The organism is Pseudomonas sp. FYR_5 (assembly GCF_043106315.1).
GTDB classification, from domain to species: Bacteria; Pseudomonadota; Gammaproteobacteria; order Pseudomonadales; family Pseudomonadaceae; genus Aquipseudomonas; species Aquipseudomonas putida_Y.
This window is the reverse complement of record NZ_JBICMK010000097.1, coordinates 327,658-383,792: the sequence shown is the minus strand read 5'-3', so window position 1 is coordinate 383,792 and position 56,135 is coordinate 327,658. Positions and strand designations below refer to the sequence as shown.

At 63.6% G+C, this 56,135-nt stretch carries 47 protein-coding genes, 1 pseudogene and 2 riboswitches (1 of these 50 running past the window's edge); of the genes and pseudogenes, 19 read left to right on the top strand and 29 right to left on the bottom strand.

All coding sequences use genetic code 11. The features are described 5' to 3' along the window. Nucleotides 1–119: 119 nt before the first annotated feature. The 4 genes from ACF8RA_RS20480 to ACF8RA_RS20465 all read right to left on the bottom strand — a co-directional run bounded on the left by ACF8RA_RS20480 (nt 120) and on the right by ACF8RA_RS20465 (nt 3,493). The gene (locus ACF8RA_RS20480; RefSeq protein ID WP_176683896.1) at nt 120–815 is read right to left on the bottom strand and encodes a sel1 repeat family protein; all 696 of its coding nucleotides are present in this window, start codon (nt 813–815) and stop codon (nt 120–122) included. Between the two features lie 138 nt (nt 816–953). Continuing rightward, nucleotides 954–2,036 carry a hypothetical protein gene (locus ACF8RA_RS20475; protein WP_176683895.1) on the bottom strand — a complete coding sequence of 361 codons (1,083 nt, stop codon included), beginning with the start codon at nt 2,034–2,036 and terminating at the stop codon, nt 954–956. Nucleotides 2,037–2,075: 39 nt separating this feature from the next. Next, entirely contained in the window at nt 2,076–2,702 is a 627-nt protein-coding gene (locus ACF8RA_RS20470) for a LysE family translocator (RefSeq protein WP_209964947.1), read from the bottom strand. Nucleotides 2,703–2,704: 2 nt separating this feature from the next. Continuing rightward, complete coding sequence (locus ACF8RA_RS20465; RefSeq protein ID WP_176683893.1) at nt 2,705–3,493, bottom strand: YqcI/YcgG family protein; 789 nt, start codon at nt 3,491–3,493, stop codon at nt 2,705–2,707. Between the two features lie 160 nt (nt 3,494–3,653). Between ACF8RA_RS20465 and ACF8RA_RS20460 the strand changes: the two genes are divergently transcribed. Next, complete coding sequence (locus tag ACF8RA_RS20460; protein ID WP_176683892.1) at nt 3,654–4,574, top strand: LysR substrate-binding domain-containing protein; 921 nt, start codon at nt 3,654–3,656, stop codon at nt 4,572–4,574. Here the strand turns inward: ACF8RA_RS20460 and ACF8RA_RS20455 are convergent. Beyond that, a complete protein-coding gene (locus ACF8RA_RS20455; protein WP_176683987.1) occupies nt 4,555–5,451 on the bottom strand; it encodes a LysR family transcriptional regulator in 897 nt (298 codons plus the stop codon). The two genes, ACF8RA_RS20460 and ACF8RA_RS20455, sit on opposite strands and share 20 nt — an antisense overlap. Nucleotides 5,452–5,568: 117 nt before the next feature. Between ACF8RA_RS20455 and ACF8RA_RS20450 the strand changes: the two genes are divergently transcribed. The 8 genes and pseudogenes from ACF8RA_RS20450 (at nt 5,569) to ACF8RA_RS20415 (ending at nt 21,308) form a co-directional block, all read left to right on the top strand. Beyond that, complete coding sequence (locus ACF8RA_RS20450) at nt 5,569–6,759, top strand: MFS transporter (RefSeq protein ID WP_176683891.1); 1,191 nt, start codon at nt 5,569–5,571, stop codon at nt 6,757–6,759. Between the two features lie 66 nt (nt 6,760–6,825). Further along, the gene (locus tag ACF8RA_RS20445) at nt 6,826–9,186 is read left to right on the top strand and encodes a DNA polymerase II (RefSeq protein WP_392519525.1); all 2,361 of its coding nucleotides are present in this window, start codon (nt 6,826–6,828) and stop codon (nt 9,184–9,186) included. Nucleotides 9,187–9,264: 78 nt separating this feature from the next. Next, nucleotides 9,265–13,685, top strand: a pseudogene (locus ACF8RA_RS20440) (NEL-type E3 ubiquitin ligase domain-containing protein). 97 nt (nt 13,686–13,782) lie between these two features. Beyond that, nucleotides 13,783–18,276 carry an NEL-type E3 ubiquitin ligase domain-containing protein gene (locus ACF8RA_RS20435; protein WP_392519524.1) on the top strand — a complete coding sequence of 1,498 codons (4,494 nt, stop codon included), beginning with the start codon at nt 13,783–13,785 and terminating at the stop codon, nt 18,274–18,276. Between the two features lie 227 nt (nt 18,277–18,503). After that, entirely contained in the window at nt 18,504–19,046 is a 543-nt protein-coding gene (locus tag ACF8RA_RS20430; protein ID WP_176683887.1) for a DUF4174 domain-containing protein, read from the top strand. 174 nt (nt 19,047–19,220) lie between these two features. Then, a complete protein-coding gene (locus ACF8RA_RS20425; RefSeq protein WP_233690510.1) occupies nt 19,221–19,712 on the top strand; it encodes an EF-hand domain-containing protein in 492 nt (163 codons plus the stop codon). Between the two features lie 74 nt (nt 19,713–19,786). Further along, on the top strand, nt 19,787–20,620 hold the full coding sequence (locus tag ACF8RA_RS20420) for a DUF692 domain-containing protein (protein WP_392519523.1): 834 nt from the start codon (nt 19,787–19,789) through the stop codon (nt 20,618–20,620). After that, the gene (locus ACF8RA_RS20415; protein WP_176683884.1) at nt 20,613–21,308 is read left to right on the top strand and encodes a DUF2063 domain-containing protein; all 696 of its coding nucleotides are present in this window, start codon (nt 20,613–20,615) and stop codon (nt 21,306–21,308) included. The genes ACF8RA_RS20420 and ACF8RA_RS20415 overlap by 8 nt, the downstream gene beginning before the upstream one ends. Nucleotides 21,309–21,341: 33 nt before the next feature. On the opposite strand, the gene ACF8RA_RS20410 is transcribed toward ACF8RA_RS20415, so the two are convergent. The 4 genes from ACF8RA_RS20410 to ACF8RA_RS20395 all read right to left on the bottom strand — a co-directional run bounded on the left by ACF8RA_RS20410 (nt 21,342) and on the right by ACF8RA_RS20395 (nt 24,655). Beyond that, on the bottom strand, nt 21,342–21,830 hold the full coding sequence (locus ACF8RA_RS20410; RefSeq protein WP_021782826.1) for a DoxX family protein: 489 nt from the start codon (nt 21,828–21,830) through the stop codon (nt 21,342–21,344). Nucleotides 21,831–21,844: 14 nt separating this feature from the next. After that, nucleotides 21,845–22,462, bottom strand: coding sequence for a ferric reductase-like transmembrane domain-containing protein (locus tag ACF8RA_RS20405; protein ID WP_392519522.1), 618 nt, complete (start codon nt 22,460–22,462; stop codon nt 21,845–21,847). A 169-nt stretch (nt 22,463–22,631) separates the two neighbouring features. Next, the gene (locus ACF8RA_RS20400) at nt 22,632–23,918 is read right to left on the bottom strand and encodes an ATP-binding protein (protein ID WP_209964961.1); all 1,287 of its coding nucleotides are present in this window, start codon (nt 23,916–23,918) and stop codon (nt 22,632–22,634) included. After that, nucleotides 23,915–24,655: a response regulator gene (locus ACF8RA_RS20395; protein ID WP_003250463.1), complete on the bottom strand. Its 741-nt coding sequence runs from the start codon at nt 24,653–24,655 to the stop codon at nt 23,915–23,917. The genes ACF8RA_RS20400 and ACF8RA_RS20395 overlap by 4 nt, the downstream gene beginning before the upstream one ends. A gap of 219 nt (nt 24,656–24,874) precedes the next feature. On the opposite strand from ACF8RA_RS20395, the gene ACF8RA_RS20390 reads away from it, so the two are divergent. Next, nucleotides 24,875–25,150, top strand: coding sequence for a DUF2790 domain-containing protein (locus ACF8RA_RS20390; protein ID WP_004573749.1), 276 nt, complete (start codon nt 24,875–24,877; stop codon nt 25,148–25,150). Then, entirely contained in the window at nt 25,140–25,676 is a 537-nt protein-coding gene (locus ACF8RA_RS20385) for a thioredoxin family protein (RefSeq protein ID WP_392461800.1), read from the top strand. The genes ACF8RA_RS20390 and ACF8RA_RS20385 overlap by 11 nt, the downstream gene beginning before the upstream one ends. A 116-nt stretch (nt 25,677–25,792) precedes the next feature. Here the strand turns inward: ACF8RA_RS20385 and ACF8RA_RS20380 are convergent, their stop codons facing one another. Next, nucleotides 25,793–26,641, bottom strand: a complete 849-nt coding sequence (locus tag ACF8RA_RS20380; RefSeq protein ID WP_392519521.1) for a shikimate dehydrogenase — start codon at nt 26,639–26,641, stop codon at nt 25,793–25,795. Further along, nucleotides 26,638–27,087 (bottom strand): type II 3-dehydroquinate dehydratase, encoded by a 450-nt coding sequence (gene aroQ / locus ACF8RA_RS20375; protein ID WP_003250469.1) that lies wholly within the window; start codon nt 27,085–27,087, stop codon nt 26,638–26,640. The genes ACF8RA_RS20380 and aroQ overlap by 4 nt, the downstream gene beginning before the upstream one ends. Nucleotides 27,088–27,350: 263 nt before the next feature. Here aroQ and ACF8RA_RS20370 point away from each other — a divergent pair, with 263 nt between their 5' ends. The 3 genes from ACF8RA_RS20370 to ACF8RA_RS20360 are packed head-to-tail and all read left to right on the top strand — an operon-like array spanning nt 27,351 to nt 32,974. Continuing rightward, complete coding sequence (locus ACF8RA_RS20370) at nt 27,351–28,604, top strand: TolC family protein (RefSeq protein WP_176683879.1); 1,254 nt, start codon at nt 27,351–27,353, stop codon at nt 28,602–28,604. Beyond that, nucleotides 28,597–29,811, top strand: a complete 1,215-nt coding sequence (locus ACF8RA_RS20365) for an efflux RND transporter periplasmic adaptor subunit (protein ID WP_176683878.1) — start codon at nt 28,597–28,599, stop codon at nt 29,809–29,811. The genes ACF8RA_RS20370 and ACF8RA_RS20365 overlap by 8 nt, the downstream gene beginning before the upstream one ends. Nucleotides 29,812–29,827: 16 nt before the next feature. Further along, nucleotides 29,828–32,974 (top strand): efflux RND transporter permease subunit, encoded by a 3,147-nt coding sequence (locus ACF8RA_RS20360; protein ID WP_392461806.1) that lies wholly within the window; start codon nt 29,828–29,830, stop codon nt 32,972–32,974. A gap of 32 nt (nt 32,975–33,006) precedes the next feature. Here ACF8RA_RS20360 and ACF8RA_RS20355 read toward each other — a convergent pair whose 3' ends face one another. From ACF8RA_RS20355 to ACF8RA_RS20340, 4 genes are all read right to left on the bottom strand, one after another. Continuing rightward, nucleotides 33,007–34,344, bottom strand: a complete 1,338-nt coding sequence (locus ACF8RA_RS20355) for an MFS transporter (protein WP_176683876.1) — start codon at nt 34,342–34,344, stop codon at nt 33,007–33,009. A 179-nt stretch (nt 34,345–34,523) separates the two neighbouring features. Then, on the bottom strand, nt 34,524–35,300 hold the full coding sequence (locus tag ACF8RA_RS20350; protein ID WP_392461808.1) for a ParA family protein: 777 nt from the start codon (nt 35,298–35,300) through the stop codon (nt 34,524–34,526). A gap of 160 nt (nt 35,301–35,460) precedes the next feature. After that, nucleotides 35,461–37,032 carry a sensor domain-containing diguanylate cyclase gene (locus ACF8RA_RS20345; protein ID WP_176683874.1) on the bottom strand — a complete coding sequence of 524 codons (1,572 nt, stop codon included), beginning with the start codon at nt 37,030–37,032 and terminating at the stop codon, nt 35,461–35,463. A 58-nt stretch (nt 37,033–37,090) separates the two neighbouring features. Beyond that, nucleotides 37,091–37,570 carry a hypothetical protein gene (locus ACF8RA_RS20340; RefSeq protein ID WP_176683873.1) on the bottom strand — a complete coding sequence of 160 codons (480 nt, stop codon included), beginning with the start codon at nt 37,568–37,570 and terminating at the stop codon, nt 37,091–37,093. Between the two features lie 133 nt (nt 37,571–37,703). Here ACF8RA_RS20340 and ACF8RA_RS20335 point away from each other — a divergent pair, with 133 nt between their 5' ends. Beyond that, nucleotides 37,704–38,201 carry a GNAT family N-acetyltransferase gene (locus tag ACF8RA_RS20335; RefSeq protein ID WP_176683872.1) on the top strand — a complete coding sequence of 166 codons (498 nt, stop codon included), beginning with the start codon at nt 37,704–37,706 and terminating at the stop codon, nt 38,199–38,201. A 156-nt stretch (nt 38,202–38,357) separates the two neighbouring features. Here ACF8RA_RS20335 and ACF8RA_RS20330 read toward each other — a convergent pair whose 3' ends face one another. From ACF8RA_RS20330 to lpxO, 9 genes are all read right to left on the bottom strand, one after another. Further along, a complete protein-coding gene (locus ACF8RA_RS20330) occupies nt 38,358–38,792 on the bottom strand; it encodes a pseudoazurin (protein ID WP_176683871.1) in 435 nt (144 codons plus the stop codon). 17 nt (nt 38,793–38,809) lie between these two features. Then, on the bottom strand, nt 38,810–39,598 hold the full coding sequence (locus ACF8RA_RS20325; RefSeq protein ID WP_209964976.1) for an ABC transporter ATP-binding protein: 789 nt from the start codon (nt 39,596–39,598) through the stop codon (nt 38,810–38,812). Next, nucleotides 39,595–40,611 (bottom strand): iron ABC transporter permease, encoded by a 1,017-nt coding sequence (locus tag ACF8RA_RS20320; protein ID WP_209964977.1) that lies wholly within the window; start codon nt 40,609–40,611, stop codon nt 39,595–39,597. The genes ACF8RA_RS20325 and ACF8RA_RS20320 overlap by 4 nt, the downstream gene beginning before the upstream one ends. Further along, nucleotides 40,611–41,621, bottom strand: a complete 1,011-nt coding sequence (locus tag ACF8RA_RS20315) for an ABC transporter substrate-binding protein (protein ID WP_176683869.1) — start codon at nt 41,619–41,621, stop codon at nt 40,611–40,613. The genes ACF8RA_RS20320 and ACF8RA_RS20315 overlap by 1 nt, the downstream gene beginning before the upstream one ends. Before the next feature lie 111 nt (nt 41,622–41,732). Beyond that, nucleotides 41,733–41,931: riboswitch (cobalamin riboswitch) on the bottom strand. A gap of 28 nt (nt 41,932–41,959) precedes the next feature. After that, nucleotides 41,960–43,126 carry a DUF1624 domain-containing protein gene (locus tag ACF8RA_RS20310; RefSeq protein ID WP_176683868.1) on the bottom strand — a complete coding sequence of 389 codons (1,167 nt, stop codon included), beginning with the start codon at nt 43,124–43,126 and terminating at the stop codon, nt 41,960–41,962. A 109-nt stretch (nt 43,127–43,235) separates the two neighbouring features. Further along, nucleotides 43,236–45,362, bottom strand: coding sequence for a TonB-dependent receptor (locus ACF8RA_RS20305; protein WP_392519520.1), 2,127 nt, complete (start codon nt 45,360–45,362; stop codon nt 43,236–43,238). 108 nt (nt 45,363–45,470) lie between these two features. Then, nucleotides 45,471–45,679: riboswitch (cobalamin riboswitch) on the bottom strand. A gap of 94 nt (nt 45,680–45,773) precedes the next feature. Further along, complete coding sequence (locus tag ACF8RA_RS20300) at nt 45,774–46,343, bottom strand: GNAT family N-acetyltransferase (protein ID WP_103469214.1); 570 nt, start codon at nt 46,341–46,343, stop codon at nt 45,774–45,776. 78 nt (nt 46,344–46,421) lie between these two features. Continuing rightward, complete coding sequence (locus tag ACF8RA_RS20295) at nt 46,422–46,766, bottom strand: carboxymuconolactone decarboxylase family protein (RefSeq protein ID WP_101196548.1); 345 nt, start codon at nt 46,764–46,766, stop codon at nt 46,422–46,424. 119 nt (nt 46,767–46,885) lie between these two features. Continuing rightward, the gene (gene lpxO, locus ACF8RA_RS20290; RefSeq protein WP_021782806.1) at nt 46,886–47,785 is read right to left on the bottom strand and encodes a lipid A hydroxylase LpxO; all 900 of its coding nucleotides are present in this window, start codon (nt 47,783–47,785) and stop codon (nt 46,886–46,888) included. 158 nt (nt 47,786–47,943) lie between these two features. Here lpxO and thpR point away from each other — a divergent pair, with 158 nt between their 5' ends. Then, a complete protein-coding gene (thpR, locus tag ACF8RA_RS20285; protein WP_176683866.1) occupies nt 47,944–48,489 on the top strand; it encodes an RNA 2',3'-cyclic phosphodiesterase in 546 nt (181 codons plus the stop codon). Between the two features lie 27 nt (nt 48,490–48,516). Here the strand turns inward: thpR and ACF8RA_RS20280 are convergent, their stop codons facing one another. Then, nucleotides 48,517–49,422 carry an AraC family transcriptional regulator gene (locus ACF8RA_RS20280; RefSeq protein ID WP_176683865.1) on the bottom strand — a complete coding sequence of 302 codons (906 nt, stop codon included), beginning with the start codon at nt 49,420–49,422 and terminating at the stop codon, nt 48,517–48,519. A 181-nt stretch (nt 49,423–49,603) separates the two neighbouring features. On the opposite strand from ACF8RA_RS20280, the gene calA reads away from it, so the two are divergent. After that, nucleotides 49,604–50,656, top strand: coding sequence for a vanillin reductase (gene calA, locus ACF8RA_RS20275; protein WP_392488657.1), 1,053 nt, complete (start codon nt 49,604–49,606; stop codon nt 50,654–50,656). A 110-nt stretch (nt 50,657–50,766) separates the two neighbouring features. Here calA and ACF8RA_RS20270 read toward each other — a convergent pair whose 3' ends face one another. Further along, nucleotides 50,767–52,083 carry a hypothetical protein gene (locus ACF8RA_RS20270; protein ID WP_392519519.1) on the bottom strand — a complete coding sequence of 439 codons (1,317 nt, stop codon included), beginning with the start codon at nt 52,081–52,083 and terminating at the stop codon, nt 50,767–50,769. A 205-nt stretch (nt 52,084–52,288) separates the two neighbouring features. Here ACF8RA_RS20270 and ACF8RA_RS20265 point away from each other — a divergent pair, with 205 nt between their 5' ends. After that, nucleotides 52,289–53,488 (top strand): sugar transporter, encoded by a 1,200-nt coding sequence (locus ACF8RA_RS20265; protein WP_176683862.1) that lies wholly within the window; start codon nt 52,289–52,291, stop codon nt 53,486–53,488. A 33-nt stretch (nt 53,489–53,521) separates the two neighbouring features. Here the strand turns inward: ACF8RA_RS20265 and ACF8RA_RS20260 are convergent, their stop codons facing one another. From ACF8RA_RS20260 to ACF8RA_RS20250, 3 genes are read right to left on the bottom strand one after another with little or no spacing between them, the layout of a single operon-like run. Further along, on the bottom strand, nt 53,522–54,106 hold the full coding sequence (locus tag ACF8RA_RS20260) for a LysE family translocator (RefSeq protein WP_209964996.1): 585 nt from the start codon (nt 54,104–54,106) through the stop codon (nt 53,522–53,524). 50 nt (nt 54,107–54,156) lie between these two features. Beyond that, a complete protein-coding gene (locus ACF8RA_RS20255; protein ID WP_101196125.1) occupies nt 54,157–54,987 on the bottom strand; it encodes an AraC family transcriptional regulator in 831 nt (276 codons plus the stop codon). A gap of 48 nt (nt 54,988–55,035) precedes the next feature. Beyond that, nucleotides 55,036–55,959, bottom strand: a complete 924-nt coding sequence (locus ACF8RA_RS20250) for a LysR family transcriptional regulator (protein WP_101196124.1) — start codon at nt 55,957–55,959, stop codon at nt 55,036–55,038. Between the two features lie 103 nt (nt 55,960–56,062). On the opposite strand from ACF8RA_RS20250, the gene ACF8RA_RS20245 reads away from it, so the two are divergent. Further along, on the top strand, nt 56,063–56,135 hold the start of the coding sequence (locus ACF8RA_RS20245) for an oxygen-insensitive NAD(P)H-dependent nitroreductase NfsB (RefSeq protein ID WP_021782797.1). It continues 581 nt past the right edge of the window; only the first 73 of its 654 coding nucleotides appear in the window; it begins with the start codon at nt 56,063–56,065; the stop codon falls past the right edge of the window.

The window sequence follows — 56,135 nt, the reverse complement described above, 5'->3', positions numbered from 1 at the left end:
CCAGCATGACAGACGGTGCAGGGGATGGCTTGAACGATCTTGCTGACCGACGTGTGTTCGCCCCAACCTCAGTGGCCACCTGACAACAGGGCCGCAAAGCGGCCCCGAATGAGCCTGGGTTATGGGCGGCTGGTCAGCAGCTGGTGCGCCGTTGCGCAGCCATTGATGTCTACGGCTTTCTGCAGCAGGCTCGTGCGGTGCTGTGGGTCGAGGTCGCCAAGCAGGCGGTACACCTCGGCCTGGTAGTCGCGCTGACGCCCCCACAACATTTCCAGGCCTTGTGGCCGGCTGCGGTTGCAGGCCAGGCGTGTGGCCGGTTGCGGGTAGTAGGGGGCGTACACGGTGGCCATGCTGGGGATGGCCTCCAGCGCTGTACGGTACTCGCTGCTGACGTTGTAGGGCCGGCACCAGGTGGCGATGGCTGGCGCCGGCGCGGCAAACCCCTGTTTGAGGCTGGCTTCGAGCAACGGGCAGGCGGCCTCCGGGATTTGCGCGGCGGGCAGGTACGTCATGTAGTACAACGCCAGGCGGTACTGTGCGACCGGGTGGCCAAGCGCTACCGATTTTTTCAGCAGGGCAACCGCTGTCGGCAAGGTGTGAGCCATGGCCTGGCCCTGGCGGCTAAGCTCAGGGTCACGCCCCACTGCTGTGCGCAGCGTGCTGGCAGCGTCGCTCTGGTCATCGGCCTGCTCCAGCAGCGGCAAGGCCTGCCGGTAGAGCAAGTCGGCATGAGGGTCGATGCGTACCTCCAGCGCTTGTGCGGCCAGCGGCATCAGCGCAGCCAATAGCGGGGGCAGGCGCCGCACAAGGCTCACAGGCAAACCCCATGGATGGCCAGGTACGGAAGGACGGCTTCGGTGGTCATGGCGGTCAAGCGTGCGCCTCGGGCAAATCGTAACGACGACGTATTCTAGCCACCCAAGGGGGGTTGCCGAAAGACCACCCGGCAACTGTCAGACGAGCTTGATCGGCGTGACCTTGCGCTGCGCATGTTTTTCCTGGGCCAGCCCAAGCTTGGCGGTGATCACCTTGGCCAAGGCATTGTTGCCCAGATCGTTCAGGTGCAGGCGGTCGATGAACAGGTCGGCGCTGAACACTGGCGAGCTGTCGAGCATGCAGTTCATGTCGTAGCAGGGCACCGGGTCGGCCTGGCTTTTGATGCGGCGGAAAAATGCCGAATGCAACTGTCTGTCGAATGCGCCCTCCAGCAGCCGGTCGAAGTTCGCCGGTTGTTGCTGCAGCGCGGTCAGCATGGCTTGCTCGCCGGCGGGCAGAGTATCCCGGCACCAGGGCAGCAAGGGTTGCAGGATGAAGGTGAGCGTGGCGTGGCTGTCTGCCAGGAGGCGGTCCCATTGGCGCAAGGTACGGCCGATGTTGTCGGCGGCACGGGCCAGTCGTTTTTCCGGGGGCGACAGTGGCCAACTGACCGGAGCTGCGACCACGGGAGGGGCCAGCGCCTGGCCGATGCGCCGCCACAGCGACTGCCGACGGGGTGGTGCGCAGGGCTGCAGGCCTTCGCTGAAACTGTTGAGAAAGGCCTGGTAGGCCTTGGCGTGCTGCGGGTCGTTGGTCCCCGCGAGGACTTCGCGCAGGGCTTCGTGGGCCAGGCTGTTGAGGCCGCTGAGCACCACCACATGGCCAAGCTGGCCAAGGCGGTGCTGGTGGGTCAGGAACATCATCAATTCCTGGCTGGCATTGAGCCCGCAGCCGGCCAGGCTCAGCCACACTTCGCCCGTGAGCATCGACAGGTGCGAGGCCACGGTGTGTTCGTCGGAGCTGGCGCCGATGCCCAGGGCTGTGGAGCCGCCGACCAGCAGGTTGATGCGCGACGCACCACCGTGCTCGGCCGCTGAAAAGCGCTTGCCGGCGCAATGGCTGTAACGCAAGCCAAGGGCATCGGTGTTGATGGTGCCGGAGCGGTAGCCGGTTTCGTGCACATGCAGGGTATAGGGTGCACGGCGACTGCCCAGCAGGAGAAAACGCTGGTAGTCCTGCTGCAGCGGCGAAGGAGACGGGCGCGTGTCAGTCGTGGTCATGGTCTCTCCTTCGCTGATGCCGGGTGCTTAGCAGCAGGTTCAGGCCGCCAGTTCCTTGAGGTTGTACAGCAGGCCGCCGCCGGCGATCAGCAGCAGGGCGACGCCCGAGGCCAGGCTGATGAGGCGGTTGCTGCGCTGCGAAGCGATCTTGCCGATGGCGAAGATGTACAGGCTGAGCACGGCGAAATCGATGGCCACCCACAGTAGCGACAGCACCACCATGCTCTTGCCGAACGATTCGGTGATCTGGATGAACTGCGGGAAGAAAGCGATGAAGAAAATGATGTCTTTCGGGTTGGAAATGCCCACCATGAAGCCTTGCATCAGCCCGCCGCGCCCAGCCTTGGGGGCCTCGCTCGTCGCGTCTGACGCGGGTGCCTGCAGGGCGTCCCTCAGCGTGCCGATGGCAATGTAGCCGATGAACAGGCAGCCCAGCAGGCTCATGGTGCTGAGCCATGCCTTGTCGATGGCGGCGCTGGTGAGGATGATCCAGGCTGCCGCGCCGATCAGCACCAGTGATGCCCAGTTGGTGCCGACGGCGGTGAACATGGCCTTGCGCGAGCCGGAGGCGGCCGCAGTGTTGACGATCAGTGCCACCACCGGGCCGGGAGTGGCGATCAGTAGCAGCACGGTGAGGGCGTAGGTGGCGGTGAGTGCGGTATTCACGGTCAGTTCTCGATCAGTATGTCGGGTGTCGCCTGGTGTGCGGCATGGGCGTGGAACGGGCAGCGTGACGGGTTGAGCGAGCCTGTCTCCTGCAGTTGATACTGCTTCCACTCGTAGTTGTCGGTATCGCCGAAAAAGCCAAGGGTGTCGGGCACAACGCCGTCGTTGTAGTGATGCACGCGCTCGCGAATGCGCTCGCGGATGCGCTTGCCACTCTCGGTGTTGGCGTTGGCCACTTCGTCGAAGTTCTCCCGCGGGTTGATGACGAAGGTGATGTGCTGGCCCAGATTGCGGCTTTTCATCTGCTGATGGCCGGGGAAGTTCATGTTGATGAACAGCGGCATGCCGGCATAGCAGAACGACCAGCCGGTATCGTCGGGATCGGTCGGGATGCCTTGAGGCCAAGGGTGCGGGTCGCGCGCATGCACGCCGCGCAGTACCTTCCAGGCCAAGGCCTGCTGCTCGGCCAGGCTGCTGCCGGCTGCGGTTTCGAGAAACACCACCAAAGGGCTGCCGATGCGCTGCTTGGGGGCGATCGGTGCGACGGTGCGCACATAATTGGCCAGGCCCTGTGCGATATCATCAGCCAGTTGCTCGGCGCGGGCGAAGAGAATATGGCAGGTTTCGCCGTTTACCGCCTTGCGGCCGAACAGGCAGGGGAATTCGGGGTTGGCGAGAATACTGCGAAAGTGTTCTATGGTTTTGAACGTCCAATGTTGCATGTTGTAACCATGTTCAGTGGCGAGCTCCAGCGCATCCAGGCGATAGCAATTTCCATATCCCGTAAACATGATTTCCCCAGGCGTTGATTTAAGTGAACGTTCCAGTCACATGCAGGCAGGATCTTGGTTATGTTTGTTATTTACCTGCATTTTCCGAGACGCTCTTGACGTTGTAAAACGCGTGGAGTTATGACCTACTATTAGTCTTACTCATGCTCGGGACACCGCCATGTCGGAACGGATTCAGGCCTTGCACGCGTTGCGTGCCTTCGAGGTGGCCTCTCGCTATGGCTCATTCACCCGTGCGGCTGAAGAGCTGGCCCTGACTCAGGGCGCCGTCAGCCACCACATCAAGACCCTCGAAGCCCTGTTCGGCTGCGACCTGTTCGAGCGTCGGGGCCCCAAGCTGAGCCTGACCGAACACGGCCGTCTGCTGGCTCAAGAGCTGAAGGTCGGCTTCAAGATCATCGAAAATGCCTGCGCACTGCTGCGTCAGGATCGCTACGGCCTGCGCCTGAAGGCGCCTTCCACGCTTACGGTGCGCTGGCTGCTGCGGGCGCTGGATGCGTTCAAGAAGGTCGAGGACAACTGCAGTGTGCAACTGTCCAGCGTGTGGATGGATATCGACAGTGTGGACTTCTATTCCGAGCCCTACGATTGCGCCATTCTCCTGGCCAGCGGGCGTTTTCCCGCCGATATCGAGAGCTTCAAGCTCTTCGATGAATGGCTGATCCCGGTATGTCATCCGGATTACATGTCACAGGTGCAACCGCAACTGTCCGACCTGCCCCGATGCGAGTTCCTGCACCCGTCACCCGACCGGCGTGACTGGCGGCGTTGGCTGGCGCGAATGGATGCGCTGGACATCAGCATCGACCAGGGGCAGGTGTTCGATACCCTCGACCAGGGCATATCGGCCGCCCAGCAAGGCTTGGGTATTTCAGTGGTCGATCTGGTACTGGCCAGCACCGACCTGGCCGCCGGGCGCCTGGTCACGCCTTTCAAGCATGCCGTGGCCACCGGCGACGGTTACTACATGACCTGGCTCAAGGCCAGCCCAAAAGCGCGGCAGATGCACAAGCTGCGTGACTTCCTGCTCGGCCAGGTACCGCCGCTGGCCTACAAGGACATCAACTACCTGTACGGTTGAACACCCGATCGAGCATGAAATCGATGAATACCCGCAACTTTGGCGGCATCTGCCGCCCGGACGGCCACAGCAGGTAGAAGCTGCCGCGCCGTTCCATGAAGTCGTCGAGGACACTGACCAGTGAGCCATTGCCCAGTTCACGACCCACGTTGAAGTCCGGCAGACAGGTAATGCCGCGGTGGTTCAAGGCAAAGCAGACGCGTGTTTCGACGTGGTTGCAGACCATCGAGATGGGGATGTCATAGGTTTGCTCGGGGTGCTCCTGGCGCAGCGGCCAGGTTTCCAGCTTGCCGTTGCTGGGGAAGCGATAATGCAGGCAGGTATGCGCCGCCAGGTCGCGTGGGTGCAAGGGTGTGCCACGTTCGCGCAGGTACTCGGGCGAGGCTACCAGACGGTGCTGAAAGTGCCCCAGGAATTTGGCGCTGAGCCGAGAGTCCGCCGGCTGCCCGCCGCGCATCACCACATCGAAGCCTTCGCCGACGATATCCACCATGCGGTCGGAGAAGTCCAGGTCCAGTTCAACCTGTGGGTACAGGGCCATGAACTCGGCAAGTGCCGGCATTACCAGTCTGGTCACCTGCGGCATGCTCACCCGCAGGCGCCCGCGTGGGGTTTCGCTGGCCTGCGACAGCTCCTGCTCGGTAGCTTCGATTTCGGCAAGGATGCGCCGGCTGCGTTCGAGGAACATCGTGCCCTCGGCGGTGAGGGTGATGCTGCGCGTGCTGCGGTGGAACAGGCGCACGCCCAGGCGGCTTTCCAGGCGCGCCACGCGCTTGCCCACTGCCGAGGCACTGATCCCCAGTGACTGGCTGGCGGCAACGAAGCTGCGTGTTTCGGCCACCCGGTTGAAGACCACGAAACCGCTGAGGCTGTCCATGTCCCACTCCTGATTGCGGACGCTGATGTCCTGGGTGAGCGGCATTGTAACCGTCTTTTTCCGCAATGGCCTGGTCTTGCAGACTGTCCGCCTCGTTTCCCACTCAAGGCGTTTGCAATGTCCCAGACATCTTCCCCACCGTTGCTGGCCGCCAGCAACGAACGTCTGCCCGTTGGCGGGCTGCTGGCGCTGGCCATGACCGGTTTCATCGCCATTCTCAGCGAAACCCTGCCTGCGGGTCTGCTCGACCAGATTGCCGATGGTATGCACATCAGCCAGGCCATGGCTGGGCAATGGGTCACGGCGTATGCCTTGGGCTCGTTACTGACCGCCATCCCGTTGGTTACGTTGACCCAAGGCTGGTATCGGCGCCGGGCGCTGTTGCTGGCGATCATCGGCTTCGTGCTGTTCAACGGGCTGACGGCCTTGTCGAACTCCAACACGCTGACCCTGGTGCTGCGCTTTTTCACGGGGGCTGCGGCCGGCCTGGCATGGGGCCTGATCGCTGGCCATGCCCGGCGCATGGTGCCGGTACCGTTGCAGGGCCGGGCCATGGCGCTGGCCATGCTCGGGCAGCCGATTGCCTTGTCGCTCGGCTTGCCGATTGCGACCTGGCTGGGGGCAGGGTTGGGCTGGCGCGCGACGTTCGTGGTCGTCACGCTGGTGGCGTCGCTGCTGGTGGTATGGGTGTTGCGATCCGTACCGGACTACCCGGGGCAGGCTGCCGGCAAGCGCCCGGCGGCCATGCAGGTATTGCGCACGCCGGGGGTGTTGATCGTATTGCTGGTGATTCTCACCTGGATCCTTGGCCATAACATTCTCTACACCTATATCGTGCCGTTGCTGGCGGCAGCCGGCATGGCTGCGGACATTGGCCCTGTGCTGATGGTGTTCGGTCTGTCGGCGCTGGCCGGGATCGGCCTGGTAGGGCTGCTGGTCGACCGGCACCTGCGCAAGCTGGTGTTGCTGAGCCTGGCCGGTTTTGCCTTGGCCACGCTGGCATTGGGGCAGGCATCGTCGTGGCTTGTGTACTTGAGCATCGCCTTGTGGGGAATGACCTATGGTGGTGCCCCGACCCTGCTGCAGACAGCGTGCGCCGACGCCGCAGGCCCGGGTGGTGACGTAGCGCAGTCGATGCTGGTGACGGTGTGGAACTGCGCCATTGCCCTGGGCGGGATCATTGGCGGCTTGCTGCTGGCTGGGGCGGGCGTTGAGTGGTTTGGCGGGGTGGTGCTGGTGTTGATCGCCTTGGCCTGGCTGCTGGCCGTGGCCGGGCGCAGGAGCGGTTTTGTGGCGGGGTGGCGCTAAAACACTCATGCCAGGCACGACACAGGTAGAATAACGCCATCTACAGACAATCCAGAGGTCGACGCAGTGGAGTTGCAGCAGGGTTTTGTCCTGACCCGGCACTGGCACGATACGCCGGAAGGCACCTGCGTGGAGTTCTGGCTGGCCACCGATGCCGGGCCGCGGCTGTTGCGGCTGGCGGCGCAGGAGTCGGTGGCCTTCATTCCTGAGGCGCAGGCCGAGCATGCCCGTGTGCTGCTGGCCAACGAAACCGGGACCCAGCTCAAGCCACTGCGTCTGAAGGACTTCGAGCATCGCCCGATGCTCGGCCTCTATACCCGCCAGCATCGCCAATTGATGCAACTGGAGCAGCGTCTGCGTACGGCCGGTATCGACGTGTTCGAGGCCGATATCCGGCCGCCGGAGCGTTACCTCATGGAGCGCTTCATCACGGCGCCGGTGCAGTTCACTGGCCAGCCGGATGCGCAGGGCGTTTACCGGGAAGCCCAGCTCAGGCCGCTGCCAGGCTATCGCCCGGCGCTGCGCCTGGTGTCGCTGGATATCGAGACCAGCGAGCGTGGTGAGCTGTACAGCATCGCGCTGGAGGGCTGTGGCCAGCGCCAGGTGTACATGCTCGGCCCGGCCAACGGCGATGCCAGCGGGCTTGACTTCGACCTGGAGTATTGCGCCGATCGCGCCGCCTTGATCACCCGGCTCAACCAGTGGATGGCCAGGCATGACCCGGACGCGATCATTGGCTGGAACCTGGTGCAGTTCGACCTGCGCCTGCTGCATGAGCACGCCAAGTCGTTGCAGGTGCCACTGGCCCTGGGGCGCAACGGTGCGGTCATGACCCTGCGCAGCCATGCCGGTGGCGGCCATGTCTTCGCCGATGCGCCGGGGCGGCTGCTGATCGATGGCATCGAGGCGCTGCGTTCGGCTACCTGGAGTTTTCCCTCGTTCAGCCTGGAGAACGTTGCCCAGACCCTGCTGGGTGAAGGCAAGTCCATCGACACGCCGTACCAACGCATGGACGAAATCAATCGCCGCTTCGCCGAAGACAAACCGGCCCTGGCGCGCTACAACCTGAAGGACTGCGAACTGGTCACGCGCATTTTCGCCCATACCCGGCTGCTCGACTTCCTGCTCGAACGTGCGTCGGTGACGGGGTTGGCCGTGGACCGCAGCGGTGGGTCGGTAGCCGCGTTCTGTCACTTGTACATTCCACAGATGCACCGCCTTGGCTTCGTCGCGCCCAGCCTTGGCAGCCGCCCAGACGAAGCCAGCCCCGGCGGCTTCGTCATGGATTCGCGGCCAGGGCTTTACGACTCGGTGCTGGTGCTGGACTACAAGAGCCTGTACCCGTCGATCATTCGTACCTTTCTGATCGACCCGGTAGGGCTGATCGAAGGCCTGCGTCAGCCTGACGATGCACATTCGGTCGAGGGCTTTCGCGGTGGGCGTTTTTCACGCACACAGCACTGCCTGCCAGCCATCGTCGAACGGGTGTGGCAGGGCAGGGAAGCGGCCAAGCGCGAGGGCAATGCGCCGCTGTCACAGGCCTTGAAGATCATCATGAATGCCTTCTACGGAGTGCTTGGCTCCAGCGGTTGCCGTTTCTTCGACCCGCGCCTGGCGTCGTCGATCACCATGCGCGGCCACCAGATCATGCGCCAGACCAGGTCCCTGATCGAGGCGTGCGGCTACGATGTGATCTACGGGGACACCGACTCCACCTTCGTCTGGCTCAAGGGCGCCCATGCCGAGGCAGACGCGGCGCGCATAGGCCGCGAACTGGTGGCAAAGGTCAACCAATGGTGGCAAGCCCATCTGCACGAGACCATGAACCTGCAGAGCGCCCTCGAGTTGCAGTTCGAGGTGCATTACCGGCGCTTTCTGATGCCCACCATCCGCGGTACCGACGAAGGCAGCAAGAAGCGCTATGCCGGCCTGGTGCAGCGGCCCGACGGTGCTGAAGAAATGGTTTACAAGGGCCTGGAATCGGTGCGCACCGACTGGTCACCGCTGGCCCGGCAGTTCCAGCAGGAACTCTACGGCCGTGTGTTCCGCAGCGAGCCCTACCGTGATTACGTGCGCGAGTATGTGCGGCGCACGTTGGCGGGCGAGCAGGACGAACTGCTGGTTTATCGCAAGCGCCTGCGTCGCCCGCTGGCCGATTACCAGCGCAACGTGCCGCCGCATGTGCGTGCCGCACGCCTTGCCGACGACTACAACAAGCGTCTGCAGCGCCCTCTGCAGTATCAGCGAGGGGGCTGGATCAGCTATGTGATCACCACCGCCGGGCCTGAACCGCTGGAAAACCTGCAGGCACCGATCGACTACGATCACTACATCAGCCGTCAGCTAATGCCGGTGGCCGACGCCATCCTGCCCTTCGTCGGCGATGATTTCACGCGCCTTACCGACCATCAGTTACTGCTGTTCTGAACGGGTGGTAGATAGCTAGGCGTCAGCATGACGCAACAGTCTTCAGACTCGGTCCTCCATGTCGCCGCGGAGGCAGAGATGCAGAACAATAGCAGTCAACCATCGGCTGTGGTCGATACCCTTGCCATGGCACAAGCATGCCAGGATCACTACATCGCACAGCGGCTGCCGGCCTGGATGAAGCGGCTGAGCATGGCCGAATTCACCCTGCTGAGCGAGGCGCTGGCTGAACTGCTGGCCTGCCGCGCAGGCTTGTCGTCAGCGCTGGCGCGGCTACGCAACCTGAATGCATTTACCCAGCCCTTGCTGCAGCAGGCGCTCGGTGCCCACGGCGACCTTGACGTCGATCGCCTGTACTTTCGCCAGTGGTACACCTTTCCCTCACACACGATCCATTATGTAACCAGTCGGCTTCCGGTTGTCGGTAGCGACTACTACGACATTCCTCTACTCGAAGCCGCTTTGAGCAATTTCACCGCGGAACAGCAGCGCGACCAGCCACAGGGCAATTGTCTGGTGAGCGTGCGCGGCGCAGAGCGTCGTGAACTGTCTGCAACGGGCTTCGCCAGGCTGTGTCGAGCGCTGGATCTTGGGCAGAAATACCAGGCGCATCTGGATTCGGTACTCCAGCCCCAAGTCAGGGGATTGCTGACACGCCGGCAACGCTACAGCATGCTGGTGGATGCCCTGCAAGCCAGGGCGCAGGGCGTATTGAGCGCAGACGAACTGCAGTGGGTGGTGGCGCTGTGCACCAAGGACACGCTCGGCAAGCTCGAAGGCGCATCGGTTCGCGTGCGACAGTTGGCGTTGTTCGGCTGCCGCTTGCAGGAGATCGTCGTGCTGGACGTGATCGACGCGGGCGTGTTGTTCAACACCAGCAAGCGCGTGCTGGTCTATGTGCCGGGTGACCCGCGCGGCCCCTGGAGCGTGCGCAGCGACCTGGAAGATTACGCCCGCCGGGTGCTTGGCAAACGCCTGCGCGAAGATGACTACCGGCGTTTCTTCAACCGCTTCGTGCGCCGGCGCGATAGCCAGCGATTCTTCTCGGCTGTCAGTGAGCGCCTCGATGACGTGCCCGGCTGGGCAACCCGGGACCTTGATGAGCAGACCTTTGCCTATCGCCTGCCACTGTTCGAACACCTTGCTGACGACTGGATTGCGCGGATCAAGGACGATGCTGCGGTCATCGCCCCGCCCGTGGCCTTGCTCGATCGCGAGGTCCAGGCCGAACACGCCCGCCGTTTGCGTGCTGAAGGCTGGACCCTGTTGGGTGTTGCAGGGTTCTTCGTTCCGGGCATCGGCGCGGTGTTGCTGGGGGTGATGGCCTGGGAACTGCTTGAGCAGACGTTCCAGGCTGTAGGGGACTGGCAGGACAACGAACGCAATGCGGCACTGGCGCACCTGCTGAATGTAGGCAAGGGGCTGCTGGCTGTCGGGGCAACCGTTGCCGTCGTTGCCACGGCCCGGCGCGCCTGGAGCGTGGTGGACAAGCTGGTACCCGCGCAGCTGGAAAACGGTGAGGAAAAACTGTGGAACGCAGACCTCAGCCCCTATCGCTGCGAAAGCCCGCCAGACACGGCGGAGCCGGACATGGAGGGTATGCACCGCCTGGGCGAGCGCCGCTGGATCAGCATGGACGGGCACTGGTATGAGATGACCTGGCACGACCACGATGAATAGTGGCAATTGCTCCCTTATCAGGGCTATGCGCCGCCGCTGCGTCACAATGGGGCCGGTGCCTGGCGGCTGTGGTGCGAGCAGCCCGCCGAGTGGGGCGACACACGTCAGTTGTTCCGCCGCCTGGGCGGGCCCTTCAGCGACCTTGACGATGCGCAGATCGACCGGTCGCTGGTGATCCATGGCCTCGATGATCAGCACCTGCGAGCTTGGCATGTGTATGGCCGACCGCCGGAGGCAGCGTTGGTCGATACCGTCACGCGCGTGCGGCTCGCTGGCAGGATTGGTACGTTGGTCAACCAGCTGCGCGAGGGCGGTGTAACTGCAGACCCGCAACTGCTGGAGCGGGTCATGCGCCTTCCACAAGCCGCCGGCAAGGACGGAGCAGCGTTAGCCGATGTGGCTTGGATCGGGCGACGAGAACTTCTACAGGCGGTGTACGAAGAGCAGAATCCCGACACGGAAACGGGCCGTCTCTTACGGCAGAATTTTGCCAGCCTGCACCGCTTGGCCGCGGATGAGGTGCTGCGCGATGCCAGCGAGGATGACCTGCAGCTTTTACGTGAGACGGGGCGTGTGCCGTTGCTGATGGCCGAGGCAGCAAGGTTGCAGGTTGCGCGAATCCGAATGGCGCGTGTGTATGAGGCGCTGTGCATCGATACGCCGCAAAACTCGACCTGGCGCGTGTGGTCCTGAATCTGCTGGTGCATGTGCCGGGGGCTGGCGGGCCGGGGTGGCGATTGTACGACGGTGATGCCAGCGAGCCGTTACTGACGGTCGAGGGATCGACGCAGACGTTTGACTTGCTTCATCGTCATGGGTTGTTCCGCCTGCGTGCCCGAACGCACACGGTTGTCGGTGAGAGGGGCGAGTTGTTCGAGACCTTGGCCGCAGCCTATGACGACGCATCGCAAGCGGCCATCGGCCAAGGCCAGCCCTTTGTGCCTGCGCTGCGCCAGGCGCTGGCCAACGTGGCTTTCGACCAACGCCAGACCGTGGTGAACCTGCTCAGGCTGGAACAGCCGAGCGGCTCGTTTCTCGCGCCGCAACGTCTGGCTGATGGCCGGATTGGTTACCCCATGGCGGGCGGCAGGCTCTGGGGGGCGTCAGGGCGAAACAGGCCAAGGGCGCTTCAGGCCCGGTTGCGAGACCTGTACCCGGCCTTTACCGACGAACAGATCGGGCGCTGGTTGGCCTCAGGTGACGCGCAGGCCAGGTTATCTATGCTGGAGCAGCAATATGGGGTGCTCAAGAGACACTTGACCCAGTGGGCACGCAGTGCCTTGCTGTCACCAGAACTGGCCGCCCGGCGTGAGTTCAGAAAGGGGCTGATCAACTGCTGGCGCTGTCTTGTGCCGGAATTGCAAGGGCAAGCAGCACTGGAGGACGGGCGCTTCATGCTGACCCAGACCATCAGCCGCTTGCGCCAGCTGCCGGTCCTGCCCGCGCAAGTGGGCTTTCCCCACGTCTCGATCCTGGCCTTGCGCGCCATGCGCGTGGAGCACGTTCCGGACGAGTTTCTGCGGGCGTTTCCCAACTTGCGCAACCTGGAAATCACCAACTGCCGACTCACGCGTTTGCCATTGCCTCTGATGCTTGTCCAGAGGCTGGAGGTACTCGACTTGTCTGGTAACCAGATCACGCTCGACCAAGGCCAGGCGTTGGTCTTGGCAGATTGCCGGTCCCTGGTGTACCTGAACCTTTCGGACAACCCGTTGCGCAGGGCATTTTCCGTCCAGGCAATGATCGAGCTGAATGCCCTCTACCTGTCGAACACTCAGTTACCCGAGTGCCCCTACGGGCTGATGGACGCGCCAGAACTGCACACCCTGAACCTCAGCGACAACCGTATTTCTGAACTGCCCGAGGGTTTTCATCAGTCGCAGTTGTGGCGTTCGGGCAGGGTCGAGCTTTCCGGCAATCCGCTGGGGGCAGCATATGACGGGGTTTCAACCTGGCATTTGCTTGAGGCCAGTCGCGTGCCTTACCGGTTGCGCATTCTGGATGCGTTGCCTGGCGAACGTCGAGATGAAATGGCGGCACTGTGGGCCCATCTGGAGGCCGAGGAGCAATCGGAAGAGTTTTTCAATACCCTGTCGATGCTGACAGAATCCGGCGCCTTCAGTTTCTCATCGACTGCATCCGCGCTGGCGGCCCGTGTGTTCGACATGCTCCAGGCGATGTCTGAGCATGATGCCCTCAGGCAAGAGCTGTTCGAGCACGCAGCGGCGACCGGTTGCCAGGATAATGCCACCGCGCGTTTCGCCGACCTGGAACTGCGAGTGATGATATGGCGCACGAGGCACAGCGGATCTGCCCGGCCTGAACGGGCCTTGCTGAAGCTCGGTGCCCGGATGTGGCGGTTGGCGGTGCTTGAGCAAATTGCCGCTGAACATGCTTATCGGGTGGGGGCGGGTGCTGAATCGATCGAATTCGCCTTGGCCTATCGAATCGGCTTGCGCAAGTCTCTGGACTTGCCTGCCCAACCCGGTGAAATGCTTTATGCAGGGATCCCTGCCTTGAGTAATCAGGACCTTCTTCTGGCCCGTGAAAGGATCCTGGCGCGACAGACTCGGGAGGACATTGCTGATTACCTGTCACGCCAGTGGTTCTGGCAGGATTACTTGCGCAAGGCCTCCGCGGTTCGCTTGCAAGTGCCCCAATCCATGCACGCTGAGCTGGAACGGCTGATGGCGCTGGGGAATCGGGACGAGGAAATCGCGCGGCTGCAGATCCGCCATCAGCAACGCGAGCATGCGGTGTTGCTGCAGTTGACGCTGGAGGCGCTGGACCGGAATACGGTGCAGCGTCCGCTCAGCTAGCGGGTTGGCGGTTGTCTGATTGCAGGCATTAGCTATATAGCGCCTGGCGGGGAGCAGGCAACCTAGTCTGGCCTCTTTTCATGAAGAGGCCCCCGCTATGGACACCACTTTGCCGTCAGATGCGCAGGCCGCCATCGATGCCTTCCAGGACGGCATCATCGGCAGGCGCCTTCCACCCTGGTTGCGTCATGCACCTGCTGAGCAACTGCCTGAGATCGGCAGGGCATTGTCAAACAGCCTTCGCTGCTGTGAGCAAGTGAACACGGTGCTGCGAGGTATCGAGGGCATCGACCGTTTCGTCGCATCAGCCCTGGGGAAGGCCCTCGACGAGCGTTACGGGCTTGGCCGTAACCCTTACTCGCTCAGGTTTCTGGAGGGCCGCCGGGAAGCTGTGATCAACAGTCAGCCGGTGGGCGCGCACCTGACGGCCGTGGTCTATGAAGAAAAGCCGCTGCTCGAAGTGGCATTGCGCAACTTCACGGCCGCCCAGGCGCAGGAAGGTGGCCAGCCGCGTGGTAACCGCCTGCTGCTTCCACGCCACGGCACGGTCAAACCCCCTACAAGCATCGAGTTTGCCGGACTGTGCCGTGAGCTGGACCTGGGTGAGTGCTATCAACGTCATCTGGATGCCATCCTCACGCCCGCTGGCAGTGCCGAGCGCCTGGTATCGCAGCTTGTAGATGCCACGCGCTATACCATGCTTGTGGACGCCTACAAAGCCAGGCAGGAGGGAACGCTGGATGCCAGCGAACTCAATGTGATGGTGGCTGTGTGCGAGAAGGGGGAGCTGCCGCGCTTGGCGGGTGACCTTGTGCTGGCCAGGCAACTTAAATTGCTGGGTTGCCAGATCGAGCAGGTGACCGTGTTCGTTGTCATTGAGCAGGGCGTCCTGTTCAACACGACGCGTCGGGTGTTGCTTTACGTGCCTGGGGACCCTTTTTCGCCTTGGCGCGCGTTCGAGAGCATCGACAAACTGAACCGCGAACTGGGCCGTTGCTTGCGAGACAAGGCCTATCAGCGTTTTTTCAGCCGCTTCGTGCTGCGGCGTGACAGCCAGGCTTTTTTCGCCCAGGTCGCGGAGCGCTTCGATGACCTGCCGAGCTGGGCCTTTCGCGATCTCGAACCGCGCTTGCAGGCTTACCCGCAGCCGTTGTTCATCAGCCTGGCACGGGCACGTATCCACCAGATCAAGGACGATGCGGCGATGATCGCGGTCCCTGTGGCCAGGCTGGATCGTGAGGTTCAGCGCCAGCATGACCTGCGCCTTGCAGCCGAAGGGTGGGCGCTGCTCAACCTGGCCAGCTTCTTTGTGCCTGGGGTTGGCCTGGCGCTGCTGGCCGTGACGGCCTTTGAACTGCTGGGTGAGGTCTACCATGGCGTCGAGGCCTGGCAGGAAGGCGATCGCCAGGAGGCGCTCGACCATTTGACCCATGTGGCGACAGACCTTGCCCTGCTGGCGACCACGGTAGCCGGGGTGGGTGTGGCTCGACGGGTTTGGGCACGCTCTGCGAAGGTCGATGCCATGGTGCCGGCGCGGCTGGAGGACGGCACTGAGAAACTCTGGCAACAAGACATGACCCCGTTTCAAATCCAGGCACCCGTTGCAGTCTCAAGCCCGGACGCCTTGGGTATTCGACGTCAGGACGGGCTGGCCTGGATCGAAATGGACGGGCATCACTATCGCGTGACAGAGGCGGGTGATGATCAATGGCAGTTGTATCCGGTCGACGGCCACGGACCGTTGCTGCGCCACAATGGCGCAGGTGCCTGGCGGGTGTGGAGCGAGCAACCGGCTCGGTGGACTGACAGATACCGCATGTTCCGGCGTTTGGGCGAACCCTTCAATGGGCTGAATGACGAACAGATCGATCAGGTTCTGCTGTTCCACGGCCTTGATGGCGACGACCTGCGTGGCCTGCATGTACACGCCCAGGCACCGAGCCCCGGGATGATCGACAGCGTGGCGCGGGTCAGGCTTGATCAACGCATCCGCAGCATGATTGGCCGTTTGCGCAGTGGCGAGCCGGTAGAAGATACAACAGTGCTCGATCACGCTCGGCGCCTGCCAGGCGCGAGTGGCCTGACAGATCGGGCATTGGCAGCGTTGGCATGGACGCAGCGCCGAACACTGCTGCAGCACCTTTTCGAAGCCTTGCAGCCCAGCGACACCCCTGGCAGCGCAGTGCTGCGCCGGGTCTTCCCGGGGCTGAGCGCGCGCACTGCGCAAGCACTGGTACAGGCCGCCAGCAGCGTGGATCGCATGCGGCTGCTGTCCAGCGGAAGGGTTGCACTGGGGCTGGCCGAGGCGGCAAGGGGCAGTGTGCTGGCTACCCGCCAGGCTCGCGTATTTGAAGCGTTGTACCTTGATACGCCGCAGCATGCAGACCTGGCACGGGTGGCCTTGGGCATGCTGCGGTATCTACCCGGAGGCGAACAAGGTGTGCGCTGGCGCCTGTACGAAGGCTGCCTGGGCGGGCCGATACTGGCGAAGACCGAGCAAGGGCCGCGGGCGTTCGATCTGGTGCACGTTAACGGCAGGTTTCAACTGCATGGCGGCCAGGGCACGGCGCTGGGTGAGGCAGGTGAGTTGTTTGACGTCATGGCGCCAGCCTATACCGAAGGGCAACGGCAGGCGATGGGGATCGGCGATCCATTCGCGCACAACCTCAGGGTGATGCTGGCGCGCGAAGCGGCACGCCATCGTGATGAGCTCAGTCGTTTGCTTGGCGCGGTACGCCTAGGTGCTGTCCGAGGGCCCATGCGCTTGGCCGATGGACGTATTGGCTACCCGCTGGGTGGTGGCGGAGTAAGTGGTTTTGCATCAAGGGGCAGTGCCCTGAGGGCAACGCTGCGCGATCTCTTTCCGTGGTTGAGTGATGAGCAGGTCGAGACCTTCGCCGATGACGCCAGGCGTTCAGGGCATCAGATTGAACACGTACTGGCTGACCTTCGCAATGAGTTCGCGGTGCTTCGCGCCACACTGAATACCTGGGTGGCACGAGGGCAGGGCGATGTCAGGGAAGATCGAGAGGCTTTACGCCAGACGTTGTTCAATTGCTGGCGGCGGTCGGTGGGCGTGGGGGAACTGCAGATCAATGCACAGGAAAACCTCCACGTCATGTTCTGCAATTTCAGATCGAGCGGCTTGCCCAACATACCCGCACAGGTCAGTTTCAGAGGTGTGACCAGCGTGTCGCTGCTGCACCTTGACCTTCTGGAGGTGCCCAGCAGCCTGCTGCTGGCCTTCCCTAACCTGCAAACCCTCGATCTGGGTGGGAACCTGTTGACGCGCCTTCCTCAGCCGTTGCTGCAGATAGCGCAGCTGCGGCATCTGAGCCTGACCAACAACCGGATCGTCCTGAACATTGCACAAACCGCCACGCTGGCCAGTTGCACGAACCTGCAGTCTCTCGACCTGTCCCACAACCCTCTGGGGAGCAGATTCACGTTGGCGGGTTTGGCTGAATTGCGCTGGCTGAACTTGCGCGACACACAGATCTCGCAGTTTCCACTGGGCGTGTTCGACAACGCTCAGTTGGTATCTGTTGACTTGCGGGATAACCGGATCAGGCACATTCCAGAGGGTTTCTACCAGTTGCCCGTGTGGCAGCGGCGGCGGTTCCGCTTGAATGCGAACCCCTTGGGCGAGGCCCAGACGTTACGCTTGCAGGCTTCGTTGAGTAGCGTCGATCCGGCCCTCGACGAGGAGCAAGTGCTTCTGCGGCTGCAGCACGCGCGTGAAGTATGGGGGGATGCCGTGACTCCGGAGCATCGCGGCTTGATGCTTGCTGCCTGGGACTCGCTGGATTCAGGGCAGGACGCCGAGCGTTTTTTCCGTGTGCTTCGCCAGTTGTTGCTGTCCGAAGACTTTCGTGTCAATGCGCGTGCACTGGGCAATCGGGTCATGGCGGTATTGCAAGCGATGGCCATTACGCCAGAGCTGCGGCAGAACTTGCTGTCAGTGGCCAATGATGAGTGGGGGTGCCAGGACGGTGCAACCTGGTGCTTGAGCAACCTTGAACTGAATTTGCTGGTTTGGCAGGTCGAGCACGCGGCCCAGGGAGAAAGCGAACGCGCCTTGCTAGACCTGGGCAGACGTTTATGGCGCCAGGATGCAGTCGACAGGTTCGCTACCCGATGGGCGCTACAACATGGCAGGACGCTGGAAGGAAGCGAGGTGGGGCTGGCTTTCAGGGTCGGGCTGAGGGAGCGTCTCGACTTGCCGCTGCAGGTGGGAGAAATGAGCTTCCTGGCGATCTCAGGCGTCCTGGATGCGGACCTGGCAGAAGCAGAGGCTGCGGTGCGGGATGCAGAAACCCCGGAAGAGGTTGCCCGCTCCATGGTTGACCGTGAATTCTGGCAGGCGCACCTGGAGCGTTCTCATCCTGAGCGATTCGCTGCGGTCGACCTGCCGTTCAGAAGGCAGCTTGAAACGGTGCTTGACGATGAAGCGCTGAGCGAAGGGGCCAGGATCGACCAGGCGGATGCCATTCGCGATGCGCAGCGCGCTGCACGCAGAGGGCTGATGCTGGATATGACGGTTCAAGCGATGGAAGTGGGACCCAAGGGGCCATCGATCGATGTGCGTTGACGTGTGCTCAGGGCAAGGGGGGGTTGGCCCTGCCAAAGCGGCTTTGGGCTATGCTCAATCAAGCTGACAGCGGCTTGTACCAGCGCCGTAGTCCTGGCTTCAGGTGGCTCGGAAATCGACAGTTACTTTTGCACACCCCGTTCTGGAATGAAGTGGTTTAGGCTCCCTGTCGGATTTTTCTCCGTGATCTGTAGTCATTGGTATATCGAGACAATAAGGAGATACGCATGCTTGTCCGGTCACTGACCCTCGCAACCTTGCTTGCTGTTGCCGGCCCCCTGTTTGCCGCAGACAGTGATGCGCCTCTAGCCAAGGAACTGGGCAAGACCAGACCATTGGTGGTTATCGCTCCCAGCAGTGCCGACCCGACGTTGCGAGGGCTGAACAAGGCGCTCGAGGACCCGGCCACCCAGGCTGCGTTCAAGGAGCGCAACCTTGTCCTGTACAGCGTCGCCAACATGATGGGCAAGCGAGAGGACAAGAACCTTGAGCAGCAGACCACAATGGCCCTGATTCGGGAACTGAAGTTGGGCGCGAGCAAGGGGACCAAGGTGATTCTGGTGGGCAAGGACGGTGAGCGGCACATGCTCAAGGACGACGACAGCGGCGAGGTCATCGACCCGCAGGTGATCTTCAAGGCGGTCGATGAACTGCCTGCCAGTGAAAAGGCACTGGCGGCGCCCGAGCCCGTAGCGGCGACCCCGCAAGGCAAGGCCAAGGACAGCAAGCCGGCCAAGCCCGCAGCCCCGCCCAAACCGCTGGAAGACTGATCACACCTCATGGCCCCAAGGCACCTTGGGGCCAGTTGCCGGGTGTCGTGTATCGCACTGTATCTGCCTGTGCAGCAGACCTACTGCCATACAAAAGCACGCCTGACACGATACATCCCCGACAAACCGCAACGGCCTAATGGCTCCACTATCCAACCCCAGTGGAGCTGCATCATGACTCAAGCAAAAAACACCCTCGGCCTGCTCGGCGCCGCCCTGATCGGCAGCATGGCATTGAGCAGCAGTGCGTTCGCCGTCGAGCCGCTGGCCCAAGGTTACCAGCTGGCTTCGGCCAAAGTGGCCGGCGAGGGCAAGTGCGGTGAAGGCAAGTGCGGCGGCAGCGGCAAGGCTTCCCAAAGCGAAGGCAAGTGCGGTGAGGGTAAATGCGGCGCCGGCGCCAAGGCCGGGGCTGAGGGCAAGTGTGGTGAAGGCAAGTGTGGCGACGCCTCGTTCGCCAAAACCGACAGCAATCACGATGGCAAGGTCTCGCGCGATGAGTTTCTGGCGGTGGCCAAGGACCGTGCCCGTGATTTCGACACGATCGACCGCAACCATGACGGTTTCATCTCCGAGCAGGAAGCGGCGGACCACCTCAAGGCGATTTATCAGGCCAATGGCAAGGCCATGCCTGATGGCTTGTTCAGCCACCTGACCGGCAAGCCCTGACTTTCTACCCCATGAAACGCCACAACGCTCCTCCTGCTGGCCAGGTGGGGCGTTGTGCCTGTTGGAGAGCTTTTATGTTTCCTGCAATGTTGAACATCGGGCTAGGCCTGCGTCGCGGCCTGTTGCCGGAACTGCTGGCCATGGAGGCGGGTGCAGTGGACTTTCTCGAGTGTGCGCCGGAAAACTGGATTGCCGTGGGCGGCGCCTACGGCAAGGGCCTGGCCCAGCTGGCGGAGCGCTTTCCTGTCACCTGTCATGGGTTGTCTTTATCGCTGGGTGGCAGCGCGCCGCTGGACCGCCATTTTCTCGAGCAGACCCGGCAGTTTCTTGACCGGTATCAGGTGCGACTGTACAGCGAGCACCTGAGCTACTGCAGTGATGACGGGCACCTGTACGACCTGATGCCCATCCCGTTCACCGATGAAGCCGTACGCCATGTGGCTGCGCGCATACGCCAGGCTCAGGAGCAGCTGGAGCGGCGCATTGCCGTGGAGAACATCAGCTACTATGCCGCGCCGTATCAGGCGATGAGCGAACTCGACTTCATCCGGGCGGTGCTTGATGAAGCCGATTGTGACCTGCTGCTGGACGTCAACAACGTCTATGTCAACGCCTGCAACCATGGTTACGACGCCCGGCAATTCCTTGCAGGCCTGCCCCAGGCGCGCGTGGCCGGGATGCACGTTGCCGGGCATTACGATGAAGCGCCGGACCTCAAAGTGGATACCCACGGGGCCGCCGTGAAGGAAGATGTCTGGACGCTGTACGCCACCGCTTGTGCGCGCTTCGGCGTACGGCCGACGGTGCTGGAGCGTGATTTCAACTACCCGCCCTTGGCCGAACTGTTGGCCGAGACGGCGCGTATGCGTGCTGTGCAATGCGCTGCCGGAGGGCAAGCAGATGAATGAGACCTTGCGTGCGCAGCAGTATGCCTTGGCCCGTCACCTGCGCGACCCGCAGCGCCATGCCCCGCCGCCCGGCGTCGAGGCCCGCCGCCTGAGGGTTTACCGCGAGTTGTTCTATGGCGCCATCGAAGGCTTGCTGGCTGGCAGCTTCCCGGTCATGCGCCAGGCGTTGGGCGAGCAGCGCTGGCATGCGCGAGTAGGTGATTTCTACGCCAGTTACCGTTGCCAGACGCCATTGTTTACCGAAATTGCCGAAACCTTCGTCGACTACTTGCAAGGTGTGGCGCTGGACACCCCTTGGCAGTTGGAGCTGGCGCATTATGAGTGGGTCGAGGCGCAGCTGTACCTGAGCGACGCCGAGGACCCGGCGCATGACCCTGATGGTGACCTGCTGGATGGGCAGCCGTTGTTGTCTTGTGTGGCGCGCGTGTTGGCCTATCGTTGGCCGGTGGACAGCATTGGCGTGGACTACCAGCCAACGGCTACCCCGGCGTCGCCAACCTTGCTGCTGGTTTATCGCGATGCCCGGTTGCAGGTGCGCTTTGCCCGGTTGGCCCCTATGGCGTACCGGTTGCTGGTGGAGCAGGGGACTGGAAGAGAGCGGCTGCAGGCATTGGGCGGGGATGTGCAGCAAGGGTTGGCATTGTTGCAGGCATTGCGCGAGCAGGGTGTCATTGTCGGAACCGTTTGAAGGCATTGGGGGCTGCGCAGCAGCCCCCGGTCCTCATCTGCCGAACCGCGTGCCAAGCCAATGATCGAGGCTAAGGCGCCCGGCGCCCTTGAGTAGCAGTGGCAGCAACGCTATCAGGTAGATCAGCGGCAACTTGTAATTGCCGAAGCCCTGGTCGGTAATGGCATAGCCTTGGGCCAGCTCCGCCAGGCCCGACCAGTGCGCCGGCCAGTGCACTGCCGCTATCGCTACAACGGTCACCACCATCAAACCCAATGATGCCAGCCGGGTACCCAAGCCCAGCAACAGCAGCAACGGCAGTACCAACTCGGCCCACATCGACAGCTGCCAGTTCAGCTCTGCGGGCAGCAGGTTGAAGGGGAACGGGAAGCTGGACTGCAGGTCGGCGAACCAGTTGCTGCCGTTGAATTTCTCCAGGCCGGATTCGAAAAATTCCCAGGCCAGAAATACCCGTAATGGCAAGTCGGCGCTCCAGCTGCCGATGCGATCGACGGTGGTCAGGGTACGGGTCAAGGTCGTCATGTGCGGTGCTCTCTTCAGGCAAGGGCGCGGGTGCTGCGGCGTTGTTTACGGGCCACTTTGGCGGTGAGCTTGACGGCGATGGCGCTGAACATCAGGGCGAACGCCAGCGGGTACCAGCCCCCCATGGGGATGCGTTTGTAGAACGACAGGCAGAACACCCCAGCCAGTATCCACATGCCGCTGCTGTGCAGCGCTTGCCAGGCACGACCGCCCAACAGCCGCATGGGGGCCTTGAACGAGGTGGCGGTGAGCAGCAGCAAGAACAGGTAGCCGACCGTGCCGGGCAGGCTGGACGTGAGCGTGCGGCCGGCCCAGAACAGTTCGGGGAATTGCTGGGCGTAGCGATAAATCAACACACCATGCACGGTGTGGGAGAACGCGAATGCCAACCCCAGGTAGCGTCGCTCCTGAAGGATGCGGCGGCTTGAGGTGCCAGGCAGCAAGGTCACCAGCGACGAGGCCAGGAACGCCAGCAAGAACAGTGCGAACGAGCTGCGTGCGGTGGCACGAATGGCACTGCGCAAGCCGTCCGGGTCAGGTTGGCTGGCCAGGACCACGGCGCTCATCGCCAGGGTCAGGCCGGCAAGGGCGGCGAACAGCTTCCAGCCGGAGGGCAAGGTGAAGGCTTTCATGAGGGTCTCCCGGGGTGTGGTTGTGTGACCGGGAGTGTCTCGAGGCGGGGTATCTGCAGTGTGTCAGGGGGATGCAGTTGTGTATCTGTTTGTAGAGGCGACCTCGCTTTTTACAGGAGCGGCCCGATCGAGATCCAAGGCCGTTCCTGCCAACGATCGCAGATGCACTTCAGGTGAGTTCGATCTGCGCGCACAATCCGCCCTGTTCGCGGTTGCTCAATGTCAGCCGCCCCCCCATGGCCTGGATCAGCTGGTGGGCAATGGCCAGTCCCAGGCCGGTGCCACCCGTGCTGCGATTGCGTGAGCCTTCCACCCGGTAGAACGGCTTGAGCACTTCATCCAGCTCGTCACCGGGTATCCCTGGCCCGTTGTCGAGCACGCGGATGATGGTGGTACTGCCCTCGCGGGACACTTGCAGCTCGGCAGCACCTGCAAACTTCAGGGCGTTGTCGACCAGGTTCACCAGTACCCGACGCAGCGCATGCGGGCGGGTTTCCAGCAGGGTACCGCTGTTGCCGTGGCGTTCGACCTGGGCGCCGCTGTCCTGGTAGTCGAATACCAGGCTGTCGAGAAAGGCATCAAGGTTGACCCGGCATGTCGCTTCGGTGCTGCTGTCCATGCTGCGGGCATAAGCCACGCCTTCGCGCACCAAGTGTTCCATTTCATCCAGGTCGTTCCAGAACTTGTCCCTTTCGACCCCCTCATCCATCACTTCGACCCGCAACTTCATGCGAGTGATCGGTGTTTGCAGGTCGTGGGAAATGGCCGCCAGCAACTGCATGCGTTCCTTGAGGTGGGCAGCAATGCGTGCCTGCAGGGCGTTGAAGGCCACGGCAGCGTAGCGCACTTCGCGCGGGCCGCTTTCATCCAGTTGCACGCCGGGCTGGTCCGGGTCGAGGTTGTCCACTGCCTGGGCCAGACGGGTTAGCGGGCCGATGGCCAGGCGTACGGCCAGCCAAGTGCACAGCAACAGCACAGCGAGCTGAATCAGCAGCACCACGGGCAACCAACGGGCTACCGGGACTGGTGTTGGCGTTACGTCGATGGTCAGGGGCGCGCCGTCGGCCAGGTTCAGGTGTGCCTGGAAATGCGCATTGGGCCCAGGGATTTCCAGAAAGGTCAGGCGGTAGTCGCTGCCAATGGCCTTGACGATCGACGCGGCGGCCATCGGTGGGTCACTGCTCGGCATCGCTTCGCCGGCCAGGCCTTGGTCGAGGCGATAGCGATAGGTGCGCCGTTCCAGGCGCGGCAGCCAGGCGGCACGCTCGGCTGCGGGCAGGCGGTCAAGGATGGCAACCGAGGTCGCCACGTCCTGCTCGAGGTTGCTGAGCATCATCGAGCGGCTGCTGATATAGCGCTCATAGGCCTGCAGGCCAAACGACAGACCATAGGCCAACACCAGGCCGGTGAAGAAGATCAGTGCCAGGCGCGAGGCCAGGGTGCGTGGCCATTTCATGAGGGGGACTCGAGCAGTTGCACCGGCAGCGAGAACACGTAGCCCTCGCTGCGCACGGTCTTGATGCAGCTAGGCTCGCGGGCATCGTCACCCAGGCGCTGGCGCAGGCGGCTGACCAGCAAGTCGATGGAGCGGTCGAAGATGTCGGCTTCGCGGCCCTGGGTCAGGTTAAGCAACTGTTCGCGGCTGAGCACCCGCTGCGGGTGGTCGAGGAACACCCGCAGCAGGCGGTATTCGGCGCCGCTCAGGGCCACCAGGGTGCCTTCGCTGTCGAGCAGGTGGCGCGCGGTGGTGTCCAGGCGCCATTGACCGAAACCCAGCAGGCGGCTGCTTTCACTGATGGTCAGGTTGGGTGGCAGCATGCGTGTGCGGCGCAGCACAGCGTTGATGCGGGCGAGCAGTTCGCGGGCCGAGAACGGTTTGGTCAGGTAATCGTCGGCGCCCATTTCCAGGCCGATGATGCGGTCGGTTTCGTCATTGCGGGCGGTCAGCATCAACACCGGCGTGTTGCGGTGCTTGCCGGCGCGCAACTCGCGGCACAACAGCAGACCGTCGTCGCCGGGCATCATGATGTCGAGCACGATCAGGTCGACGCTGTTGGCTTCGAGAAAGGCGCGCATCTGCCGGCCGTCGGCAACGATGCTGGTGCGCAGGCCGTTCTTCTTCAGGTAATTGCCGACCAGTTCGCGGATCTCGCGGTCGTCGTCGACGATCAGGATGTGATCGACGTGTTCCATGCGCTGGGTTCCTGTGCAAAGGGGGTTGGGCGCAGTGTACCGAGCGCGTTCGCCCTTGCCTGCGGGAGTTTGTATTGCAGTGTATCTGGCACGGGCAGGGATACAGCAGGAAGCACATCACAACGTTGGGCGACACATGCGGGATACCTGGCAGGCGTGAAATGGCTCTCGACCGGGGAGCAACACTCCCCACCCCCAAGAGTTACCAGGAGAGATGCCATGAACGTCAAGACTATCGCCAGCGCCAGCCTGTTCGCCGTGCTCAGCTTCGGCGCTATCGCTGCCCAGGCCGCCACTGCCCCGATGCAGGATGGCGGGGTCATGCAGTACCGCTACGGTGAGCCTCTGGATGTGAAGAAAGTGCTGTCGGTGCAGGATGATCAGAGCAACGCCTGCGGCCTGGTGAATACCCGAATGGACTACCTTGACTCCCATGGCCAGCGGCAGAGCGTGCAGTACCGCACCTACGCCACGGGCGGTTGCCATGACAACTGATCGCCGCCGGACGCTCAAGGCTGGCGGTTTTGCGCTGGCGCTGATGGGGCTTGGATTGGCTGGGCACCTGAAGGCCCGCGACAGCTACGGCGCCATGCCGTCGCTGTCCGGCGCCAGCCAGTGGTTGAATTCGGCGCCTCTGGATGCTCCGGGGCTCAAGGGCAAGGTGGTGCTGGTGGACTTCTGGACCTGGGACTGCATCAACTGCCGGCGCAGCCTGCCGCATGTGAATGAGTGGGCGCGGCGCTATGCCGATCAAGGGCTGGTAGTGGTGGGGGTGCATACGCCCGAGTACGACTACGAGCATGATGTGGGCACTTTGCGGGACAAGGTTGCCCGGTTGGGTATCGGGTATCCGGTGGCGGTAGATAACGACTACAAGGTGTGGAATGCCTGGGGCAACCAGTTCTGGCCGGCGCATTACTTTGTCGACCGCAAGGGGCAGGTGCGCCATGTGCACTTTGGCGAGGGGGATTATGGCGGGCAGGAACAGGTGATACAGGCTTTGCTGGATGAAAAAGAGTGATTCTCCTGTACCGGCCTCTTCGCGGGCATGCCCGCACCCACAGGGAGTGCAATCAGTAACGTTTGCGCAGTACCTGTGGGAGCGGGCGTGCCCGCGAAGAAGCCAACACTTTTCTATCAGGTGAAACTGGCAAAGTGCGCCTGCATCCGCGCCGCATCCGCCTGCCGCCCGCTGAACAGCTCGAATGCCTTCACCGCCTGGAACACCGCCATGTTGCTGCCATCCAGCGTGCGGCAGCCCAGTGCCCGGGCTGCGCGCAGCAGTTCGGTCTCCAGCGGGAAGTAGATAATCTCGGCCACCCACAGGCGGGGATGCAGCAACTCCACCGGCAGTGGCGTGCCCGGTAGCTTGGCCATGCCCACTGGCGTGGTGTTGACCAGCCCGTCCGCCTCGGCCAGGGCTGTGGCCAAGTCGGTGCCAAGCAAGGCGCGCCCTGCGCCAAAATGGCCGTTCAGGTTATCCACCAGCGCCTGCGCACGGGCTGCGTCCACTTCGAACAGCACCAGCCGCTCTACCCCTTCACCCAGCAGGGCATGGGCCACGGCCGAGCCAGCGCCACCGGCACCCATCTGCACGACCTGGCGCCGTGCCACACCGGGCAGGCCGCGGCGCAAGCCTTCGGCAAAGCCCAGGCAGTCGGTGTTGTGGCCGACGCGCTTGCCGTCCTTGAGCACCACGGTGTTTACCGCGCCGATACCACGGGCCTCGTCGGACAGTTCGTCGAGCAACGGCAGGATAGCCTGCTTGAACGGGTAGGTAATGTTCAGCCCGGTGAAACCGGTATGTTGCGCGGCTTCGAGCAGGCCGGGCAGGGCGCTGTCATCCAGTTGCAGCTGGTCGGCGTCGATCAGCCGGTACAGATAGCGCAGGGCCTGGGCGTCGCCTTCGTGTTCGTGCAGGGCCGGCGTACGTGACAGTTGGATGCCGCGGCCGATCAGGCCGGCGAGGATGGCTTGCTGGCTCATGCCGCACGCTCCTGCAACAACTCGGCGAAGTGGCTCAGCGCCATGCGGTAGCCGTGGCTGCCCAGCCCGCAGATGACACCGACGGCGATGGACGATACGAACGACAAGTGACGGAACGGCTCGCGTTTGTGCACATTGGACAGGTGCACCTCGATCACCGGCAGTTCGCTGGCCACCAGTGCATCGCGGATGGCCACCGAGGTGTGCGTCCAGGCGCCGGGGTTGATCACGATGCCGGCGCAGCGGCCACGGGCAGCGTGGATCCAGTCGATCAGTTCGCCTTCGTGGTTGGTTTGGCGAAACTCGATTTCCAGGCCGTGGGCGTGGGCAGTGTCGGCACATCCCTGAGCCAGGTCAGCGAGGGTTTCGTGGCCGTACTGGGCAGGCTCGCGGGTGCCCAGCATGTTCAGGTTGGGGCCGTTGAGCACGAGAATAAGGGGCTTCATGACGGGCATCGCTTTGTTGTTGTTGAATGTCCGTAGTTTTGTACTGACTGGTTAGTTTCGTCAATTGGACAAGATCGTCGCACCGGGAAAGTGGGCGATTATCGAACTTCTTGGGCGTTCACCGTCCTGTGCCCAGCAGCACAAGGCTGCGCCTGCAAAGCAACGCAGCGCGTCATTACAAAATTGTAATCTTGCCGCCACCGCCCCGATAACCGGCCCTTTCTACAGTCCCTCGCCAATGCTTCGCCGAGAGGACCTGTGTCGTGCCCATCCCCCGCAAGATCGCCTTGCTCTGCCTGTTGCTGGCCAGTGCCACCGGCGCCCAGGCCAGCCAGGCGCTGAGCCTGCCCCAGGCGCTTACCGCCGCTTTCGCCCAGAACCCGGAGCTGGCTGCAGCCGGCCGTGAAATTGGCATTGCCGATGGCGAACGGCGCCAGGCCGGGCTGATCCCCAACCCGGAGCTGGCCTGGGAGGTCGAGGACACCCGTCGCGACACCAGCACCACCACCGTCACCCTCAGCCAGCCGCTGGAACTGGGCGGGAAACGCGGCGCGCGTCTCGCCGTGGCGGGGGCCGGCCAGGCCATTGCCCAGCTCGACCTGGAGCGCCAGCGCAACGCCCTGCGGGCCGATGTGGTGCAGGCTTTCCACGCTGGCGTGCGTGCGCAGACCGCGCTGGAGCTGGCGCAGCAGTCGCAGGTATTGACTGAACGCGGCCTGCGGGTGGTGCAAGGGCGGGTTACGGCAGGCCAGTCATCACCGGTGGAGGCCACCCGTGCCCAGGTGCAACTGGCCCAGGCCCAGACCGAAGTGCGCCGCGCGAAAACCCAGCGCAGCGTGGCCTACCAGGCCTTGGCCCGGCTGATGGGCAGCCCGCTGGCAAGCTTCGACCGGTTACAGGCGGCCAACCTTTCGCCAGGCATCGCGCCGGGTGCCGACACCTTGCTTGAACAGGTCGAACAGACCGTCGAATGGCGCCTGGCCGCTGCCCAGGTCGAGCGCGGCGATGCGTCCCTGGGTTCGGAGAAAGCCCAGCGTATCCCCAACCTCACCGTCAGCCTTGGCAGCCAGTACAGCCGCGAAGACCGGGAGCGGGTGAACGTGGTTGGCCTGTCCATGCCGTTGCCGCTGTTCGACCGCAACCGGGGCAATGTCCTGGCGGCTGCGCGCCGTGCCGACCAGGCGCGCGACCTGCGCAATGCCGTGGAGCTGCGTCTGCGCAGTGAAACCCGTAGCGCCATCAGCCAGTGGGAGACGGCGATGCAGGACGTTGAAGCCTATGACCGCACCATCCTGCCGGCTGCGCAGCAGGCCGTGGACACCGCCACCCGCGGTTTTGAAATGGGCAAGTTCGCGTTCCTCGATGTACTCGACGCCCAGCGCACGCTGATCGAGGCGCGCGGGCTGTACCTCCAGGCGCTGGCCTCGGCGACCGACGCGCGCGCACACGTGGAGCGGATCTACGGCGATCTCGATGGCCTGAGCAACAAACCCGATAGCAGGAGCAACAATGACTAACTCACGCAAGCTAGCCCTTCTGGCCACCGCCATTGCGGCGCTTGGCCTCGCTGGCCTGGCCTGGACCGGCACCCTCGGCCAGGCGTCCAAGGCTCAAGCCCCCCATGACGACCATGGTCAAGACAGCCACGGCCACGCTGCAGAGCAGGCCGCCGAAGGCCATGCAGAGGAGGGGCATGGCGAAGAAGAAGGCCAGTTGCACCTGTCTATCGCCCAGATCGAAACGGCTGGCGTGCAACTGGCTGCCGCTGGCCCCCGTGAGTTGGGCACCGCCATCAGCTTCCCGGGTGAGATCCGCTTTGACGAGGACCGCACCGCACATGTGGTACCCCGCGTGCCGGGTGTGGTCGAAGCGGTGCAAGCCGAGCTGGGCCAGGCGGTCAAGCGCGGCCAGGTACTGGCGGTGATTGCCAGCCAGCAGATCTCCGACCTGCGCAGCGAACAGCAGGCCGCCCAGCGTCGTCTGGAACTGGCGCGATTGACCTTTCAGCGGGAGCAACAGCTGTGGCAGGAGCGAATCAGCGCCGAGCAGGATTACCTGCAGGCGCGCCAGGCCCTGCAGGAGGCCGAGATCGCTCTGGCCAACGCTCGGCAGAAGGTCGCGGCGGTGGGCCCGGCCGGTGCCGGCAACCGCTATGAACTGCGCGCACCCTTCGATGCGGTCGTCGTGGAAAAGCACCTGACCGTGGGGGAGGTGGTCGACGCGACCAGCAACGCGTTCACCCTGTCCGACCTGAGCCGGGTGTGGGCGACCTTCGCCGTGGCCCCTCGTGACCTGGACAAGGTGGTAACCGGCCGCGATGTCACGGTCAGTGCGCCGGACCTGGGCGCCCAGGTCCAGGGCAAGGTCAATTACGTCGGCAGCCTGCTCGGCGAGCAGAACCGCGCCGCCACTGTGCGCGCCACACTGGCCAACCCCAATGGCGCCTGGCGCCCCGGGCTGTTCGTCAATGTGGCGGTCAGCGTCGACCGCTTCGATGCCGCCGTGGCGGTGCCGGAAAGCGCCCTGCAAACCTGGGAGGCGCAGACCGTGGTGTTCGCCCGCACTGCGGAAGGCTTCGAGGCGCGCCCGGTGAAGACTGGTCGTCGCGATGCTGGCCAGGTGGAAATCACCAGCGGCCTGGCCGCCGGTACTCAGGTTGCGGCCGCCGGCAGCTTTGTCCTCAAGTCGGAACTGGGCAAGGGCTCGGCCGAGCACAGCCACTGATCACGGGGACACCTGCATGTTCGAACGCCTGATTCAATTTGCCATCGAGCAGCGCCTGGTGGTGATGCTGGCCGTGGTCCTGATGGCCGCGGTGGGTATCCACAGCTACCAGAAACTGCCGATCGATGCTGTGCCGGACATCACTAACGTCCAGGTGCAGATCAACACCGCCGCCCCCGGCTATTCGCCGCTGGAGACCGAGCAGCGCATCACCTTTGCCATCGAAACCGCCATGGCTGGCCTGCCAGGGCTCAAGCAGACCCGCTCGCTGTCGCGCTCGGGCCTGTCGCAAGTCACGGTCATTTTCGATGATGGCACCGATATCTTCTTCGCCCGCCAACTGGTCAACGAGCGCCTGCAGGTGGCCCGCGAGCAATTGCCTCAGGGCATCGAGGCGGGCATGGGGCCGATCTCCACCGGGTTGGGGGAAATTTTCCTGTGGACGGTGGAAGCCCAGGAGGGGGCGCTCAAGGAAGACGGCACACCGTACACCCCAACCGACCTGCGAGTGATTCAGGACTGGATCATCAAGCCGCAGCTGCGCAATGTGCCGGGTGTGGCCGAGGTCAACAGCATCGGTGGCCATGCCAAACAATACCTGATTGCACCAGAGCCCAAGCGCCTGGCGGCCTACAAGCTCACCCTCAACGACCTGATTGCAGCACTGGAGCGCAATAACGCCAACATTGGCGCTGGCTATATCGAGCGCAATGGCGAACAGTTGCTGATTCGCGCACCCGGCCAGGTGGCCTCGGCCGAAGACATCGCCAACATCGTTATTTCCAGCGTCGACGGCACGCCGATCCGCGTCAGCCATGTCGCCCAGGTTGGCCTGGGCCAAGAGCTGCGCTCGGGGGCTGCGACCGAAAACGGTCGGGAAGTTGTGTTGGGCACGGTGTTCATGCTGATTGGCGAGAACAGCCGTACGGTGTCGCAGGCGGTCGCTGCAAAACTGGTCGAGATCAATCGCAACCTGCCCAAGGGCGTGGTTGCAGTCACGGTATACGACCGCACCCACCTGGTGGAGAAAGCCATCGCCACGGTGAAGAAGAACCTGATCGAAGGTGCAATCCTGGTGATTGCCGTGCTGTTCCTGTTCCTCGGCAACATCCGTGCTGCGCTGATCACGGCCATGGTTATCCCGCTGTCGATGCTGTTCACCTTTACCGGCATGTTCAGCAACAAAGTCAGTGCCAACCTGATGAGCCTGGGCGCGCTGGACTTCGGCATCATCGTCGACGGCGCCGTGGTGATCGTGGAAAACGCCATCCGTCGCCTGGCCCATGCCCAGCAGCGCCACGGTCGCATGCTGACCCGCACCGAACGGTTCCATGAGGTGTTTGCCGCCGCCCGCGAAGCACGCCGGCCGCTGATCTATGGGCAGTTGATCATCATGGTGGTGTACCTGCCGATCTTTGCCTTGACCGGGGTCGAGGGCAAGATGTTCCACCCCATGGCCTTCACCGTGGTCATGGCCCTGTTGGGTGCGATGATCCTCTCGGTCACTTTCGTACCGGCGGCCATTGCCCTGTTCGTCACCGGCAAGGTCAAGGAGGAGGAAGGCATGGTGATGCGTACGGCACGTCAGCGCTATGCCCCAGTGCTGGCCTGGGTGCTGGGCCGGCGCAAACTGGCGTTTGCTGCTGCCGCTGCCCTGGTGCTGCTGTCCGGCGTGATGGCCAGCCGCATGGGCAGCGAGTTCATCCCCAGCCTCAGCGAGGGTGACTTCGCCCTGCAGGCCCTGCGTGTGCCGGGCACCAGCCTGTCGCAGTCGGTGGACATGCAGCAGCGCCTGGAGCAGGCGATCATGGCCCAGGTGCCCGAGGTGGAGCGGGTGTTTGCCCGCACCGGTACTGCCGAGATTGCCTCCGACCCGATGCCGCCGAACATTTCCGATGCCTACGTGATGCTGCGCCCACGCGAACAATGGGTTGACCCTGGCAAGCCACGGGATGAACTGATCGCCCAGGTGCAACGCGCCGCTGCCAGTGTGCCGGGCAGCAACTACGAGCTGTCGCAGCCCATTCAGTTGCGCTTCAACGAGCTGATTTCCGGGGTGCGCAGTGATGTGGCGGTGAAGCTGTTCGGTGACGATATGGAGGTGCTCAACCGCACTGCCGCGCAGATCGCCACCAGCCTGCAAGGGGTGCCAGGCGCGTCCGAGGTGAAGGTGGAGCAGACCACGGGCCTGCCGGTACTGACCATCGACATCGACCGTGACAAGGCCGCCCGTCATGGTCTGAATGTGGGTGATGTACAGGATGCCATCGCCATTGCCGTGGGTGGCCGCACCGCCGGTACGCTGTATGAAGGCGACCGCCGTTTCGACATGGTCGTGCGCCTGTCGGAGACCTTGCGTACCGATGTCGACGGGTTGGCCAGCCTGCTGATTCCCGTACCGGCCAGTGCTGCTGAGGGGGCCGGGCAAATCGGTTTCATCCCGCTGTCGCAGGTAGCCACGTTGAACCTGCAACTGGGCCCGAATCAGGTGAGCCGCGAGGATGGCAAGCGCGTGGTGGTGGTCAGTGCCAATGTGCGTGGACGTGACCTGGGCTCGTTTGTGCAAGAGGCCGAGCAGACCCTGATCGGCCAGGTGCAGGTGCCACCGGGGTACTGGACGCGTTGGGGAGGCCAGTTCGAGCAGTTGCAGTCGGCGGCCGAGCGCTTGCAGGTGGTGGTGCCGGTGGCCTTGCTGCTGGTCATGGCGCTGTTGCTGATGATGTTCAACAACCTCAGGGATGGCCTGTTGGTGTTCACCGGCATCCCCTTTGCCCTGACCGGCGGGGTGCTGGCGCTGTGGGCGCGTGATATTCCGCTGTCCATTTCTGCCGGGGTCGGGTTCATTGCATTGTCGGGAGTGGCAGTGCTGAACGGGCTGGTGATGATTGCCTTTATCCGCGGGCTGCGCGAGGAAGGGCGCACGCTGCGGGCGGCGGTCGAGGAGGGTGCGCTGACCCGATTGCGGCCGGTACTGATGACGGCGCTGGTGGCCTCGCTGGGGTTCATTCCGATGGCCTTGGCCACCGGGACCGGTGCGGAGGTGCAACGGCCACTGGCAACGGTGGTGATTGGCGGGATCTTGTCCTCTACAGCGCTGACGTTGCTGGTGTTGCCGGCGTTGTATCAGTGGGCGTATCGGCGGGAAGAGCAGCAGGAAGGCTGAGCATTCGGGGCTGCAAGGCAGCCCCGGAAATCTCAGACGGTCTTTCGGGTTCCGGCCCGCACACCGTCCATGCTCATGTCCTCATGCAAAGAAATCCGCGAAGTTTCCGGCAACGCCAAACCGCCCACCAACGCCACCAGCGCAATCACCACCAGGTAGAACGCCGGTGCCAGGCTGCTGCCGGTTTGGCCGATGAGCCAGGTTGCCACCAGCGGCGCAGTGCCGCCAAATAGCGTGTAGGCCACGTTGTAGGTAATCGCCGAAGCGGTATAGCGGGTACGGGTAGGGAAGCTTTCCGACAGCAATGCTGCGGTAACCACGCCACTGCACAGTGCCCCCACCGCTAGCAGGATCACCCCCAGCAACGCACCCGACATCGAGCCAGAGCTGGCCAGCCAGTACGCCGGGAACACGCTAAGCATCATCCACAGGCAGGTAAAACCTATGGTCTTGCGCCGCCCCACCCGGTCCGAAAATGCACCGGCCAGCGGGCAGCCCACGGCGGCGAACAGCAGGGCCACGGTGGTCACCAGCAGTGACTGCGCACGGGTCAGGTTGCCGACCAGTTGCAGGTAGGTGGCGAAGTAGGTGGTGAACATGTAGAACGACAACGCGGTCAGCGAAATGAACGCCCCCAGGTTGCGAATGACCCGGCCATGGTGGCGCAGGGTTTCCTTCAGCGGTGAGTGCTCGTGCTCCTTGCCCTGGGCGACGGCTTCGCGGAACGCCGGGGTTTCCTCCATGCGCCAGCGCAGGTACAGGCCGACCAGGCCCAGCGGTGCGGCAATCAGGAACGGAATGCGCCAGCCCCAGGCATTCATCGCCTCGGTCGACAGGCTGGCCTCCAGGCCATAAGCGATCACCGCTGCGCAGGCAAAGGCGGAAAAGGTCGACACAGGTACGAAGCTGCCATAAAAGGCGCGCTTGTCGTCAGGCGCGTGCTCCATCAGGTAGGCGCAGGCCCCGGCATATTCGCCGCCGGCAGAAAACCCCTGCAGGCAGCGGGCCAGGGTCAGCAGCGCCGGGGCTGCCAGGCCGATGCTGGCGTAGGTCGGCAGCAGGCCGATCAACGTGGTGGAGCCGGCCATCAGCAGGATGGTCAGCGACAGGATGCGCTTGCGACCCAGTCGGTCGCCCAAGGCACCGAAGACGATGCCGCCCAAGGGGCGCAGGGCGAAGGCCACGGCGAACACCGCGAAGGTTTTGAGCAAGGCCACGCTGGCGTCTTCGCTGGCAAAGAACTGGCTGGCGATCAGCGTGGCGAGAAAGCCGTACACGGCGAAGTCGAACCATTCGACGAAGTTGCCGATGGCCGAGGCGGCAATCACCCTGCGCAGGGTGGCGGGGGATACCTCATGATGTGCGGACATGCGGGAGCTCTCCGGTTTCCTTTGGCAGCCATGATGAAAGTGGCGCGGTAGGGCCGCGCCATCGTTATTGTGCTTGCCAGTAGATAGCCGGGCGCTGCAAGGCGCTTTGTCGAGGGCGACCTCGGTATACCTGATTCGACCGGTGCAGCAGGTTACAGCCGGAGTGCCCCAAAGGCCTGTCAGGCCGCACGCTCAAGCACATCCAGCAAATCGCCAAATTCCAGGGCCAGTTTATGCCGTGGCGCCAAATGCACCAATGGCACCGAGGCATGGTGCGATTCACGCATCTTGATCGAACTGCTCAGGTACACCGGCAGCACCGGCAGGCCTTCGTTGCGCAGTTGATCGACCAGGGTCTGGTGCAGTGCGGTGCGGCCGGCGAACTGATTGACCACCACACCTTCCACCTGCAGCGCGGGGTTGTGGTCCTGGCGCAGTTCTTCGACCTCGGCCATGACATTGTGCAGGGCCTGGCGCGAGAAACTGTCGCAGTCGAACGGGATCAACAGACGCTCGGCCGCCACCAGCGCGCTGAAGGTGTAGAAGTTCAGTGCGGGCGGGGTGTCGATGTAGATCCGCTCGTAGTCCTCGCCCAGCGCCACCAGCAACTTGCGCAGCTTGTTGATCTTGAACTTGCTCTCCAGCTTGCTTTGCAGGTCGCTGAGGTCAGGGCTGGCGGTGACCAGGTGCAGGTTGCTGTAGCGGGTTTCGGTGATTGCCACGCGGTGCTTCTTGCCGGCGGCAGTAACCGGCGACAAGGTCTGGCGGAAGAAGTCGGCGATGCCGGCAGGAATGGTGTCGTTGGCCAGCCCGGTCAGGTAGAAGGTGGCATTGGCCTGTGGGTCGAGGTCGACCAGCAAGGTCCGGTAGCCCTCGGCGGCACTGGCTGCGGCGAGGTTGCAGGCAATGCTGGATTTGCCGACGCCACCTTTCTGATTGAAAACCACACGACGCATGAGACGCTCATCCATGAAGTGAAAATGTCAGGTCGAGGTCAATCCTATGACTGAAACGCTGCAGTTTTATGACAGGAATTGTTACAAGCCACCGATTCATCGTTGCCTGTATCGGCATTTTCACGGGCAAGCCCGCGGCCATGGTTACAACACAAGGCGTTCAGGCAAAAGCGACCCGGTTGCGCCCCTCTTGCTTGGCCTGGTAAAGCGCCCGGTCAGCCTCGCCCAATGCGTTCATGGGCTCGCCGTGCGTCTCGCCATCCCAGTGCGTCACCCCCAGCGAAATTGTCACTGCCCCCACCGGTTCCACCGGCATATCCTGTACGGTCACACGCAACCGTTCAGCCACCGCGGCCGCCACGTTCAGGGGGGCCCCAGGCAGCAATATCAGGAACTCCTCGCCGCCGGTCCGACACAACAGGTCGCCCTCGCGGCAACAACGGCGCATGAGCTCCGCCAGGTGGCGCAGCACCTGGTCGCCCACTTCGTGTCCATGGCTGTCATTTACCCGTTTGAAATGGTCGATATCCAGCGCAATGACTGCAAACTCCCGGTTTTCAGCTTCCAGTAACGACAGGCTGAATTCCAGGCTGCGGCGGTTGCCCAGGCCGGTCAGCGGGTCGGTCTGGGCGTCCCGATTGAGCCGGCCGATGCGCTCTTGCAGCAAGTTCAGGCCGAACAGTAACGCGCGTTTGAGCTCTGCCGCCTCAAAGTACCAGGCCCGCACATGATGCAAATGTTCGGCGGTACCGGCGCGGTCCATCGTGCGGGCACTTGCGGCCAGTTTCCACAGCGGCCGGGCGATGGTGCGGGCCAGCCACCACAGCAGCAGGCTGCCAACCAGCGCCAAGGGCGCCGAACTGGCGACCACGTTCAGCACCAGATGGTTCAGCGGCGTCACCGTCTGCGCCAATGGCTGCTGCGCTACCACGCCCCAGCCGGCGCTGGGCACAGTGGCGAAGCCGGCGAGCATTTCCACGCCCAGGCTATTGGTCAGCTGCCGGGTACCGCTGTCCAGTGTCCCCAGCTGGTCGACCAGCGCATTGCCCTCCACCACCGTGCCTACCCGTTCGCTATTGGGGTGGTACAGCAGGCGTCGTTTGCGGTCGACCACATACAGGTACGAACCGTTCTTGTAGAAATGCTCACCCAGCAGGCTGTTGAGGATGTTGTGTTCACGCAGGTACAGGCTGCCACCCACATACCCCAGGTAGCGGCCGTTGTCGTCGAAAATGGGTTGCGACAGCACCACCATCAGGTTGTCGGCCGCCGACAGATAGGGTGTGGAAACCAGTGGACGGCGTTCGTGCAGGGCTTCCTGAGCACCGGGCGACTGCACGTGGGTGCCGAGCAGGTGGCGTAGCGGGGCGGGGGATACCGCCAGCAGTACACCGTTGGCATCGATCACGAAGGTGGAGTTGAAGGCCATGCTCTGGCCCAGTACGCGGTCGGTTTCCACCTGCAGCGCTGCGGTGTCGCTCAACTGCCGGCTTTGTACGCCGGCGCTGAACATCAGTTGCTGCAAGGCGTTGCCAATGAAGGTGTCGGTAATGCTGGCCAGCTTTCTCGCATACACCCGATTGGCTTCCAGGGCATTGTCTATCAGTAGCTGGCGCTGCACCCGATAGCTGGCGAAATAGCTGGCGCACAGCATGACCACTGCGGTCAGGGCGCAGAGCACCAGAATGAGTGTACGTAGATCCAGGCGCAATCCGTGCTTGGTGTGTGGCAATCCTGACCTCTGTGATCGTAAAGGGCTGCTGAACGGAAGTTACCTTGGCGGGCAGCGCTCAAGAGCCTGCCTTGTCCAGCGCATCAAGCTCATCTTCCACCTGTTGCATGCGCTGCTCGACCAAGGCCTGCACGTTCACATCGCGGGCGGTTTCGCGCATCAGGGCGGTGAGTTTTTCGCTCAAGCGTTTGCCGGCTTCGGTGTCTTCCAGGGCGCGCGCTTTGGCGGGGTCCTGGGTGGCGGCGACGATGGTTGCGAACTCGGCGTCGCTGAAGTTCTTTTCGCTGTACAGGCGGAACAGGTCCCGGCGTTGGTCCTCGACGGTGAGGTGCTTGCGCAGTACGTCCTGGATGGTCGCTTGCGACAACTGCGGGTGAGTGCGGCCCAGCAGCGCGGACATGCGCTCGATGTTGTGCGTGTAGGCGTCCTGCAGCGGCAGCTGGGCAAGGATCTGTTCTTCACGGGAGGGCTTCTGGTCGCAGGCGGCGAGTGCAGCAGCCAGCAACAGGGGTAACAGCAACTTCGGGAGGCGAGGCATGGTATGGCCTGGTCGGGCAGTGAAGGCTGCCGATTATACCGATGTCCGCCTTGCCGCGACGAGCCCTGTGATTTGCCTTGAGCGGCACGCTGCGGTAGAACCGTACGCTCCCAACCACACTGGCAACCGCCCAATGCCGAACTGGACCTTGCAACCCGTGGCGCGTGACGCCATTGCCGAAGTGCTGGCGTTTGTCGACAGTGCCCGCCGAGCGCTTTTTCCGATGCTCGCCAATGCACCCTTGCCGCGTGACCTGGCGCAGTTCGCTGACACTTACCTGGACGGCGCGGGCTGTTTTCTGGAAGCCCGTGAGGGTGGGCGGCTGGTCGCGGTGATAGGTTACTTGCCCTATGACCATCGCTTTGCCCAGCTTGATTACCGCGCTGAGCGGGTAGTCGAGGTGGTGCGGCTGTTCGTGTTGCCGGCCTACCGCAGGCATGGGCTGGCGGCTGCCTTGTTTGGCGCCTTGCGCGAACGGGCGATGCAAGCCGGCTTCGACTGCCTTTACTTGCATACTCATCCGTTTCTGCCGGGTGCCATCGCGTTCTGGGAGCGGCAAGGGTTTACGTTGGTGGATGTGGAGCAAGACCCGGTGTGGCAGACCACGCACATGCAGTTGCGATTACGCTGACCGCTGGGAACGTGCCTGTTGGCGATGAAGATCACGCCGCGCGTCACTGGGTCGAACACGTTGCGGTTGAGAAGGTTCCAGTTGCCATCCTCGGTAAAGCCATTGCTTTGCAACTGGGCGACGCCGGCCAGGGCGTGAGCGACCCGAATAGCTGGCTCATTGCCCAGCTTCGAGCTTTTGCAACTGTGCGGCAAAGCGGGCTTTGGCCCGCGCTGGCAAGCTGGCCGGCAATTCGGCGGCAGGCGCGTCACCGACCTGGATCACCATGACCATGCCCATGGCCACGTGCGGAATGCACTGGATACCGTACACGCCCGGCACGCTGAAGGTGTGCTCGAACGGCTGGTTCAGCCTGCTCTTGAACGGCTCGGCCCCGGTGGGTAGCAGGCCCGCCACGCTGGCGGCATTATGCCCGTTCTGGGTCGGCAGGAAGCGAACGCTGTCGCCGGGTGCAATGCGCAAGTGGTCGGGCTCGTAGACCATGGCACCGTCGCTGCCACGGTTGAGCATTTTCACTTCATGCACTTCGGCCAGTGCGGTCGGGGCATGCAGGGTGCTGGCGAGCAGCAGGGCGACAGGGCGCAACAGCATGGGCAGGGCTACCTGGTTCAGGGGGCGCGAAAGCGCAGGATGCGCGCGCCGTCGAAAGGGTCGGTGAGGTAGTGGGCGTGGACGCCGAAGGTGCTCAGCAGGCGCTTGGCGGTAAGCACTTCGAAGGGTTTGCCAAGGGCGACCAGGCGGCCCTTGTCGATGACCGCGACACGGTCGCAGGTCAGTGCCTGGTTGAGGTCATGCAGCGCTACCAAGGTGGTAACCGGCAGCGCCTGCACTTGTTGCAGCAGGCTCAGCTGATGCTGGATGTCCAGGTGGTTGGTCGGCTCGTCCAGCAGCAGCACCTGCGGCCGTTGGGCCAGCGCGCGGGCGATGTGTACACGCTGGCGCTCGCCACCGGACAGCGACCCCCACAGGCGCGTGCGCAGGTGCAGGGCGTCGAGGTCGGCCAGGGCTTGCTCGACGATGGCGCAGTCTTGCCGGGAGAACGGTGCCAGGGCCGAGAGCCACGGCGTGCGGCCCAAGGCAACCGCGTCGAACACACTGATCGCATCGAGGGTGTCGGCCTGTTGCTCGACCAGCGCCAGCGCTTGGGCAACACGGCGGCGGGGCATCTGTGCCAGTGGCTCACCCATGAGCTGCACGCTGCCGCAGGCCGGTTTGCGCAGCCCTGCCAGCAACTTCAGTAGCGAGGATTTGCCCGAGCCGTTAGGGCCGACGATGCCCAGGGTTTCACCGGCGACAACGCTGAGGTCGATATCGCTGAGCACGGTATTGCCGGCCAGTTGCAGCCCCAGCCCATGGCAGGCCAGCGGGGGGATGCGAACAGTTGTCATGGCTGTCATGGTCGCCCCCGACGGCTGACCAGAATCAGCGCGAATACCGGGGCACCGATCAGCGCCGTAACCACGCCCACCGGGATCACCTGGCCGGTGATCAGTGTGCGCGAAAGAATATCTGCCGCAATCAGGAACAGTGCACCGCCCAGTGCGCTGGCGGGCAACAGACGGCTGTGCCCGGGGCCGAGCAGAAGGCGCAGGGCATGGGGTATAACCAGCCCGACAAAACCGATGGCGCCGACAATGGACACCATCACAGCCGTCACCAGCGCTGCACAACTGATCAGCAGCAACTGGGTGCGCCGCACCGGGATGCCCAGCGAGGCGGCCGAATCGGCGCCGAAGGTGAAGGCATCCAGCGCACGGCGATGCCACAGGCACACCAGCAAGCCGAAAATCGCCACCGGCACAGCCAGCCACACCGAAGGCCAGCGCACGCCGCTCAGGTTGCCCAGCAGCCAGAACAGGATACCGCGCGCCTGCTCGGCGGTGGCCGACTTGGTGATCAGGAAGGCGGTCAGTGCATTGAACAGTTGCGAGCCGGCGATACCGGCAAGGATCACTTGGGCATTGTTGCTGCTGGGGCCGGCCGCGCGGGCCAGCACCAGTACCAAGGCGAATGCGGCCACGGCACCGATGAAAGCCCCTGCGGACATGCTTAATGCCAGGCTACCCAGGCCCAGCAGGCCGACGAGTACCGCGCCGGTCGAGGCACCGGCAGACAGCCCCAGCAAGTAGGGCTCGGCCAGTGGGTTGCGCAACATCGCCTGCAGGATGACACCGCAGGTGGCCAGCCCGGCGCCACAAGCGGCTGCGACCAGGGTGCGGGTCAGGCGGTAGTTCCAGACGATGCCGGCGTCGATCGGGTCCACCGGGTAGGCGGCTTGCCACAGGTGGTTGGCCAGCACCTGGCCGACCACGCTGGGCGACAGGTTGGTTTCGCCGATGGCGGTGCCGGCCAGCAGGGCGGCCAACAGGGCGCCCAGGGCAACCGCGATGCAGGGTAACAGGCGGATCATCACGGGGCTGCTTTACCGCTGGCGAAGGCCGTGGAGAGCGTCTGCACGCCCCGGAACAGGCGGATGCCGGCCTGCATGGCGTCGGCGTCGAGGATAATGATGCGGTCGTGCTTTACCGCGTCCATGTTGCGGGTTACTGGATCACTGCGCAGGAATTCGAGTTTTTTCTGGTAGTCGTCGGCGGGGAAACGGCGGCGGTCCATGCGTGCGATGATCAGCCAGGTCGGATTGGCCTTGGCCAGGGTTTCCCAGCCAACGCTTGGCCATTCTTCGCTGGACTCGACCACGTTGCGCACACCGAGGGTGCGCAACATGAAGTCGGCGACACCCTGGCGGCCGGCCACATAGGGGTCGATGTCCAGGTCGGCGCTGGAGAACCAGAACAGCGCCGAAGTTGCCGACAGGTCCTTGCCGGCCAGTTGTGCCCTGGCGCTGTCGAGGCGCCCTTGCAACTCGGCGTTCAGTGCTGCGCCGCGGTCCTGAACGTCGAAGATCTCGGCCAGTTGGCTGACGCTCTTGTAGATGCTGTCTACCTGGAACGCTTGCAGGCGGGTGCCGTCTGCACCGACCAGGTTGTCCTTGCCCTCGCAGTCCGATGGCAGCACGTAGGTGGGGATCTTCAGTTCATCGAACTGCTCGCGGGTGGCGACCACGCCCTGGGCACCGACCATCCATTCGAACTGCACCGCGACCAGTTGCGGGCGCTTGCCGACCACCGCCTCGAAGCTGGGGTCGTTGTCGGCCAGACGCGGCACCTTGGCGTTCACCGCCTGGTATTCCGGCAATACGTTGTTGAACCACAGCGACGTGCCGGCCAGCTTGTCACCCAGCCCCAAGGCATAGAGCAGCTCGGTTCCGGCCTGGCCGATGGTGACGGCGCGCTGCGGTGCCTGGGCAAAAGTCTGCGGCTTGCCGCAGTTGTCGACCGTCAGCGGGTAGTGGGTAGCAGCGGCCTGGGCCAGGCCGGTGAGGCCTAGGCCCGCGAGCAGGGTGGCGAAACGGGGCAGCATGCTGGGCGATCTCCTATCGGACAGTTCTGGTGAGGAACGCACGGACAGGCATCGCCAAGCCCCCAGCGGGTGGCTGGGGCAACACGGATGGCCAATCCCGGACACCCCGCCGGTTGGTGAATGAAGGCCGGCAGGTCTCCTGACTGGTGCGTCACGGCCCGGCTCCCGCCTTCCCGGGCGGTAGGCCCAGTGGCATCGATGGAGCAGGCTCGGCACCTACAGTTGCGGGGGCAGTTCCGATTGGCCTGTATTGGCAGGCCTGGGATTCCCTGTTAGTTCCATGGTGGAAACCGGCGGCCCGCATGGTAGACCATCGCGCCGCCAGGTGAAAACGCTTTTCAGAAGTACTTCAGCCAACGGATGTCGCGGCGACGCTGCTTCAGGCGGGCGAACCCGCGCACTGGCAGGTACAGCGAAACCGCCAGCAGCACCGCGCCCAGCCACACCGCTGCAATACCGTCGAAACCGAAGTAGTCGCCATGGTTGAGCCCGAACAGCGCCACACAGGCCAGGTACAGCAGCTTCAGCACATACAGGTGCAGCAGATAGAAGAACATCGGTGCCGCACCGAACACTGCCAGTGCAGTGATCCAGCGCGCCTGGCCGGCCCGTTCGAACGTGCGCAACAACAACAGGCCGCAGCCCAGGGTCAGGGTCAGGAACAGAAGCGACGGTGGGTATTTGGTGATGTTGAAGAAGCTCATCAGGGTTTGCGTGAAGGTTGGGTAACCGCTCCACGGTGCCTCACCGTAACCGTTGAACATGCGCAGCAGGATAAAGCCAAGCAGCGCGAGCAAACCGGCCACCAGCAGGTGTTGCTGGCGTTGTCCGGCATCGCTGCCGCGACCGAACCAGGGCCCCAGGCCGTAGCCCAGGGCGATGACGCCGATCCACGGCAGCACCGGGTACGACGTGCGCAGGTGCAGGTTCTCGGAAAACGCCAGCCAGCCACGATCATGCAGGATTGCCCACGGCACATGCAGGGCTGACTCTACGCCGAAGTGCACGCCGTCGAGCAGGTTGTGGCCGGCGACGATGATGGCGCCCAGGGCGAGCAGCGCGGCGCGTGGCAGCCACACCAGCAGCGACAGGGCGATCATGCTGACGCCGATGGCCCAGATCACTTGCAGGTAGATCACGCTGGGGGGCAACTGGAAGGTCCAGGCGAAGTTGACCAGGGTGAACTCCAGCAACACCAGGAACAGCCCGCGTTTGAACAGGAAAGCCGAGACGTCGCCACGGCCCTGATGCTTCTCGCCATACAGCCAGGCCGATAGGCCGGTCAGCAGGACGAACACAGGCGCACACAGGTGGGCGAGGGTGCGGCTGAAGAACAGCACCGGTTCCGTGGTGTCGATGGCCATGGGGTCGCTGACCTGGCGGTGCAGGAGGAAAGTCTCGCGGACATGGTCCAGGAGCATGAACAGGATCACCAGGCCGCGCAGGGCGTCGATGCTCTGCAGCCGCTGGGTGATCAGAGTGGGCGTGGCGATGGCGCTTGTCATGGGTGAACGCTAATAGTAATGAATGTCATATAAAACGTTATCTTATAACTAGCCGGTGACGGGTTGGTAGCGGTTTTTGTGCTATCCGTGCCGTGAAGAGGTATTCAGGTCAGAAGCTGTAATCCACCGTCGCGAAGTACGACCGCGGCATCCCCATCAACCACTGCTGCCCGCTGAACGCCGACTGCACATACTCGCGATCGAACAGGTTGTTCAACTGCAACCCCAACTTCACATCCGGCAACACCTGCCAGGCGATGTTGGCATCGACCACGGTGTAGCCGGGGGCGCTTTGGGTATTGGCGGTATTGGCATAACGCTCATCCACATAGCGCGCCCCCAAGCCGGCCTCTACCTGCTGGCCGAAGCCTTTGCTCAACCAAAGGTTGGCGGTACGCCGTGGCACGTTGGCTGGCCGGTTGCCTGCGCGGTCCTGTGGCAGGCCGCCGACCATTTCGTCGAAGTCGTCGTACTTGGCGCGTACCAGCGATGCATTGGCCGACACCTGCCACTGATGGGCCAGGGCCAGCTCCAGCGTCGCTTCCAGGCCATCGGAGGTCTGCTGCCCGGCTTGTTGCTTCTCGTGCGTGATCGGGTCGTCGACCAGCAGTTTTTTCTTGACGATGTGGTAGGCGGCAAGCGTCCATTCGCCACGCCCCTCCCAAAAGCGCTGCTTGATGCCGGCCTCGGTCTGCTTCGCCTCGGTCAGGTCATAGTGCATCTGTGCGGGGCTGAGGCTGATGAGGTTGTTGACCCCGTCCTCGCTGGTTGAGTACTGGCCGTACAACGACAGGTCGTCGTTGAGTGCAAACACCAGCCCGACACGCCAGTTGCCACCTTGCAGGCTACGATCGCTGCGGCTGTCGTTGGTCAAGTTATTGCGGTCGATGTGGTTCTGGTCGCGACGCACGCCGGTAACCAACGACAGGCGATCGCTCAATTGCAGGCGGTTTTCGGCAAACAGGGCAAAGGTATGGGTGGTCGAGAGCGTTTGCGGCCGCAACGGCGAGGCGCTATGGAACCCGCCGGGCTGTGGCTGCCACGGGTCGATATAGTCGCCGCCGACATCGTTGTAGGGTGAATTGCTGTCGACGTTGAATCGCACCTTGTTGTACTCGGCACCGAGCACGGTCTTGCTGGCCAGGCCGAACAGGGTGTGGTCGAAGGTGAAGGTCTGGCGGTCACCGAACTGTTCCTGGTTGTGCTTGATCTCCAGGTAGCTGCCGCGCAGCAGCTGCTGACGCCCGCTGTCCCAGCTGTAGTCCTCGGCGTTGCGCCAGTGACGGCGGCTTTTGATGTAGTACAGCTGGTTGCTGGCGCTGAGCTGGTCGTTCAGCGCCCAGTCGGTCGTGAGCCGGGTCCATTCATCAACGTACTGCTGCACGTCGTTCTGTACGTTGTAGTTCTTTTTGCGCAGGCTGCTGCGGTAGTGGCCGTCGATCAGCGGGGTGCCGTAGTAGTTGGCAGGTTGTGCATCGCCGCGGTCATGGGCCAGCGTGAAGCTGAGGTCATCACTGGCATCGAAACGCAGCGCGGCGCTCATGGCCAGGCTACGTGAAGCGGTGCGGTCGACCCAGCCATTGCCGGTCTGTTGGTTCAGCGTCAGGCGGTAGCTCAGGCGCTCGCTGAGGCTGCCGCCGCTGTCCAGGCCGAGCTGCTCGCGGTCCCACGAGCCGTAACCCAGGCGCAGGTGGTTGCGCACCTCGCCGGCAAAAGGTTTTTTCGGGATCACGTTGATCACCGCGCCGGTGGCGCCTTCGCCATGCAGTACCGAGGCGGGGCCGCGAATCACCTCGATGCGTTCGACCATCCACGGGTCGACCGGGAAGGTCTGGGTGCCGGCACCGGTGTACAGGCGCGCGCCGTCGAACAGGGTCATCACCGAGCTGTGGCCGGCAAAGCCGCGGGCAGACAGGCCTGTACCGCCGTCCCCCGGTGAGCCGACGAAGGTAATGCCCGGCGAACGGGTCACTGCATCCTGCACCGTGAGGTTGTTGCGCTGCTGAATCTGCCGTTCGCTGATACTGCTGGTGCTGGCCGGTGTTTCCAGGGCGCTGAGGCCAAGGCGCGAGCCGGCCTGGGTCGGCGTGGCCAGGTCGATGGCGCGGCTGTCGAGGGTGTCGGTGATGGCCGTGGAAGGCAGGGCCAGAGGCTGCGGCTCGCGCTCATCAGCCAACGCCGGCAGGGCGACGGCCAGGCAGGCCGCCAGGGGGTGAAGCTTGAACATACGGGACATGTCGTTCCACTGCTGCAGGAATGAATGGATCCCGGTGGAAAACACGCAAAGGCGAACCATGCAGGCAGGCGCGCGCACGGATTCCGGCCTGCGCCCGCCCACCGCGGGTTGCCAAATGAAGCTCCAGGCCGGTCTCCGGGCTTGCGAGGGGCATGAAACCTTCACCTTCCCATGCTTGAGCACAGTGGTATCTCGAAGGATTCGCTCGCTTACCGTTGCGGGGGCAGCACCGGACTTGTCGTGGGCAACACGACGCACCGGTTTCCCGTTTCACCCTGCGCGCGGCGGCGCAGGGCACCTGAAACTGGCGCGCATCTGACCACTGAAATGCTGGGGCGTCAAATGTGGGTGTGCTGTGAATGTCGCGAAAAAATCAGGTTGTGAGTTTGAAGGCAGGCTTGCCTGTACAGGCTAGCGCCCGCGGCGTCGCGATACCCGTGCCTCGATGTTCTTGCGCCCGATCAGCAGCGGCGGCTTCTCCACCACCGGCTCATCCGCCAGCCACTTGTACATCACCAGGCAGTCCACCAGCCCCAGGCGGGCATGACGGTAGGCCTTGGGCAAACGGCCGACTGTTTCAAAACCCAGCTTGTGCCATAGCGCCACGGCCACTTCGTTGCTGGCTACCACCGAGTTGAACTGCAAAGCCAGAAAGCCTTCCTGGCGCGCCAGCTTTTGCGAGTGCTCGCACATCAAGCGCGCCACGCCCCGGCCGCGTGCCTGTGCGCAGACCATGTAGCCGCAATTGCCCACATGCGCACCAGGCCCGGCAGCATTGGCCTTGAGGTAATACGAACCCAGTAGCTCGCCATCTTCTTCGGCCAGCAGCGTGTGCAAGGGCAGCTCCAGCCACAGCTGGCGGGCCTGCTCGAAGCTCAGGGCCGGGTCGAAAGCGTAGGTTTCACGGGCTTGGACAATGGCCTGGAAGGTGGGCCAGAAACGATCAAAATCGTCCGGCATCATGGGGCGAATGTGGATCATGCGGGTTCCTGCGCGGGGTGAGCCGCCCAGTCTGGGTGGCGCGGCGCCGTCGCGCAAGGGCGACGACGCCGTCTGTGCTCAACCGTTGGCCTTGCCCACCGCGTCCATCGCGCGGGCCGAGTACACCAGCGCGGCACCGGCGTTCATGGCCACGGCCACGCCAAGGGCCTCGGCAATTTCCTCGCGGCTGGCACCCTCTTTGACGGCCTGCTGCGAATGCACGGCGATACAGCCGTCGCAGCGGGTGGTCACAGCCACGGCCAAGGAGATCAGCTCGCGGGTCTTGGCATCCAGGTGGTTGGTTTTGGCGCCTGCACCGCTGGCGGTCATGTAGCCGGCTACGGTGTCGGGTGAGAGTTGCTTGAGATCGCCGATGCCGGCCATCAACTGCTTACGGTAGGCGTCCCAGTCCATCATGCTCATCGTCTTCACCTTGGGGTGGTTGCGAGTGGAGCTTTCAGGCTAGTCGAAGAGTGGCACGTGTGAGGCGGTACTTTGGTTGGTAAACGCAGGTCACTCGTACAGTGGCCTGCGTTGAGCCTTCAGATGTAGATGAACACCAGCACCAACGCCGCGACCACTGCCCATTTTTCCAGGTAGTAGCGCATGCGGTTGCGCTTTTTCAGCGCCTTGCCACGCTCGCGGATCTTGTAGATGCGGGTGAACAGGCGGTTGATGCCACCGGTCTTGTCGCTGGCGTCGTTGGGCGCAGCGGCAGCGGCCATCACGTTGCGGCTGAACCAGCGGTTGAACGCAGTTGCCCAGCGGTACTTGAGCGGGCGTTCGACGTCGCAGAACAGGATGATGCGGTTGTGCTCGGTGGTGTTGGCCGCATAGTGGATGTAGGTTTCGTCGAAGATGACCCCCTCACCATCGCGCCATGCGTATTTCTCGCCGTCCACGTCGATGTAGCAGCCGTCGTCATTCGGTGTGTCCAGGCCCAGGTGGTAGCGGTACGAGCCGGCATACGGGTCACGGTGGCGCACCAGCTTGGCACCGGGTGGCAGGGTGGCGAACATAGCCGCCTTGACCGTGCCGATGCCTTGCAGCAGCTCGGTCGTGCGTGGGCAAAGGGCCATCGCCGACGGGTGGCTTTCGCCATACCACTTCAGGTAAAAGCGTTTCCAGCCGGTCTTGAAGAACGAGTTGAAACCGACGTCATCGTAATTGTCGGACTTCTTGATTTCACCGACGTGCAGCAACTGGCGGCCTTCCTCGCGGATCTCCTGCCAGTGGTCCTGCAGCGGTTTCAGTTCTGGAAAGGCCTCGACCGGCAGGTAAGGCTTGGCCGGGTGTTTGGAGAACAGGTACAGGAAGCTGTTGATCGGGGCCAGGAAGCTGGAGTGGTCGCCCAGCTGGCGAGTCAGCTTGTGGCGAACCCGACCGCGCAGGTGAACATAGGCGATCGAGAGGACGAAGATGAGTACGAGTGCAATTTTCATGGACGTTTACTGGTCGAAGAATGGCCATGCGCCAGGGCATGAGCCCGCCAGCATAAACAATCATGGGGGTAGTTTGTACTGATTGTTACGAAACTGCGGGGCGACATTGGTTTAATACCCTACAGTCTTGCGCAAACGTTTCATGTCAGGGAGTTTGTATGGTTCAGGATATACGTCCCAGTGGTAGCCCGTTCAAGCGGCTGTTCTTCGCCTTGCCGGTCAGCGACGCCCAGCGCCGTGACCTGGCCCAGTGGCGGCGAGGGCTGAACCTGCGCAGCGGCAAACCGGTGCCGGCAGCCAACTTCCATGTCACGCTGCTGTTCCTCGGTGATGTGGACGCCGCGCAGGTGCCTGCGATTTGCGCGGCGGTCGACCAACTGGCGCTGCCAGCCTCGGCGCCGCGGCTGTTGCTCGACCGTTTGCAGGTGTGGCAACGGGCCAGCGCCCTGGTGCTGGAGGCGCAGCAGGTACCACCGGCCCTGTTGCAACTGGTGTACGGTTTGCAGCAGGCGTTGCTGCCGTTGGGGGTGGAAGCGGCCAAGCGGGAGTATCGACCGCACCTGACGCTGTCCAGGGATTACCGCGGGCAGCCGCCCGAGGCCAGCAGCGCGCCGGCGTTTTACCTCACCACGCGACACTTCACGCTCTACGAATCGCGCAAGGGGGCTTACTGGCCATTGGCGCAGTGGCCGCTGGCGGACTGACCTGCAGGGGCCGTTCAGGTCAGGCGATTACACCGGCAGGCTCTGGTAAGGCAGTTCATCCCCCGGGCTACGTTCGAACTGACGCTTGTACTCGCGGCTGAACTGCGAGGTGCTCTGATAGCCCACCCGGTGCGCAGCCTGTGCCACGCCCAGGCCTTCGCCAATCAGCATCTGCTGCGCCTTGAGTAGCCGCAAACGCTTCAGGTACTGCATCGGCGCCATATCGGTGCAGCGCTTGAAATGTTCGTGGAAGGTGGAAACGCTCATGTTGGCACGCGTAGCCAGTGCCTCCACGCTCAGTGGCTCGCTGTAGTGCTCGCGCAGATGGGCGAGGGCGGCGCCGATGCGGGCGAAGTGCCCCTGTTGCTCCACCAGTGCCCGCAGCACACCGGCCTGGGGGCCGCGCAGGGCGGTGTACAGCACTTCGCGTACCCGCGCCGGGCCCAGCACCTTGGCGTCCAGCGGGTCGTGCAGGCAGCGCAGCAGGCGCTCCACGCTTTCGCGCATGGGCGCATCCAGTGCCGCCGACGTCATCGATTGCGGGGTTTGCGCCTGCACTTCAGCGTCCGGTGCCAGGCCCATGCTCTGCACCAACTCGCCCAGCACGCCACGGTCGATGCCCACCGCCACGCCCAACAGCGGCGCCTCGCGGGTGGCAAAGGTTTCACACATGAACGGCACCGACAACGCCTGCACCAGGTAATGCCCTGCACCGTACTCCAGCGTACGCGGCCCCAGGCGCGCCAGTTTGCTGCCCTGGGCCAGGATCATCAGGCTTGGTTCGTAGATCTGCGGGCTGCTGGCCACATAGTGGTCCCAGCTCAGCACCTGCACCTGGGGCAGGTGCGTGGGCACAAAGCCTGGGCGCGTGGCGAGGCTGCGGATCAGTGCGCAAAGCGGCGCATTGGCATCGACGTGACGGGTCAGTTGCATGGTGGACCAAGGGCAGAGAATCAGACACCTTGATCATCGCAGATTGAGGGCGTGGCGCCAGCTACGGGTTGGCATCTTCGTAGAATCAGGCATGCATGCCGGAGAATCAGCCGTGGGCGAGGCGGCAAACGGCGCGCAGAATGCGTCGCCTGAATCGTTTCACTTCACTGCGAGGCCCTGCATGTATACCGCCATCGGTTACGCCGCTCAAACCCCCACCAGCCCTCTGGCCCCCATGACGTTCCAACGCCGCAGCCCGCGCCCGGACGACGTCGCCATCGACATCCTGTACTGCGGCGTGTGCCACTCCGACATCCACCAGGCGCGCAACGAATGGGGCATTGCCGTGTACCCGCTGATGCCGGGCCACGAGATCATCGGCCGGGTCACGGCGGTGGGCGACAAGGTCACCGCGTACAACGTCGGTGACCTTGTGGGCGTTGGCTGCATGGTCGACTCGTGCCGTACCTGTGAAGCCTGCGCCAAGGACCTGGAGCAATACTGCCTGGAAGGCCCGACCATGACCTACGCCACCCCGGACCGGGTCGACGGCAGCAACACCATGGGGGGGTACTCCAGCAGCATCGTGGTCAGCGAGCACTTCGTGGTGCGCATACCGGCCGGCATGGACCTGCCCAGCGCTGCACCTATTCTGTGTGCCGGCATCACCACCTATTCGCCGCTCAAGCACCATGGCGTTGGCCCCGGCCACAAGATCGGCATCCTCGGCATGGGCGGCCTGGGCCACATGGGCATCAAACTGGCCAAGGCCCTGGGGGCGGAGGTGACCCTGTTCACGCGCTCTCAGGCCAAGGCCGAGGAAGCGCGCCGCCAAGGGGCCGACCATGTGATCGTCTCCACCGATGCCGAGCAGATGCGCGCCGCTGCCGGCCGTTTCGATTTCCTGCTCGACACCATTCCGGTGCAGCACGACCTCAACCCGTACCTGGAAACGCTGAAGTTCGACGGTGTGCACATCCTGGTCGGCCTGATCGAACCGATCGACCCGGCATTGCATGCGGCCAACCTGGTGATGAAGCGCCGGGTGCTGGCGGGGTCGTTGATCGGGGGGATTGCCGAGACTCAGGAAGTGCTGAACTTCTGCGCCGAGCACGACATCCGTTGCGATATCGAGATGCTGGATATCCGCAACATCAACCAGGCCTATGAGCGGATGATTGCCGGTGATGTGAAGTACCGGTTCGTGATCGACATGGCCACGTTACAAGGCTGATTGATTGGTTGCCTGTACGGGCATCTTCGCGGGCAAGCCCGCTCCTGCACAGGGGTGATGTAGGGCTTGCTTGCGGTGGGGGAGGCACAGGCAGCAACGATGCAGCCGTTTTACCAGGCCATCGGCTTGTCCCAGCCCTTCCAGAACAGCCATCGCCGCACCTCGCCGTGCGCGCCGGTACCGATCTGCCACTCGGGCCGCCCGCTATCCAGCGCAATCACCGAAATAACCCCCGCATGGCTCGCCGCCACCAGCGTTTGCCCGTCGGCGCTGATATCCATCGCACTGATGGTCGATCCCAGGTAGTGCTGCCAGTGCTCCGTACCCTTTTCGCCAAACGCCCGCAGGTAGCCATAGGCATCACCCACAATGTACTCGCCATCGCGCGCAACCCCTGCATACACCCTTGCGCCATCCTGCACCAGCGGGGTACGCGGGTCCTGGCTGTAGTAATCGGTATCCAGCCCGTGCAGGTCTGCCACCCTCACGGCCAGCGTGGCACCGCTGTAGAAATGGCAGGCATTGACGATCAACTGGTCACCGGCGCGGTTGAACAAGGCAAAGTGCGGGTATTCGCTGCCCGGGCCGATGTGCGCCAGCGGCTTGAGCTGTTCGTCCAGAACAAGGTGCCGGCTGCCTTGCTCACCCACGACGATCAGCCGGCCATCCGCCGACACTGCACCATGCTCCATGCTCAGCCCCAGGCTGATGTCGTCCGGCTCGGTGCCCTCGGCCAGCTCTTCGAGCACGCGTGCCTGCTGTGGCAGCAGGCGAGTCGCACCTTGAGTGGCCAGCACGAAGATACCTTCGGCACTCACCAGCAGCACGCGCTGGCCATCGGGGAAGGGGATCAGCGCGGTCGGTGTGGGCGGCAGGTCGAACGGCTCGAACGGGTAACCTGGCGGTAACCCCTCCAGCCCGGTGGGCCAGGCCAGGCGTTGCACTTGCGGGCCGCCCCAGCCATCGGTCACCCGCACGCCCTCGGCATTGGCCAGGGCGAAATAGCGCCGCGCCGGGCAGCGGCCAAAGTGTTCGATGCCGATGACCGGGGTTACCCCATGGTGGTCGATACGCACCACCTGGCCCTTGTCGTATGGCATGCCGATGCGCGCCAGCAGGCTGCCATCTTCCAACAGCAGGACATTGCTGATGCCTTGGCCGTGGTCTTCGAGCAACGGTATCAGGGGGTGGTGCGCCGGTGGCCAGGCGTCGCGGAATGCCTGGCGCTGCTGTTCGTCGATGTCAGGGCGGTTGGCTGCCTGCAGGGCTGCCAGCCACGCGTCGAGCAGGTGTTTGGTGGTGGGTGCCTGCGGCTCTTCGAGGTTGTCCCAGCCGTGCGCACGGCCCTGCGCGACATAGTCGTTGACGGCCTGGGCATAGGCGGTAACTGCCTGCTGCCACTGCTGCTGGGGGGGCTGCTTGTCCATGAGCGGATCGGGCTCCTTGTTGCACACGCGTTTCATACAAAGTGCGCATGGTACTCCTTCTGCCTGTGCTGCGGTTGTGAGGCCCCCGCTTGACGCGTACCATGCCGGGCATTCCTATCCATAACAAAACGTACGTTGGCACCCCGGCAAGCGGGTCGCTGGCGTGCGATTTGTTGCGTTGCCTGCGGAGAAGCAGTTTCCACCCATGAACGAACCCATACCCACGCACCTGCCGCCCACAACAGGCAGCGGCAGCTGGCTGAGCGTCATCGCCCTGGCCTTGGCGGCCTTCATTTTCAACACCACCGAGTTCGTCCCGGTGGCGCTGCTCAGTGACATTGGCCGCAGCTTCGACATGAGCACTGCCCAAGTCGGCCTGATGCTGACCATCTATGCCTGGATCGTGGCGCTGGCCTCGTTGCCCATGATGTTGCTGACCCGCAACATCGAACGGCGGCGTCTGCTGCTGTTCGTGTTCCTAGTGTTCATTGTCAGCCACTTGCTGTCGTGGCTTTCGCAAAGTTTCGCCATGCTGCTGGTCAGCCGCATCGGCATTGCCCTGGCGCATGCGGTGTTCTGGTCCATCACCGCCTCGCTGGCGGTGCGTGTGGCGCCGCCGGGCCAGCAGGCCAAGGCGCTGGGCCTGCTGGCCACCGGTACTACCCTGGCCATGGTCCTGGGCATCCCGCTGGGTCGTGTGGTGGGCGAGGCACTGGGCTGGCGCATCACGTTCCTGAGCATTGCCGGGGTAGCGCTAGCCACCATGCTGTGCCTGATGAAATCGCTGCCGCTGCTGCCCAGCCAGAACTCCGGTTCGTTGCGCAGCCTGCCGGTCCTGTTCAAGCGCCCGGCACTGGTCATTACCTACTTGCTGGTGACGCTGGTCATTACCGCGCAGTTCACGGCCTACAGCTATATCGAGCCATTCGCCCTGCACGTGGCGCAGATCGGCGGCGACCGTACCACGCTGTTGCTGCTGTTGTTCGGCGGCGCCGGGGTTTTTGGTTCGTTGTTGTTCAGCCGCTACAGCGATCGCTTCCCGCATGGCTTCCTGGTGGGTTCGATCGGAGTACTCGCCGCGTGCCTGTTGCTGATGTTGCCGCTGTCGGGCAATTTCTATGCGTTCGCAGTGCTGAGCATGTTCTGGGGCGTGGCGATTCTCAGCTTCAGCCTGGCGCTGCAGTCCAGGACTCTGAAGCTGGCGTCCGACGCCACCGATGTGGCCATGGCGCTGTTCTCGGGTATCTACAACATCGGCATTGGCGGTGGTGCGCTGCTGGGCAGTATCGTCAGCAGCCAGATGAACGTGGCGGATATCGGCCTGGTGGGCGGCAGCGTGGCAGTGGTCGGGCTGGTACTGGCCGTTGCCAGTACCCGGCGTTTTCGCGAGGCGTTGGCACCTTGAGCCGAGGCCGCCCCTTGCCGGTCAAGCAGAGACTCAGGCCAATACTGCAGCCCATGCCGATATCAACAAAACCCCCGCCAACACCTGATTGAACACCCGCAACCGCCCCGGTGCCTGCAGCCACCGGGCGCTCCCCACCCCCAACACCGCCCATGCGGTCATGCTCGGTAGAGCGATCAGCCAAAACACCAGCGCCAACTGCCACACTGGCAACGACGGCGCGGCAAATACCCCGACCACCGCCACGGCCATCAACCACACCTTGGGATTCACCACCTGCAACGAGGCCGCGCTGAGCGCACTGAAGCCTGGCGCCGTGGTCGTGTGGAGCGGGGTGGCGGCACTGCGCAGCATCTTCCACGCCAGGCTGCTCAGCCACAGCACCCCGGCCCAGCTCATCAGCTGTTGCGCCAAGGGGTGACGCAGCAGCAGTTCGCCCAGCCCCAGCCCGACGAGCAGCACAATGGCTGCTGCCGCGCCACACGCCGCCACGATCGGCGCCAGGCTTGCGCGCAGGCCCCGGCGGGCGCCATGGGCCAGGATCAACAGGTTGGTCGGCCCCGGGCTGATGCTGGACACCAGGGCGAACAGAATGAAGGGCAACAACGACTGCGACATGGTTCAGGGCTCCGTAAACGCGGAGCACCATGCTCGCTGCCTGCCGGCACTCAGTCTGGAAGGTTTGAGCAGCGCCTGCGGTAGTCAGCCGGGGTCAACTGGTAGGCGCGGCGGAACCAGCGCCCCAGATGGCTCTGGTCGGCAAAGCCCAACGCCACGGCCACTTCAGCAGGTGTCTGACCTTGGGCAAGCAGGCGCCGCGCGCGGGCCAGGCGCAGCTGGATCAGGTAGGCATGGGGTGCAATGCCGAACGCTGCCTTGAACGCACGGGTCAGGCGAAAGCGGTCGATGCCGCAGGCCTGGGCCAGGTCTTCCAGGCCGATGTCGCGCTCCAGGTTGGCGTGCAGGAAGTCCCGCGCACGCTGTGCGGTCAGCGGCAGGCGCGGGTCGGGATTGATGCGGCGGCGCCAGTGCAGGTGACGGGTCAGACAGGCCAGTAAATCGTCCATGGCCGTTTGCCTGACGATGCGCAAGTCCTGATCATGCACGGCCTGGAAGGCCTGGGCGGTGGCCCGCGCCAGACGTTCGTCATGGCACAGGGTGTCGGCAAAGCTGGGCAGGCTGTCGCCTGGCGCGTGCTCGTACAGCGCGCGCAGCTGTTGGTCGAGCCAGGCGGGCTCCAGGTACAGCGTCGAATAGGTGAAGCCTTCTTCGGTGGGCGCCAGGCCATCGTGGATGTCGCCAGGCTCAAGTAAAAACACCTGTCCCGGCGTGCTGCGGTGGCGCACCCGGCGGCAGTTGAACTGCTGCACGCCCTGCTCGGTCACGCCGACCAGGAAGCTGTCGTGCCAGTGGGGGTCATAGGCATGCCCGACAAAATGCGCCCGGACCGACTCGATGCCGGTGTCGGCGTCTTGTTTGAAGTCGATCCAGTTGCTCATGGACGTGTACCGTGGGGTAAATCGCTACCTTAGCGCAACGCCCCCGGCTCAGTCTGGAACGATTGTGCAGCCGTTGGTCAGTGCCCGGGCGCGCAGGGCCTCGAAGCGTTCGCGTAGCCACAGGTGCAATTGCGTCACGGCAGGCGTGAGTTGCTTGCGATGAGGGCAAACCAACGTGAGCGGGGTAGACTCGCCGAGCAATTCGGGCAGGACGATTTCCAGTTCCCCGGCCGCAATATTGGCGCTGACATCCAGCCACGACTTGTAGACGATACCTTCCCCCTGGATGGCCAGGCGGCGGATGACGTCGGCATCGTCACTGACCAGCGGCCCACGCACCTGCACGGTGCGATTACCCAACTGCCACTTGTCGTACACCCGGCTGTGCTGCATGTAGAGCAGGCAGGCATGCTGTTGCAGCGCGTCGGGGGTGAGTGGGCGGCCGTGGCGGGCCAGGTAGTCGGGCGAGGCCACCAGCACTCGGCGGTTCCATTCGGCCAGCGGCAGGGCGATGTAGTTGGCATCCTGATTGAGGCCATAGCGGATGGCCACATCCACAGGGTCGCGGTTGAGGTCGGCCATCTGGTCGGACAGGAAGAAGCGCAGTTGCAATGCCGGGTGGTCGCGGCGGAAAGCGCTGAGCCAGGGCAGCAGCATGTTGCGGCCCATGTCGGAAGGGGCCGACACCTGCAGAGTGCCGCGCAGGCTATTGGGGTTGCCATGCAGATCTTCATGGCCCTGGCGCAGGCTTTCCAGCACATTCAGCGCGGTTGGCAGGTAGCGCTCGCCCTCGGCGGTCAGGCGCAGGCTGCGGGTGGTGCGGGCGAACAGGCGTACATCCAGGTCGCGTTCCAGGCGTTTGATCGCGGCAGCCACCTGGCCCGGCAGCAGGCCTGCTTCATGGGCGGCGGCAGTGAAGCTGCCCAGCACGCTGCTGCGGGCAAACAGTTCGAGGTCGGTGATGCGCAGCATTTTCATTCCAGGGATGAAAGTGTTGTTACATTGTGCCGCTTTTTCTTTTTTGCTGGAAAGATAAGATGCGCGGCACATCCACTGTTCATTCCGGAGTTGTCGCATGGATACCGTATCGCTGGCCAAGCGCCGTTACACTACCAAAGCTTACGATGCCTCACGCCGCATTCCCCAAG

What these genes read in the sequence shown, in the direction of transcription:
- ACF8RA_RS20475 (WP_176683895.1), bottom strand. Translation starts at nt 2,036, where the DNA reads ATGACCACGACTGACACGCGCCCGTCTCCTTCGCCGCTGCAGCAGGAC.
- ACF8RA_RS20465 (WP_176683893.1), bottom strand. Translation starts at nt 3,493, where the DNA reads ATGTTTACGGGATATGGAAATTGCTATCGCCTGGATGCGCTGGAGCTC.
- ACF8RA_RS20460 (WP_176683892.1), top strand. Translation starts at nt 3,654, where the DNA reads ATGTCGGAACGGATTCAGGCCTTGCACGCGTTGCGTGCCTTCGAGGTG.
- ACF8RA_RS20455 (WP_176683987.1), bottom strand. Translation starts at nt 5,451, where the DNA reads ATGGACAGCCTCAGCGGTTTCGTGGTCTTCAACCGGGTGGCCGAAACA.
- ACF8RA_RS20450 (WP_176683891.1), top strand. Translation starts at nt 5,569, where the DNA reads ATGTCCCAGACATCTTCCCCACCGTTGCTGGCCGCCAGCAACGAACGT.
- ACF8RA_RS20435 (WP_392519524.1), top strand. Translation starts at nt 13,783, where the DNA reads ATGGACACCACTTTGCCGTCAGATGCGCAGGCCGCCATCGATGCCTTC.
- ACF8RA_RS20430 (WP_176683887.1), top strand. Translation starts at nt 18,504, where the DNA reads ATGCTTGTCCGGTCACTGACCCTCGCAACCTTGCTTGCTGTTGCCGGC.
- ACF8RA_RS20425 (WP_233690510.1), top strand. Translation starts at nt 19,221, where the DNA reads ATGACTCAAGCAAAAAACACCCTCGGCCTGCTCGGCGCCGCCCTGATC.
- ACF8RA_RS20420 (WP_392519523.1), top strand. Translation starts at nt 19,787, where the DNA reads ATGTTTCCTGCAATGTTGAACATCGGGCTAGGCCTGCGTCGCGGCCTG.
- ACF8RA_RS20415 (WP_176683884.1), top strand. Translation starts at nt 20,613, where the DNA reads ATGAATGAGACCTTGCGTGCGCAGCAGTATGCCTTGGCCCGTCACCTG.
- ACF8RA_RS20410 (WP_021782826.1), bottom strand. Translation starts at nt 21,830, where the DNA reads ATGACGACCTTGACCCGTACCCTGACCACCGTCGATCGCATCGGCAGC.
- ACF8RA_RS20405 (WP_392519522.1), bottom strand. Translation starts at nt 22,462, where the DNA reads ATGAAAGCCTTCACCTTGCCCTCCGGCTGGAAGCTGTTCGCCGCCCTT.
- ACF8RA_RS20400 (WP_209964961.1), bottom strand. Translation starts at nt 23,918, where the DNA reads ATGAAATGGCCACGCACCCTGGCCTCGCGCCTGGCACTGATCTTCTTC.
- ACF8RA_RS20395 (WP_003250463.1), bottom strand. Translation starts at nt 24,655, where the DNA reads ATGGAACACGTCGATCACATCCTGATCGTCGACGACGACCGCGAGATC.
- ACF8RA_RS20390 (WP_004573749.1), top strand. Translation starts at nt 24,875, where the DNA reads ATGAACGTCAAGACTATCGCCAGCGCCAGCCTGTTCGCCGTGCTCAGC.
- ACF8RA_RS20385 (WP_392461800.1), top strand. Translation starts at nt 25,140, where the DNA reads ATGACAACTGATCGCCGCCGGACGCTCAAGGCTGGCGGTTTTGCGCTG.
- ACF8RA_RS20380 (WP_392519521.1), bottom strand. Translation starts at nt 26,641, where the DNA reads ATGAGCCAGCAAGCCATCCTCGCCGGCCTGATCGGCCGCGGCATCCAA.
- aroQ (WP_003250469.1), bottom strand. Translation starts at nt 27,087, where the DNA reads ATGAAGCCCCTTATTCTCGTGCTCAACGGCCCCAACCTGAACATGCTG.
- ACF8RA_RS20365 (WP_176683878.1), top strand. Translation starts at nt 28,597, where the DNA reads ATGACTAACTCACGCAAGCTAGCCCTTCTGGCCACCGCCATTGCGGCG.
- ACF8RA_RS20360 (WP_392461806.1), top strand. Translation starts at nt 29,828, where the DNA reads ATGTTCGAACGCCTGATTCAATTTGCCATCGAGCAGCGCCTGGTGGTG.
- ACF8RA_RS20355 (WP_176683876.1), bottom strand. Translation starts at nt 34,344, where the DNA reads ATGTCCGCACATCATGAGGTATCCCCCGCCACCCTGCGCAGGGTGATT.
- ACF8RA_RS20350 (WP_392461808.1), bottom strand. Translation starts at nt 35,300, where the DNA reads ATGCGTCGTGTGGTTTTCAATCAGAAAGGTGGCGTCGGCAAATCCAGC.
- ACF8RA_RS20340 (WP_176683873.1), bottom strand. Translation starts at nt 37,570, where the DNA reads ATGCCTCGCCTCCCGAAGTTGCTGTTACCCCTGTTGCTGGCTGCTGCA.
- ACF8RA_RS20335 (WP_176683872.1), top strand. Translation starts at nt 37,704, where the DNA reads ATGCCGAACTGGACCTTGCAACCCGTGGCGCGTGACGCCATTGCCGAA.
- ACF8RA_RS20330 (WP_176683871.1), bottom strand. Translation starts at nt 38,792, where the DNA reads ATGCTGTTGCGCCCTGTCGCCCTGCTGCTCGCCAGCACCCTGCATGCC.
- ACF8RA_RS20325 (WP_209964976.1), bottom strand. Translation starts at nt 39,598, where the DNA reads ATGACAGCCATGACAACTGTTCGCATCCCCCCGCTGGCCTGCCATGGG.
- ACF8RA_RS20320 (WP_209964977.1), bottom strand. Translation starts at nt 40,611, where the DNA reads ATGATCCGCCTGTTACCCTGCATCGCGGTTGCCCTGGGCGCCCTGTTG.
- ACF8RA_RS20315 (WP_176683869.1), bottom strand. Translation starts at nt 41,621, where the DNA reads ATGCTGCCCCGTTTCGCCACCCTGCTCGCGGGCCTAGGCCTCACCGGC.
- ACF8RA_RS20310 (WP_176683868.1), bottom strand. Translation starts at nt 43,126, where the DNA reads ATGACAAGCGCCATCGCCACGCCCACTCTGATCACCCAGCGGCTGCAG.
- ACF8RA_RS20305 (WP_392519520.1), bottom strand. Translation starts at nt 45,362, where the DNA reads ATGTCCCGTATGTTCAAGCTTCACCCCCTGGCGGCCTGCCTGGCCGTC.
- ACF8RA_RS20300 (WP_103469214.1), bottom strand. Translation starts at nt 46,343, where the DNA reads ATGATCCACATTCGCCCCATGATGCCGGACGATTTTGATCGTTTCTGG.
- ACF8RA_RS20295 (WP_101196548.1), bottom strand. Translation starts at nt 46,766, where the DNA reads ATGAGCATGATGGACTGGGACGCCTACCGTAAGCAGTTGATGGCCGGC.
- lpxO (WP_021782806.1), bottom strand. Translation starts at nt 47,785, where the DNA reads ATGAAAATTGCACTCGTACTCATCTTCGTCCTCTCGATCGCCTATGTT.
- thpR (WP_176683866.1), top strand. Translation starts at nt 47,944, where the DNA reads ATGGTTCAGGATATACGTCCCAGTGGTAGCCCGTTCAAGCGGCTGTTC.
- ACF8RA_RS20280 (WP_176683865.1), bottom strand. Translation starts at nt 49,422, where the DNA reads ATGCAACTGACCCGTCACGTCGATGCCAATGCGCCGCTTTGCGCACTG.
- calA (WP_392488657.1), top strand. Translation starts at nt 49,604, where the DNA reads ATGTATACCGCCATCGGTTACGCCGCTCAAACCCCCACCAGCCCTCTG.
- ACF8RA_RS20270 (WP_392519519.1), bottom strand. Translation starts at nt 52,083, where the DNA reads ATGGACAAGCAGCCCCCCCAGCAGCAGTGGCAGCAGGCAGTTACCGCC.
- ACF8RA_RS20265 (WP_176683862.1), top strand. Translation starts at nt 52,289, where the DNA reads ATGAACGAACCCATACCCACGCACCTGCCGCCCACAACAGGCAGCGGC.
- ACF8RA_RS20260 (WP_209964996.1), bottom strand. Translation starts at nt 54,106, where the DNA reads ATGTCGCAGTCGTTGTTGCCCTTCATTCTGTTCGCCCTGGTGTCCAGC.
- ACF8RA_RS20255 (WP_101196125.1), bottom strand. Translation starts at nt 54,987, where the DNA reads ATGAGCAACTGGATCGACTTCAAACAAGACGCCGACACCGGCATCGAG.
- ACF8RA_RS20250 (WP_101196124.1), bottom strand. Translation starts at nt 55,959, where the DNA reads ATGCTGCGCATCACCGACCTCGAACTGTTTGCCCGCAGCAGCGTGCTG.